Source organism: Sphingomonas sp. LY54, from assembly GCF_035594035.1.
In the GTDB taxonomy this organism is placed as follows: Bacteria; Pseudomonadota; Alphaproteobacteria; order Sphingomonadales; family Sphingomonadaceae; genus Allosphingosinicella.
On sequence record NZ_CP141588.1, the window covers coordinates 57,672 to 113,342 of the forward strand.

Sequence of the window (55,671 nt, forward strand, 5' to 3'; positions counted from 1 at the left end):
ATCTGGGGGGGCCTCGTCCTCCTTTTCCTGTCGACGCCGCTCGACGGCATTTCGGAGCGGCTCGCGGCGCTCCGTTTGCAGGGGCAGGGCGACCGCAGCTGGTGGCGGCACCTGATGCCTTTGCTCGCCGGCCTGGCGCTGATGGCGCTGGCCTGGAGCCTGGCGGAGACGCGCGGCTGGGGCTGCCTGGTGCTGGCCGCGACGGTGATCGCCTTCCAGATCGCGCTGCGCGGCGAGACCGATCGCCGCGAGCTGCCGCACAAGCATCTCCTGGCCGAGCGCAAGGGCCTGATCTGGCTGCTGCTGCCGTTCGCGGTGTCGGGGACTTGGGTGACGGGCCTCTCCGCGCTCGCCCTCTATGCCGCCGGCTCGTTTTTCTGGGCCCAACACCGCGTCCATCGGCCGCGCTGACGGGCCGGAAGGATTGGCCGCCGGCCTGTCCCATTCTGTAACATAGCGGGTCGCGCCCGCAGAGGATTAGCGACAGTTTAACCGTGGAGCGTTTATCGTCGCGTCATGGCCAGCCGCAGCGTGCATCACGGTGAGACCAGAGACGCCGCACGGCTGCTTTTGGCGGCCGCGCGCGAACGCTTCTCCGTGGCCGCGATCGATCTGCTCCTGCCCGAGCAGTCCCGCCTCACCGAATGGCAGCGGCTCACCGCCTCGACCCTGCTCGGCCAGCTGGTGCGCACGATCGAGGATGGGCTGCGCGCCGATCTGGCTGGCCGTTTCGTCGCGCGCGACGCGCTCCACGCGGCTCTGTCGTCGGCGCATGTGCCGATCGCGCTGCCGCTGCTCGAGCGCGCCAATGTCCTGCGCGATATCGATCTCGGCAACGTGCTTGTCCGCCGGGTCGAGGAGCATCGCTTCTACAAGGCGAACAGTGGCCTGGTCGAACGCGACCTGATCGTCGAATTGCTGCGCGAGCCCGACGAGGGCATTGCCGGCGAAGCGATGGCGCTGCTGATCGCGCGCAGCCGCCGCTTCGATCGTTTCCAGGAACCGGTCATGGCCCAGACCGAGCTTCCTGCCGAGATCCAGCACCGCCTGGTATGGATGATCGCCGCTGCGCTCCGCCAATATGTGGTGCAGCAGCACAAGCTCCCCGCCGGGGTCGCTGACGCCGCCATCGCCGCCGCGGCGGGCACTTTGATCGCCGCTTATGACGAAGGCGACAGCCTGGAGGCGCGGTGCACCCGCCTCGTCCGCCGGCTCGACCAGGCCGGTCGGCTCGATTCGGCGCTCCTGATCCGGATGCTCGAGGAAGGCGTGTTGCCGCTGTTCGTCGCCGGCATCGCGCTCCGCTGCAGCCTCGACTACCACGCGGCCTGGGAAGTGCTGTCCGATCCGCGCGGACGCGGCCCGGCTCTGCTGCTGCGCGGCGCCCAGCTGGAACGCGAGGATGCGGCGGCTATCCTCTTCATCCTCAACGCGCGCGGCCGCCTCTTCTCGGGCGCCGAGGGCGACGCCACCGAAGCCCAGCTCGACCTTTACGACGGCACCGAGGAACAGACGGCGCGCGAGATCCTGCATCTCTGGCAGGTCGATCCCGGCTACCGCGCGGCGATCGCCCGGCTTTCGACCCGCGGCCGCGAGGCGGCATGATCGCCCAGCCCAAAACCCCCTCGATGGTGGTTCGCGGACGCCTCGACGCGCAGGGCCGGCTTGTCGAGGGCGACCCGGCGCTCGTCAATCTCCAGCTCCGCGCCGGCGGCGAGCCGACCGGCCCGCTCGCCGTGCCCCAGGTGGCGGCGCTGGCGCGGCTGTCGCGCCGGCTCGGTATCGTCATCTCGCGCGGCGTGATCGCTGCCGACGGCGACATGGATCTCGATCTCTGGGTGCGCGCCCAGCCCGACGCCGCCGGCGTCTCGCTTGAAATCAGCGGCTGGCACGAGCGCATGGCTTATGCCCCGCCGCGCAGTGACGATGCCGAGCGCGAGGCCGATTTCCTGCGCGCCTCGGCCGACTGGATGTGGGAGACCGACGAGGCCCTGCGCTTCACGGCGCTGTCGCCGGCTGCTGCGGCTGCGATCGGCAAGACGCCGGTCGAGCTGATCGGCAAGCAGCTCACCCGCCTGTTCCGCTTCCACGAGACCAAGGACGGCGCCCTGCCGATCCTGACCGCGCTCGCCGAGCAACGCCGCTTCGACGACCAGGAAGCCGAGCTCCGCACCGGCAGCAAGGCGCGCTATCGTCTCGGCGGCGTGCCTTTGATCGACGGCAGCGGCCGCTTCGCGGGCTTCCGCGGTTCGGCCACGAGCGTCGCCTTCGAGCATGTCCCGGCCAACGATCGCGGCGCCGTGCCGCTGACGCCCGTGATGGCCGGCCCGGCGTTCGGCGAACGGCTCGACAAGGCGCTGCGCGCGCCGCTCGACCATATCATCCAGAATGCCGAGACGATCAGCACCCAGCCTGACGGCCCGCTGCGCCGCGATTATGCCGGCTATGCCGAGGACATCGCCGCCGCCGGCCGCCACCTGCTCGCGCTCGTCGACGACCTCGTCGACCTGCAGGCGATCGAGCGTCCGGATTTCGAGCCGGAGGAGGAGGTGCTGGACCTCGCCGACGTCGCCCGCCGCGCGGCGGGCCTGATGGCCGTGCGCGCCGCTTCGAAGAACGTCACCATCTCGCGCCCGCCCGACGCGGAGACGCTGCCCGCCACCGGCGAGTTCAAGCGCACCCTGCAAATCCTGATGAACCTGCTGACCAACGCCATCCGCTACACGCCGGAAGGCGGTCAGGTGTGGATCCGCGTCGAGCGCGAGGGCGACCATGCCGCCGTGATCGTCGCCGACCAGGGCAAGGGCATCGCGCCGGAGGACCAGCAGCGCATCTTCGATAAGTTCGAGCGGGTCGATCCGACCGAGGCCGGCGGGACCGGGCTCGGCCTCTACATCGCCCGCCGTCTCGCCCGCGCGATGGGCGGCGACCTCGCGGTCGAGAGCGCGCCGGGGCAGGGGGCCCGCTTCACCCTCACATTGCCTCTCAGCAGCGCCGCCTAACTATCGGTCCAAAAGAAGAAGGCGCCCGGTCTTTCGACCGGACGCCTTCTGCGTCGCAAACTTTACCAGGCTTAGCGCTGGCCCACGGGCACGTAGTCGCGCTTGGTCGGCCCGGTGTAGAGCTGGCGCGGGCGGCCGATCTTCTGCTCGGGATCCGAGATCATCTCGTTCCACTGCGCGACCCAGCCGACCGTGCGCGCGAGCGCGAACAAGGCGGTGAACATCGAGGTCGGGAAGCCGATCGCCGAGAGGATCACGCCCGAATAGAAATCGACGTTCGGGTAGAGCTTCTTCTCGATGAAATAGGGGTCGTTGAGCGCGATCTGCTCGAGCTCGCGGGCGACGTCGAGCACTGGATCGGACACGCCGAGCTCCTTCAGCACTTCGTCCGCCGTCTGCTGCATCACCTTCGCGCGCGGGTCGTAATTCTTGTAGACGCGGTGGCCGAAGCCCATCAGCCGGAACGGATCGTCCTTGTCCTTGGCGCGGGCGATATATTCCGGGATGCGCTTGGGGGTGCCGATCTCGCGCAGCATGTTCAGTGCCGCCTCGTTGGCGCCGCCATGGGCCGGGCCCCACAGGCAGGCGATGCCGGCGGCGATGCAGGCGAACGGATTGGCGCCCGACGAGCCGGCGAGGCGCACGGTCGAGGTCGAGGCGTTCTGCTCGTGGTCGGCGTGGAGGATGAAGATGCGGCGCATCGCCCGCTCGATCACCGGATTGACCTCATAGGGCTCGGCCGGAACGCCGAAGGTCATGCGCAGGAAATTGCCGGTGTAAGACAGCGAATTGTCAGGGTACACGAACGGCTGGCCGATCGAATATTTGTAAGCCATCGCCGCGATCGTCGGCATCTTCGCGATCAGCCGGTGCGACGCGATCATCCGCTGCTCGGGATCGGTAATGTCGGTCGAATCGTGGTAGAAAGCGGAAAGCGCGCCGACCACGCCGCACATCACCGCCATCGGATGCGCGTCGCGGCGGAAGCCGCGGTAGAATTGGGCGAGCTGCTCGTGCAGCATCGTGTGGCGCGTGATCGTGTAGCTGAACTGCTCGAGCTCGCTCTTCTTCGGCAGGTCGCCGTGGAGGAGGAGATAGGCCACTTCCATGAAGGTCGAATGTTCGGCCAGCTGGTCGATCGGATAGCCGCGGTGGAGGAGGACGCCCTCGTCGCCGTCGATATAGGTGATCTCGGATTCGCAGCTCGCGGTCGAGGTGAAGCCAGGATCGTAGGTGAACGCGCCGGTATTGGCGTAGAGCTTGCGGATGTCGATCACGTCGGGCCCGATTGAGCCGGACTTCACCGGATAGTCCGAACCCTGGTCGCCCATCGTGAAGGTGGCCTTGTTATCCGCCATATTTCTAGCTCCTTAATTCGTCTTGGCCGATGCGCCGTGAGCGCCCACGCGCGCCAGGCTTTCCTGGCGGCCGAGCAGCACCAGCACATCGAATATCCCGGGCGAAGTCGCCCGTCCGGTGAGCGCCGCACGCAACGGCTGCGCCACCTGGCCGAGCTTGACGCCCTTTGCCTCCGCCACCTCTCGTACGGTCTGCTCTGTCGCCTCGGCGGTCCACTCCGTCAACGTAGAGAGAGCCGCATAGAGGTGCGCGAGCAGATCCTTGGCTTCGCCCTCTAGCAAGGCGGCGGCGCGTTCGTCCATGTCCAGCGGAACGGTCTTGAAAAGAAACGTGGCGCCCTCGGCGATCTCGTTGACGTTCTTGGCGCGCGGCTTCAGCCCGTCCATCGCCCGCGTCAGCAATTCCAGCTCCTCATTGCCGAGCGGACGGCCGATCAGCTCCGCGATCCGGGGCGCGGCGAGACCCGCCAGCCGCCCGTTCGAGGCTTCGCGGATATAATGGCCGTTCAAATTCTCGAGCTTCTTCAGGTCGAAGCGCGAGGGCGAGCGGCCGACATTGGCGAGGTCGAACCAGCGCACCGCATCCTCGCGGCTGATGATCTCCTCGTCGCCATAGCCCCAGCCGAGCCGCAGCAGGTAATTGCCGAGCGCCTCGGGCAGCACGCCGAGCTCGTCCCGATAGGAATCGACGCCGGTGGCGCCGTGGCGCTTGGACATCTTGGCGCCGTCCTGGCCGTGGATCAGTGGCACGTGGGCATAGACCGGCTCGGGCCAGCCCATCGCCCGGATGATGCCCAATTGGCGGAAAGCGTTGTTCAAATGGTCGTCGCCGCGGATGACGTGGGTGACGCCCATGTCGTGGTCGTCGACGACCACCGCCAGCATGTAGGTGGGAGTGCCGTCCGAACGGAGCAGGATCATGTCGTCCAGCTCGCCGTTCTGGACGACGACGCGGCCCTGGACCGCATCCTCGATCACGGTCTCGCCGTCGCGCGGCGCCTTGAGGCGGACGACGGACGGCGCGTCCGGGGTCGGTGCGTCGGGCGAGCAGTCGCGCCACACGCTGTTGACCTTGAACGGCCGGCGTTCGGCCTGGGCCAGCGCGCGCTGCTCGGCCAGCTCCTCCTGGGTCATGTAGCAGCGATAGGCGTGGCCGCTGGCGAGCATGGCGTGCGCCACTTCGGCGTGGCGGGCCGCGCGTTCGGACTGGAACACGGTCTCGTCGTCCCAGTCGAGCCCGAGCCACTGCATGCCGTCGAGGATCGCTTCGATCGCGGGCTGGGTCGAGCGCGCCTTGTCGGTGTCCTCGATGCGCAACAGGAACTTGCCGCCGTGGTGGCGGGCGAACAGCCAGTTGAACAAAGCGGTGCGGGCGCCGCCGATATGGAGGAATCCGGTCGGGGAGGGGGCAAATCGGGTTACGACCGTGCCGGTTGCGTTCGTTGCGCTCAAGCGCTCAATCTCCAAGGATGCCGGCCATGCCGGGCAGTGACGCCAGCGCCCCTAGCATAGCGCTCCCGCCGCGACAAACGGCGGAAATACCGCGTCCGTCCCGGATCGGCGAGCGGCTCGAAACCGTGCTGGACGCGGAACGCAACCAGCTCCCGCTCTGGCTCCCCGTCGGCCTCGGCAGCGGCATCGCCACCTGGTTCTGGCTTCCCGACACAGCAGCGTGGACCGCCTTCCTGCTCGCTCTCGGCGCGCTGCTGCTGGGCGGTCTCGCGATCGGCGGAAGCACGCGCACGGGTAAGGCGCTGGCGCTCTTCGCGCTGGCTGCCGCGCTGGGCTGCGGCCTGATCTGGTGGAAGGCCGAGCGCGTCGCCGCGCCGCGGCTCGATCACCCGCGCATGGCAGAGGTGACCGCGCGCATCGAGAGCGCCCAGCGCCTGCCGGCAAAGAGCGCCCTGCGCCTGGTCGTCACCCCTGCCGATCCAGCGCTCGCCGCCCGCCTCCGCATCACCGTCGACGAGGAGGACGTGGTCCCGGGGCTAGACCCAGGGGAGACGATCCGGTTTCGCGCCTGGCTGATGCCGCCCGCGCCGATGGCGGTGCCCGGCGCCTACGATTTCGCCCGCGTCGCCTGGTTCCAGCGCATCGGCGGAACCGGGCGGGCGCTCGACCTCGCTGTCGTGGCCCCGGCGGAAGAGCGGGGCTGGCGCGCGCGTCTTGCCGATTGGCGGCAGCGGCTTGCCGATCATATCGCCGCGCGCGTGGCCGGAGGCGAAGGCGGGATCGCGGTCGCGCTCGCCACCGGAGACCAGGGCGCCATGCCCGAAGCCGACGCCGAGGCGATGCGCCGCTCGGGCCTCGCCCATCTCCTTTCGGTGAGCGGGCTCCACCTTACCGCGGTGGTGGGCGCGGTCATGCTGCTGACGCTGAAGCTGCTCGCGCTCAGCCCCACGCTCGCGCTCCGCTTCCGCCTCGTCCTCGTCTCGGCCGCCGCCGGCGCGCTCGCCGGCATCGCCTACACTTTGCTCACCGGCGCCGAAGTGCCCACGATCCGCGCCTGCATCGCTGCCTTGCTGGTGCTGATCGGAATCGCCCTCGGGCGCGAGGCGCTCACCCTCCGCCTCGTCGCGGTGGGCGCGCTCGTCGTCCTGCTGTTCTGGCCCGAATCGCTGGCCGGTCCCAGCTTCCAGCTGAGCTTCGCGGCCATCACCGCCATCGTCGCGCTCCACGAACATCCCCGGGTCAAGGCTCTGCTCGCGCGCCGCGACGAGGGCGGACCGCAGAAAGTCGGCCGCTTCCTGCTCGCGCTCGTCCTGACCGGGCTCGCGGTCGAGGTCGCGCTGGCGCCGATCGCCCTCTACCATTTTCACCGGACCGGCCTTTACGGCGCGCTCGCCAACGTCGTCGCGATCCCGCTCACCACCTTCGTGATCATGCCGCTGGAGGCGTTGGCGATGCTGCTCGATCTTGCCGGGCTCGGCGCGCGGGTCTGGTGGCTGACGGAACGCGCGCTCGGATGGCTGCTCGGCCTCGCCCACGCCACCGCCGCCGCGCCGGGTGCCGTGGCGAGCCTCGCTCCGATGCCGGCCGGCGCCTTTGCTCTGATGATCGGCGGGGGCTTGTGGCTGGCTCTGTGGCGAAGCCGGTGGCGGCGCCTCGGCCTGTTCCCGTGCGTCGCGGGAGCGGCGTGGGCAATGGCCACACCGCCGGCCGACCTGCTCGTCACCGGCGACGGCCGCCACGTCGCGGTGCGCGCGAGCGAGGGCACGCTCGCCATCCTGCGGCCGCGCGCCGGCGATTATGTCCGCGATCTGCTCGCCGAAACCTCGGCCTCGCAAGCCGAGCCGCTGGAGCTCGATCGCCTTCCGGTCGCCGCCTGCAGCCGGGATCTGTGCATTGCCGACCTCGGCCGGGAAGGGCGCCGCTGGCGCCTGCTCGCAACACGCAGCCGGGACATGGTGCCGATCGAGGCGCTGGTCCACGCCTGCGCCGAGGCCGATATCGTCGTGAGCGACCGGCGCCTGCCGCGCACCTGCCGCCCGCGCTGGCTCAAGGCGGATCGCACTTTGCTGCGGCGCACCGGCGGCCTGGCCTTCACGCTCGGCGAGGTCGGCCGCGTGGCGACGGTGGCCGATCGGGTCGGCCGTCACCCCTGGGCCGCGGCGCCCTGAACGCCTTCGTCGCCGGTCCCGCGTCGTTCGTCGCGGGCTTTCCCAGCCGGTCGAGCCATGGGCCGCCGTCGTCGAACAGATGGCTTGAGCTACTTTCTGCCGATTAGGAGGGGCGGACACAGATTCACGTGGGGAGAATCGCCATGGAAACCGACCTGCAATATTATACCCGGCTCGTGATCGAAGAGCTGCGCGCCGCCCGCCGCGCCGATGCGCCCGATAAGCGCCGTGCGCACGAGCTGCGGGCCAACGCCTTCACGCTGCAGATGCACCGGCTCGAGAATATGCCGGTCGCCAGCAACCCGCAGATCCGCCTGCGCCCGCTCCCGCTGGCCGCCTGAACGCAGAACGCCCCGGCACCATGAGATGCCGGGGCGTCACTGTCGCTTCAGGGAAGAAGGATCAGGGGCTGACCGGGAAGTCCTCGTCGTCGTCGTCATGCTCAAGCGCGGCCAGGATGAAACCGGCGAGAATGACCCCGCCCAGCAGGAATGCCATGATGTGGCCGCTGCCCCCATTGAGGCTGCTTTCGCCCGCGGCGCCGAGCGATTCAGACTGCGGCTGAATGGAAGCTGCGGGGGCGGCGTTGCTCGCCACCGCCGGTGAGACCATCAGGCCCATTGCGGCGACCGCCGCCAAAGTCCGTTTCAACATTTGTGATTCCCTCCGTACGAACACGTACTGCTCGGCATGTCCTGCACATGCCTCGCGATAACGAGGTCGCTATCGAGGGGTTCCGGTCGCAGTCGCCCGATCCGGGCCGAAAAGGTGTGTTTTGTCGCGCATTTGCGGCGCTTGGCCGAACCGGCGGGTCATGCCGCGGTGCACGACCCCAGCGGATGGCAAAAGCGTCTCGGCGGGGGAGTGCTAGTCGCCTTTGACGGCCGCCAGTTCGTTGCCGGACGGGTCGAGGAAATGGAAGCGCCGGCCGCCAGGAAAGGCGAAGATCGGCTGCACGATCCGGCCGCCGGCCTGCTCGACCGCGGCGAGGGTGGCTTCGAGGTCGTCGACGTCGATCACCGGCAGCGGCGCCTTGGTCGCCTCGGCCGCGTCCGCCTGCAGGCCGATATCGGTGTCGCCGGTCATCGTCGCGGCATAGGTCGGCCCGAACTCGGTCAGCCCCCAGCCGAACGCGCGCTCGTAAAAATCCTTGGCCGGGCCGATCGCGGCGACGGGAAGTTCGACATAATTCAGGCGTGCCATCGCAGCCTCCATGGATAGGGTTGGAAAACCGCAATCGGCCGATCAATAGCGGCGCAGCAGTCCGGACAATTTGCCCTGAACCACGACCTGTTCGGGGCGATAGCGCTGCGGGTCGTAATTGCGGTTGGCGGGATCGAGGCGGACCATCGAGCCTTCGCGGCGGAAGGTCTTGAGCGTCGCTTCCTCATTGTTGATCAGCGCCACCACGATCTCGCCGTCGCGGGCGACGTCGGTCTTGCGGATAAGGGCGTAATCGCCGTCGAGAATGCCCTCGTCGACCATCGAATCGCCAGCCACTTCGAGCGCATAATGCTCGCCCGGGCCGAGCAGGGCGGCGGGAACGGCGAGGCTCTCGGTGCCCTGCAGAGCCTCAATGGGCGTGCCGGCGGCGATCCGCCCGTGCAGGGGCAGCTCGATGATGTCGTTGCTGTTGGCCGGCTGCGGGAGCTGGACGGACGGCTTGGCCGCGGCCTTGCCGGCGCCCTCGGGCATCTTGACCACCTCCAGGGCGCGCGCCCGGTTGGGCAGGCGGCGGATGAAGCCGCGCTCCTCGAGCGCCGAGATAAGGCGGTGAACGCCGGACTTGGATTTGAGCTCCAGCGCCTCCTTCATCTCCTCGAACGAGGGCGAGACCCCCGTATCGGCGAGATGATCGTGGATGTAGCAAAGCAGCTCATGTTGCTTCTTCGTCAGCATGGTCCGGCTCCCTGGAACGTATAGAGAACGTGTAGGCAACGTTCCGAAATCTGTCAAGCGAGGTGAGGAACGCGTCCCGTGCCGCTTTGCAACCCCTTGATATGACTGGACGGGCGGCGCTTTCTAACGGGCGCGGTTTCCGGTAGATTGGCGACAGTCACGGTTCAGCCACCCGCGGGGGAGAGACAGGCGATGGACGACGAGGACGAAAATATCCGCCCGGCGGGCACCGGATCCTTCTTCGAAATGAAGCGCACGTGGCTGATCATGATCGTGATCGCGATCATCGCCGTCTTCTGGGGTATGGGCGGCCAGCGCACGGCGCGGGACAAGGCTCCCGAAGTCTATTCGGCGCAGGAACGGCACGCCAAGGAAGCGGACGAAATAGCCGGCTTTGGCCGGCGCGAGGCGCAGAACGAGGCCGCCGCGAACGGCTTTTAGGAGCCGGCCGCCACGGGGATTCCCGCCACTCGCAGGAAATTGGCCAGCAGACGGTGGCCATACTCGCTCGCGATGCTTTCCGGGTGGAATTGCACGCCGTGGATGGGAAGGTCGCGGTGGCGCAGGCCCTGCACGGTCGCGTCGTCGGCGGTTGCGTTGACCGCCAGCATATCGGACAGGCCGTCCGCCGCGACGACGAGCGAATGGTAGCGCGTGGCGGTGAAGGGCGAGGGCAGGCCGGCGAAGACCCCGCTGCCGTCATGGGTCACCGGGCAGGTCTTGCCGTGCATCACCCGGCCCGCGCGCACGACGCGGGCGCCGAAATGCTGGCCGATCGCCTGGTGGCCAAGGCAGACGCCGAGCAAAGGCCGCCGCGCCTCGGCGCAAAGCGCGACCAGGTCCAGCGACAGGCCGGCTTCGTCGGGCGTTCCGGGGCCAGGCGAGATCAGGAACGCCTCGGCCCCGCTCGCCAGCGCTTCCTCGGCGGAAAGCGCGTCGTTGCGAACCACCTCGACCGCCGCGCCCAGCTCCTGCAGATAATGGACCAGGTTCCAGGTGAAGCTGTCATAATTGTCGACGACCAGGATCACGGCTGTGCTCCGTTCCCGGTCGCGACGGGCGGCTTACGGAGCGGTCGCACCGCCCCGCTGCAGCGCCTGCTTGGCGGCGCGGATCGCGTCGCCATTGCGCTTCACCTTGAGCTCGGCAGCGACCGCGCGGCTGAACTGGGTGGCATATTCCTCGCCCATGATCTGCTCGAACTGGCCGCGCGTCGCCTGGATCAGGCCGGGCGCGCCGCCGGCATTGCCGGGCACCGCTTCGGCGAGATGCACCACGAACCAGCCCTCGCCATTGGGCGCGCGCAGCACGCGCGCCTTGCCCTTGGGCATCGAGAACAGCATCGCCAGCGGCGGCGGGACCGGCTGGCCCGGGCGGGCGATGTCCATGCGCCGCGCCGACACCGGCTGGACCGGCGGCAGCGGCAGCTTCGCTTCGGCAAAGGCCTGGGCGACGGGCATGCCGCCGTTGATCTTGGCCACGATCGCGGTGGCGACGGCCTTGGCGCGGTCGGCGGCGCGCTGAGCGATCAGGTCGGCCTTCACCTTGTCCTGGATCTGAGCGAGCGGCGGCGGCGCGGCCGGCAGGACCTGGCCGACGGCGACGATCGCGAAGCGCTGCCCGGGGATGACGGTCTCGACGACCGGATCCTCGTCCGCAGCCATTTCGAAGCCGGCCTTGATCAGCGGACCGATTTCGGGGCCGAGCGGGGCTTCCGGCGTCATCGAGCGGCCGCCCGCGGTGACCGGCGGCGTCTGCTGGATGGTGAGCTTCTCTTCCCTGGCGATTTCCTCGAAGCTCGAACCCTCGGCGAGCTTATCCTCGATGCGGGCGGCCAGGTCGGCCAGCGCCTGCTCGCTCTTCTGCCTGGCGACCTGCTGCTGGAGCTCGGCGCGGACAGCGGCGAGCGGCGTCGCCGGGACATTGTCGATCGCGTCGACGCGGACGATGTGCCAGCCGAGCGGCGACTGGACGGGCTGGGTGGTCGCGCCCTGGGCGGCCGAGAAAGCGGCCTGCGCAACCGGGGCCGAGGTGAGGCCGGCGAATTGCTGGCGGGTCTGCGCGCCGATCGCGGTGTCGGCGGGGCTGAAGCCGGCCTGCTGGGCGGCCTGGGCGAAGCTGGCGCCGCCCGCGACCTTGGCGGCAAAGGCGCGCGCGGCGGCCTGGTCGGGCAGCACGACCTGCGAGAGGGTGCGGCTCTCCTTGGCGCCATATTTGTCGCTCTGCGCGGCGTAGGCAGCCTGAATCTCGGCCTCGGTCGGCTGGGCTGCTGCAGCAACCTGCTCGCTGCCGAACATCGCGTAGCGCAGCACGCGCCGCTCGGGGATCGTGTAGCGCGCCTCGTTGGTCTTGTAGAAAGCGGCGACTTCGCCGGCATTGGGCTCGGCGCCCGTGCCCATCGCCGCCGCCGGAACGACGCCGACGCTGCCGGTGCGCTGCTCGAGCAGCAGCGAGGCATATTGCAGCGCCATCGCCTGCGGGACCTTGGGCGATCCGCCGGCGGGCAGCAGCAATTGCTGGCGAATCAGCGTCGATTCGATGTCGTCGCGGACCTGCTTCTCGGTCAGTCGCTGCTGCTGCAGCGCCATGCGGAAGGTGGCGTCGTCGAACTGGCCGGCGAGATTGTGGAACGCGGTGATGCTGGCGATCTCGCCGTCCACCATCCGCTTGGAGGCGGTGAGGCCCTGGTCGCGGCCGAATTGCTCGAGCGCCTTGGACTGGATCATCTGGTCGAGGATGCCCTCGAAGGCGCCGCTGGCGAAGAAGGTGCCGATATCGAGATCGGGCTGCTGCTGGCGCGCATTCTGGAGCTGGCGGTTGACCTGGTCGGTGACGTCGGCCGCAGTCACCGCTTCGCCGTCGACCGTCGCCAGCGCATCGCCGCCGCCGCCGAGGCCGCCGACGCCCGAGCCGCCGGTGCCGAAGCCGGTGATGACGATCGCGAACAGGCCGAGGGCGAGCACGCCGAGCATGATCTTCGAGGTCGGGCCACGGCGGAAAAGGTTCAGCATCTTGGATCCACGGCAGGAGGAGACGGGCCGGATTGCAGCCCCATGTGCCGCCCTCATAGGAAAGGCCCGCGCGCCCGGCAAGCTTGGCGGCGCGCCTTGGCCTTGCTAGGCGGCAGGCTACGGCCTCGCGGATCGGCGGGGCAGAGGGACACAAGAGGAGAAAGACGTGCGTCGCAAGCTGATCGTCGGCAATTGGAAGATGAACGGCGCGCTGGCCCAGCTCGGCGAGGTCGAGGCGATCGCCGCCGCCGCCGCGCAGCATCCGCAGGCGGACGTCGCTCTGTGCCCGCCCTTCACCTTGATCGCTCCCGCCGCCGCCCGCGCCGGGGCGATGCCGGTCGGCGGCCAGGACGTCCACGCCCAGGACCAGGGCGCCCATACCGGCAACGTCTCGGCGCCGATGCTGAAGGAGGCCGGCGCCGCCCTCGTCATCGTCGGCCACAGCGAGCGCCGCGCCGACCAGCACGAGACCAGCAACGAGATCCGCGCCAAGGCCGAGACAGCGCTGCGGCATGGCCTCCAGGCGATCGTCTGCGTCGGCGAGAGCGATGCCGAGCGCAAGGCGGGTAGGGCGGTCGCGGTCGTCACCGGCCAGCTCCAGGCCTCGCTCCCGGACCAGGCCCAGGGCGCCGAGCTGGTCGTCGCTTATGAGCCGATCTGGGCGATCGGCACCGGCAACGTCGCCACGCCGGCCGACGTGCGCGAGATGCACGGCGCGATCCGCCTCCATCTGGTCGAGCGCTTCGGCGCCCGCGGCGAGGCGATGCGCATCCTCTATGGCGGCTCGGTCAAGGCCGACAATGCCGCCGAATTGTTCGCCGTGCCCGATGTCGACGGCGCCCTCGTCGGCGGCGCCAGCCTCACCGCCGCGCAATTCGTGCCGATCGTCGAAGCCGCGGCCGGTTGAACCGGCGCGCCCTTTCGATTAGATCGCCCACACACACGTCGCCCCAGCGAAGGCTGGGGCCTCGGGACAAGATCGCACCAAGATTGTCCCGGGATACCGGCCTGCGCCGGCATGACGATCAATCATTGAGAGTCGCCACGCCATGTTCACCTTCCTGCTCATCGTCCAGACGATCGTCGCCGCGGCGCTCGTCGCCGTCATCCTGATGCAGCGCAGCGAGGGCGGCGGCCTTGGCGTCGGCGGCAGCTCCTCAGGCCTGATGACGGCGCGCGGCGCGGCCGACTTCCTGACCCGCGCCACCGCCATCCTCGCCGTCCTGTTCGTGGTCCTTTCGATCGCGCTCGCCGGCCTCGCCACCGTCGCGACGTCGAACAGCACGATCGACACCAGCCTCGCCAAGAGCCCGGCACAGCAGGCGCCGCTCGCCCCCGCCGGCACGCCGCCGACGGTCGATCCGCTCGCCGGCGCGGCCGCGCAGGTTCCGGCCGCCAACGGCACGGCGCCCGCGGCGGGTGTCCCGCTCGCCCCGGTCGGCGGCGCTCCGGCCAAGGTCGCTCCGGCCCTGGCCCAGCCCAAGGCCGAAGGCACCACCCCGCTGCGCACTCCGGCAGACGACCGCGAGTCCAACTAGGCGCGGGGCGGCAACGCCCATTCACCTAAAAAATAACGCCGCCGGTGATTCGGCGGCTTGCCCAAACGCGTATCGAAGCCCTACGAGGATAGCCCCATGGCGCGGTTCATTTTTATCACCGGCGGCGTGGTCTCCTCGCTCGGCAAAGGTCTCATGGCAGCCTCTCTGGCCGCCCTCCTGCAGGCGCGGGGCTACAAGGTCCGCATCCGCAAGTTCGATCCCTATCTCAACGTCGATCCCGGCACGATGTCGCCCTATCAGCATGGCGAGGTCTACGTCACCGACGACGGCGCCGAGACCGACCTCGATCTCGGCCATTACGAGCGCTACACCGGCGTCGCCGCGCGCCAGGCCGACAACATCACCACCGGCCGCATCTATCGCGACATCATCGCCAAGGAACGCCGCGGCGACTATCTCGGCGCGACCGTCCAGGTCATCCCGCACGTCACCAACGAGATCAAGGATTTCGCGCTGGCCGACACCGGCGACCTCGATTTCCTTATCTGCGAGATCGGCGGCACCGTCGGCGACATCGAGAGCCTGCCGTTCATCGAGGCGATCCGCCAGCTGCGCAACGATCTCGGCACGAACGAGCAGGGCCAAAAGCGCACTGTCTCAATCCACACCACCCTGGTCCCCTATATCGCCGCGGCCGGCGAGCTGAAGACCAAGCCGACCCAGCATTCGGTCCGCGACCTCACCAGCCTCGGCATCCAGCCCGATGTCCTGCTCTGCCGCGTCGACCGGCCCTTGCCGGACGGCGAGCGCGCCAAGATCGCGCAATTCTGCAACGTGCGGAAGGAAGCGGTTATCCCGGCGCTGGACGCCAAGAGCATCTACGCCGTGCCGCTCCAATATCATCGCGAGGGCCTCGACGCCGAAGTGCTGCGCGCCTTCGGCATCATGGACGCGCCGGCGCCCGATCTCGCCCGTTGGGACGACATCATGGACCGCCAGGACAATCCCGAGGGCGAGGTCACGATCGGCGTGGTCGGCAAATATGTCGGCCTACCCGACGCCTACAAGTCGCTGACCGAGGCGCTCGTCCATGGCGGCCTCGCCAACCGGGTGAAGGTCAACATCAAGTGGCTCGACGCCGAGCTGTTCGAGCATCCCGAATCCGATCTCGCGAGCCAATTGGAGCCGATGCACGCCATCTTGGTTCCCGGCGGCTTCGGCGAGCGCGGCAGCGAGGGCAAGATCGCCTCGGTCCGGTTCGCGCGCGAGCGCAAGGTGCCCTTCTTCGGCATCTGCCTCGGCATGCAGATGGCCTGCATCGAGGGCGCCCGCAACACGGCCGGCCTCGCCAGGGCGAGCACCACCGAATTCGGCGAGACCGAGGAGCCCGTCGTCGGCCTCATCACCGAATGGATGGGCAAGGAAGGCCTCGAGAAGCGCGCTCAGGGCGGCGATCTTGGCGGCACGATGCGGCTCGGCGCCTATGAGGCGAAACTCTCGCCCAACAGCCACGTCGCCTCGATCTACGGCACCGGCGCGATCAGCGAGCGCCACCGCCACCGTTACGAGGTCAACGCCCATTATATGCCGGCGCTCGAGGAAGGCGGCCTGATCTTCTCGGGCATGAGCCCCGACGGCGCGCTCCCCGAGATCGTCGAGCGCCCCGACCACCCCTGGTTCGTCGGCGTCCAGTTCCACCCGGAACTGAAGAGCAAGCCGTTCGAGCCGCATCCTCTGTTCGCCAGTTTCATCGAAGCGGCGGTCAAGCAGAGTCGGCTCGTCTAGTCCGCCCGGCGGCAGCGACGCGAGCGCGACGCGATCGCGAGCAGCCGCCGGAGAGGGACGCCGACCGGACGGCGGGGCGGCTGGAAGACCAGCCGAACCCGTCCGACGTCACGGCCGCCCGTGACGTCCAGTCCGCCCCGCACCCCAGTCCGTCATTGCGAGGCGCGTCAGCGCCGCGGCAATCCAGCCTGACCGCGTCGTCCGCTGGATTGCTTCGCTACGCTCGCAATGACGGTGGAGGCGGATGCAACTTTCCGTGGCGGCAATCCAGTCCGTAGAGGCCCGCAAACGTCACTCGATCATCACGCCGACCACCCGCCAGGCGCCGTCCTCGCGATCGAGGGTGACCGTCTCGATCGCCTCGGGCTTGTTGGCGTAGCGCGTACGGAATTTCACCACATCGTAGCCGTGGGGCGGGGCGGGAAGATTCTCGTGGCTGACGAAGGTCCGGGAGATCATCGCGCCCAGCGGCGCGCGCGCCTGCAGCGACACGTCGGTCCAGACCTGGACGGTGTTGGCCTTCTGGAACGACGCGCCGGTCGCGCGATAGCTTTCGTCCCAGCGACCCTGATCGAGGAGGGTCAGCCATTGCCGCGCCGAATCCACCACCTCCGAACGGGCGGGAGCGGGGGCAACCGTCGGGGTCGGCGCCGGGCCGGGAGCGGCCTGGGGCAAGGCGGCGAGCGCGAGAAGGCCAAGGGCAAGGGTCATGAGCAGCACTCCGATGACGATCCAGGAGCGGCGGTTGCGCGGCCCCACGCCGCTGACCGGCGCGCCTTCCTGATCCCTCCGCGGCGCTGCTGCGTCATCCCCGATTTGTGCGTCCCCAAGCGAATAGGGGGTCGGCGAGCCGGGATCGCCGCCTTCGGCCTGCAGCAGCAGGCGTGCCGCCTCGCGACTGCTCGAAACCGCCATCTTGCGCCGGGCGTCGCGCAGCCGTTCGTTGATCGTGTGCACCGAGAGCCCGAAGCTGCGCGCGATCGACTTCGCGTCGTGGCCGCGCACGATCAGGCGAAGCGTCTCCTTCTCCTTCTCGGTCAGCGCCCAGAGAGCGTCGTTCGCCCGCATGCTCATCCCTCCGCCGCTTAAGCCGCGCGCGCAGGCGCAGCTACCCCGAAAAATTCGTAGCTCAGGGCATGGCGGGATGCCGCGCCGGTCTGTTGTTGATCACCAGTTCCGTCCGGATGTTTTGCGTCGACCTAACTGTGCCGACCATCCAGAAGAAACGTCCGTTGGCGCCTCACCGCCGCGAAGACCGCGGCCAGGAGAAGTAGCAGCACACCGCCGCCGAACCAGTAGCGAGCGAATTTGCTGCGATCAGAGTCTTCAGCTTGGAAGTTCGACCACGTCACCTGGAAGGGGACCAGGTCCGGCACCGTGGCGGCATCGCCGATCCGCAGGTCGAGTCGACGCTCGGCATTGGTGGCACTCACCTGGAGGGGCACTCGCTCGGCGATCAGCTCACCATTAGAGCGGATATCGCCGAGCGCGAATGCTACGACGTCCGACTTCATCGGAGGCGTCCCTTGCAGTCCGATACCGCTGCGCCCTTCGTGCCACTCGCCATACCCAACCCCGTACCAGGTGGTGAAGCGCCCTGCTGGATCGGCGATCATCAGCTGAGTTGCGCTGATCTCATAAGTACGACCATTTGAAGTGACAGTGGCCGTCAGATCGATGCTGTCGTGCGGCGGCAGCGGCGTTCGATGGGTGTTGCGATTGGCAACCGTCATTTGCAGGTTGGCAAGCTGAGAGTTGGAGCCGTTCAAGCCAGCAGGAGCGATCGTCGCCGGACCGGTGGACGTGACCGTCACCTGGTTTGCCTCGGGACCCAGATCTTCCGCTTTGGCGGCTCCCAGGATGATTAGCCCCGCGGCTGCCGCCATACCGCCCATGATCGTGGTCCGGGTGAAGGGGGATTCGCGATCGTCGTGCAGCCATCCGGACGCAAACCAGTAACCGATGCCCGCAATGATGGCTGTGAGGGGAAGCATCGCCATGAACTCCTCACGATAGGAGAGCCAATGGACTTCTGCCGGCGGCGAGTCTCCCGCCAGCAGCCGGGCAGGCTCGCTCGGCAGGCCAACGGGTCCAAGGTAATGACTGTATGTGGTCAGCAGGAAGGCAAGGAGGATGCCGCCCGCTATCGCGGACCGCTTGTCGTTCCCGGCGAGCATCCACCAGGCAAGGGCGAACGGCGTTGCGACGGCGATGCGCATCACGAACCAGGTGAGACCCGGAAATTCCTGGAACATGAGAGCCTGGATGAGTCCCGTGACTAGGACGATCGCCGTCGAGACAGCGAGAGCGGCAAGGCCGATCGCGCCCAATGATCGGCCGGAACTCGCCTCCATGGTGTGGCGACGGGCCCACAGCCACATCGCGCCGAGGTAACCCATATAATAAACAGCGAGGTGGACAGGCAGGCCGGTTATCCAGGTGCGTTCGAGATCAAGCCATTCGGGGTGCGACGGCAGGCCGATTGGGGATAAGGACCAGTAATAAGTCGTCAGCAACAGCACGTGCACCGCGGTGATGAGCGCCCCCCTGCCGATGCCGATCCCGAACAGCATGGTTCCTATGCCGAACACCGTCGCCATGAGCAGCGGGTCGGTCACCCAGTAGGTCCAATAGGGGTCGTTTCCCCAGAACATGGCATGGGCAATGGCGGCATCGAGGAATATCGCCAGAGCCGACGCGAGCGCTGTGAACTTCACCACATCTGAAAGGCTATTGGCCTGATAAGGCGAGGCGGTCCGGAATTCACCGACGTCCCGTGTGCGCACTAGCATGGCATGCTCCTCAAGGGTCGCAGCACTTCGAGGCGCCATGGCATCGGCCGAGACGCCGGTGCATGCGCCCGTCTCTCCTAAATGCATCGTATTACGATATGTTCCGCAGTGAAACCAGTGGCGCGCGCTCTGCGCCTGATGTCCATCAGCGGCCGATAGCAGGAAGTGTAGCGCCACTCAGCCTAAGGCTGCGACTGGTAGGTTGAGGGCCGCTTCTGCGCCACCATCGGGAAGGTTTCGCCTCCGTGGTAGGTTACGGTTCCGCACATGAAGTCGCCCTTGGCCGACAGTCTTCCATCGAACAGGACGTCGCCTTCGCGGGACGCGACGACCATATGGACGCTCTTGCCGTTCAGGGTGATCCTGCGCAGGACAACGGGCGCGGTCCTCGCCGGCGCCAGCGATCCGCCATAATCAGCGCCGACGAAGCCAATCGACATGAGGCCGAAGCTGGGCGTTCCGCGCGGCACCATCAGGAAATCCCAAAGGCCGTGAAGGTTCGGGGCCTCGGCGCCCGCCGTCGCGGCTCCCGCGTCGCAGCTCACCGCGATCGGCGTGGCAGGCCGTGCATCCGGTGCTGCAGGGGCAGTGATGGCGGCGGCCAGGGCAAAAGTCCTTAAGCATGTCATCTTCATTTCTCCATCTTGGCCGAGCGTTGGGGCGCGGTCGCGCCGGCGGCGACGACATCCTCCTGTCACCGCCGCATCGACAAGCCGGGATTTCGCCAATAGCTTCCGCTTTTTCGCCAATGTGGAAAGCATGCAGTTCACGCAGCGCCAACGGCCTTTGTGGGGGAGATGGAGGCCGTTGCTGGCCGCGATACCGGTCGGCCTGCTCCTCGGCTTCCTCGGTCCTTTCGGCTCCTACCCGGCCTATCCGACCGGGACCCGCTACGCCTTCTGGCTGGGGCTCACAGCGGCCGGCGCAGTAGCCGTGGTCGCAGCGGATGCCATGCTGCCCGCCACGCGGCTTCGCACGGGCGCGAGCCGGATCGGAGCCCTCGCTTTGGTCTCCGCCTTGCCAATGACCTTCGTCGTGGCCTGGACCATGTCGCTCCTCCAGCCGGGCCGGGTCTTCGCGCCCCAGCAATTGCCGGCCCTGTTCGCGGCGGTCGCGGCCGTTCAGCTGCTAGTCGTCTATGCGACGACCACCGCCTCGCCCAAGGTCGGGGACGGGGAGGCGCCGGGCTTGGCTTCGACTTTCCCGGAATCGGGAAATGAGGCGGTCCCGGCCTTTCCGTCCGCTTTGCTCAACCGGCTGCCGCCGGAAGTCGGCAGCGATATCCTCGCTCTCGAGACGGAGGATCACTATCTTCGCGTACATGCGCTCGGAGGCAGCGCCCTGATCCTGATGCGGATGGCCGATGCGGTCGCCTTGCTCGACCCGCGGCTGGGAGCGCAGGTCCATCGCCGCTGGTGGGTCGCCGAGGCGGCGGTTGAAGGCATGCGGACGGAGGGGCAGAAGCTCTCCCTCTGCCTGATCGACAAAAGCCTGGTGCCGGTCGGCAGGACCTTCTCCGCAGCCGTCAAAGCAAGGCTTGCCCATGCTCGCACCATCGGCGCGTCCGCTTCCGACCGCGGTGATGCACCCTCCGTCGGCAGCGCCTAGAGCACTGAAGGAACGGCTTGAATCGCCACCACCCGTTCGCCCTGAGCCTGTCGAAGGGCTTTCTTCTTGCTCTCTAAGGACAAGGGCTTCGACAAGCTCAGCCCGAACGGTTGCGGGTGCAGCGGATCGACCCATGCTCTAGCTGCGGCTCGCCTCGTCCAAAAAACAACTTTCCTACACGGCCCCATCTGTGATCCATGCTGCCGGATGGACGCGCAACACCGCGAGTCGCTTCCGGGGATCGCTCGCTGGCCCGTGCGCCGCGCTCCGACCCCCGTCGCGCCAACCGCGCGCACGCGCATTGGTGTGAACTTTGTGAACTTAGCCGATCGCCGAGCGCGGATTTCCGCCATTTCCGGGAAACGCCCGTGGCGCGCCTGATCCTGTTCAACAAGCCGTTCGACGTGCTCTCGCAATTCACCGACCGGGGCACGGAGACGCCGCGCGCCACCTTGTCGGACTATATCGACCTGCCCGGCGTCTATCCCGCCGGCCGGCTCGACCGCGACAGCGAGGGGCTGCTCCTGCTCACCGACGACGGAAGGCTACAGGCGCGGATCGCCGATCCGAAGTTCAAGCTCGCCAAGACCTATCTCGTCCAGGTCGAGGGCGATCCCGACGAGTCCGGCCTCGAGCCGCTGCGGCGCGGGGTGCGGCTGAAGGACGGCGTCACCCGCCCGGCCGAGGCCGAGCGCATCGCCGATCCGGCGCTCTGGCCGCGCGATCCGCCGGTGCGCTTCCGCAAGAGCGTGCCCGATGGCTGGCTCAGGCTGACGATCCGCGAAGGCCGCAACCGGCAGGTGCGGCGGATGACGGCGGCGGCCGGCTATCCGACCTTGCGGCTGGTGCGGTGGCGCATCGGCGACTGGACGGTCCAAGGCCTGGAGCCGGGCGCGTGGAGGGAAGTGACGGCCTGACCTCAGTCCTCGGCGTCGAAGCCGAGGCTGCCCTGGTCGACCAGGGCCGCGATCAGGGCCATCGCTTCGTCCGTTCCGATGAGATCGGGGCCGACCGGAATGCTGTCCTCGGCGCTGATCTGCGCGGCCAGCGCGGCGGTGTCGCCGGCGCATTCGAAGCAGCTTCCGTCGACGAACAGGAGGAGCGCATCGTCGGACTGGCGGATGAACGAGAAGCGGCTGGCAGGGTTGCGGGCGAGCGGCTCGCCCCCGGCGAGGCGCTCGCGCAAATCCTCGATGTCAGCCGGCGCTTCCGGCTGCCAGTCCCGGTCGGGATATTTGGGCTCGCTGCTGTAGCGGCCGAACCAGCGGGCGAAGGCGTCGCGGTCGCCCAGCGTTTCGGTGACCATGGCGTGTAGCCTGGCGATCGCATCGGCGGAAATCTCGCCCGGATTGTCCTGGGCCTGCAGGCCGGGGTCGGCGTAGCGGTCGTCTTCCGGCATCTCGGCGACAAGCTGCTCGCTCCAATGGTCGATCAGCTCGCCGCGCGAGGGGGCGCGGAAGCCGATCGAATAGGTCATGCAGTCGCCGACCGCGACGCCGTCATGGGCGATGCCGGGTGGGACGTAGAGGATGTCGCCGGGCTCGAGCACCCATTCGTCGGTGGCCTCGAACTCGGCGAGCAGGCGCAGATCGCCGTGCGGCAGCAGGGGCGTCGCTTCGTCGCAATGCGCGCCAATCCGCCAGCGCCTTTTGCCCAGGCCCTGGATGAGGAAGACGTCATATTGGTCGAAATGCGCGCCGACCCCGCCCTGGTCGGCGGCGTAGCTCACCATCACGTCGTCGATCCGCCAGTTGGGGACGAAGCGGAACGGCGCGAGCAAGGCGGCGACCTCGGGCACATAATGGTCGACCGCCTGGACGAGGAGGGTCCAGTTCTTGCGGCCGAGCTCGCCGAAGCGGTCTTCGGGGAAGGGGCCGTGCTCGAGCGTCAGCCCGCCGCGGCCCTGCGTGATCAGGCGCGATTCGACCTCCTCCTCGCAGGCGAGTCCGGCGAGTTCGTCGGGCTCGATCGGGTTGCGCCAATCCCCCCACGGATTGCGGATCAGCAGCGGCTTCTTCTGCCAATATTCGCGCAGGAAAGTGGCGGCGTCGAAATCAATGTGCATGGGAACTCGCGACCGAGGGAGGGGGGGCGGATACGCCCTCCCTACCGGGTTCGGCGATAACATTCGACAGCGGCGGCAGGATTGTGCACGGCGCCGCGACGGCGCGCCCAGCAGCGGCCGGACTTCAGGAGTGACGCAATATGACCCCCCGCGAGCTGATCGATGTGGCGCAGGTGCCCGGCGGCGAGGAGTTGCGGCTGTTCCGGCGCGGCCGCGATTTCATGATCGTGCTCGGCCGCAACGAATTGATGAGCAGCCGCATGTCGGGCTCCGAAGAGGCGCTGGCAGTGATGACCTGCGAGCGGCTCGGCGGGCGCAAGGCGCCGCATCTGCTGATCGGCGGCTACGGCATGGGCTTCACGTTGCGCGCGGCGCTGGCGGCCTTGGGGCGCGATGCCAAGGTGACGGTCGCCGAGCTGGTGCCCGAGATCGTGCGTTGGGCGCGCGGTCCTATGGCGGAGCTGGCGGCGGGATGCTTGGACGACAAGCGCGTCACCTTGGTCGAGGACGACGTCGCCGCTCTGATCGAGCAAGGGGAGGGCGCCTATGACGCGATCCTGCTCGACGTCGACAACGGTCCCGACGGCCTGTCGCGCGAGGGCAATGATCGGCTCTACTCGGCGGGGGGACTGTCGGCGGCGAAGGCGGCGCTGCGGCCGGGCGGGATTCTCGCCATCTGGTCGGCGGCGCCCGACGCGGCCTTTGCGCGGCGGCTGGCCAAGGCCGGCTTCTTGGTCGAGGAGGTCGGGGTGCGCGCGCGCAGCAACGGCAAGGGGCCGCGGCACGTCATCTGGTTCGCGACCCGGCGCTGACCGGCCCCGGTCTGAGCGAGGCCGGCCGGGCGGGGTTTATTTGGCTGCGAACTGGCCGGCTTCGGCGCCGAAATGCTCCTTGGCGTGGGCGCGCGCGGCGGCCGCACTCTTGAAGCGCTCGTCCTGCATGGTCGCGGTGACGATCGGGTAATTTTGCGAATTGTAGCGCGTCTCGCGGACGGTCAGGCGATATTCGCCGCTCTCGTCCTTGGCGATGAGGAACGGGCGAAGCGGAACTCTGGACATGGAAATCTCCTTGGGTTGCGATGAAAAAGGCGGCCCGTGCGGGCCGCCTTTACGGTTATCCGATGGTTTCGGAGATGATCCGGCGCAGTTCGTCGCCGGACAGGATCGGGGAGCGGCCCTGGTGCGGCCGCGCCTGGGCGCCGCCGAATGCGAGGCCGAGCTTGGGCCGTGCGGCCCTCTCAATGTAAGTCGTCATAGTTTCCTTGGGGCGGCCGACGCCGCCCTTATCCTTAGTTTCAGTCGTGCTAGCGCCGGAAGGCGCGCCGTTGGCCCGGAGCCGGGCCGGCGCCGCGTTCGCGATAGACGATGCGGCCCTTCGACAAATCGTAGGGCGTCATCTCGACATGGACGCGGTCGCCGACCACGGAGCGGATGCGGAAACGCCGCATCTTGCCGGCCGTGTAGGCGATGATGCGATGCTCGTTGTCGAGCATCACGCCGAAGCGTCCGTCGGGGTAAATCTCGTCGATCTCGCCCTCGATGGTGAGCAATTCTTCCTTCGCCAAGGCTCAGGCCGCCTGGAGGCTGACGGCGGTCTTGCGACCATTCGCATCGGCGTCCAGCTCGTAACTGACCCTTTGGTCCTTGTTCAGGCCGGGAAGCCCTGCGGCTTCGACGGCGGTGACATGGACGAAGGCGTCGGGGCCGCCGGCATCATCGGAGATGAAGCCGTAGCCCCGGTCGTAATTGAAGAATTTGACGGTGCCGATGGCCATAGCCCAGCCCCTTTCGCGAATGAATGTCCACGCGCAACTCGCGCAGCGGAGCCAGCAGCGTGAAAGGGAAGGTGTGCTCCTTCGGGAGCCGACAAATTCCGTCGCAGGCGACGTTAGCACGGCTGATATAGGGCCGCATCGTTAATAAAACAATCGCCACGGCGGAAATAGGCGGGCCGCCGCAGGTCGCAGTCCCGATCGGTCCCCAAAAAAAGAGGCCAGCCCCGAGGGGCCGGCCTTAGAAGTTTTGGAGAGGATGCCTGAAAGGCCCGATCTTTGTGCGCTGCAGCAAGTGCCTTCGCAAATGCAAACAAAGATATTGCGGATGCGTAATATGCAATGGGAGGGCGGATGCGAAAGCGGCGGACTCGCGGTTGCATTTTTGTGCAGAAACCGCGCCGCGCAGGCGCCTCAAAAGACAAGTGCCCGGACCTTTCGATCCGGGCACCCGTATGGCGGTTTCCCGCCTACCCCCTTGAGATTGCTTGGGCCCGCACGCTTCACTCACCTCGCAGAGCAAGCGGGGCCTAAGCTTCCCCGAACCCAGGCCTAGGCCGATCGTTCGTGGGCTGGACGCTAGGGAAGAGCCGGTCGCTTGTCATCGGGTATTTACGGTAGGCGGGGCTATTTGGCGGCGCCTGTGTCGGCCGTGCAACAGCGGGCGATCTGCACACAGAAGGCAAGGCCGGCGCGCGCCCATAGGCCGGTTGCCTTGGCCCCGGCGCGCCCCTAGAGGCGGAGGGCACATTCATTCCATTGCCGGATCAGCCTCGCCCTATGCGCCTTTCCCGCTATTTCCTGCCCGTCACGAAGGAAACGCCGTCCGACGCCCAGATCGTCAGCCACAAGCTGATGCTGCGCGCCGGCCTGATCCGCCAGACCGCGGCCGGAATCTACGCCTGGCTGCCGCTCGGGCTGCGCGTGCTCGACAAGATCGCCGACATCGTCCGCGAGGAGCAGGACCGGGCCGGTGCTATCGAATTGCTGATGCCGACCATCCAGTCGGCCGATCTGTGGCGCCAGTCCGGCCGCTACGACGCCTACGGCCCGGAGATGCTGCGCATCAAGGATCGCCACGACCGCGAGATGCTGTTCGGTCCGACCAATGAAGAGATGATCACTCTGCTCTTCAAGGACAGCGCCAAGAGCTATCGCGACCTGCCGCGCACGCTCTACCACATCCAGTGGAAGTTCCGCGACGAGACCCGCCCCCGCTTCGGCGTGATGCGCGGCCGCGAGTTCCTGATGAAGGACGCCTATAGCTTCGATCTCGACGAAGCCGGCGCGCGGGCGAGCTATGACGCGATGTTCGTCGCCTATCTGCGTACCTTCGCCCGGCTCGGCCTGCAGGCCGTGCCCGTCCGCGCGCCCACCGGTCCGATCGGCGGCGAACTCAGCCACGAATTCCACATCCTCGCGGATACCGGCGAGAGCGCGCTCTTCTACGACGCCGCGATCGAGCACGTTTCGCGCGAGGAGCTGCTTGCGGCCGACACCTCGACGATCGCTAAGCTCACCAGCCTCTACGCGATGGAAGAGGAAGAGCATGCCAAGGTCGCCGACTGCCCGGTCCCGGCCGATCGCCTGCGCACCCGCCGCGGCATCGAGGTCGGCCACATCTTCTCGTTCGGCACCAAGTACAGCGCGTCGATGGGCCTCTCGGTCCAAACCAAGGACGGCGGCCAGGTCCATCCGCAAATGGGCAGCTACGGCATCGGCGTCTCCCGCCTGATTGGCGCGATCATCGAGGCGAGCCACGACGACAACGGCATCATCTGGCCGGAAAGCGTCGCTCCGTTCCGCGTGGGGCTGGTCAACATGCGCGCCGACGACGACGCCTGCACCGAGGCCGCGGACCGGATCTACGGGCAGCTGCGCGAAGCCGGCGTCGAGACGCTCTATGACGACCGCGACGAACGCGGCGGCGCCAAATTTGCGACGATGGACGTGATCGGCCTGCCCTGGCAGCTGATCGTCGGCCCGAAGGGGCTCGAGAAGGGCGTCGTCGAACTGAAGAGCCGCGCCACCGGCGAGCGCGAGGAACTCTCGCTCGAGAGCGCGCTGGCGAGGCTCTCCGCCGCATGATCCTCAACCGCTACGAGCGCATGATCGCCCGGCGCTATCTGCTGCCGGGCAAGGGCGAGGGCTTCATCTTCCTGGTCGCCTCGATCAGCCTCGTCGCGGTCATGCTCGGCGTCGCTGCGCTGATCATCGTGATGAGCGTGATGAACGGCTTCCGCGCCGAATTGTTCGACAAGGTCGTCGGCCTCAACGGCCACGCCGTCGTCCAGGGCTATGGCGGCCGGCTCCCCGACTGGCGCGAGATCGTCGAGGAGGCCAAGCGCACGCCGGGCGTAACCCAGGCCGTGCCGCTGATCGAGCAGCCCTTGATGGCGAGCTATGAGGGCCGCGTCGAAGGCGTCCTCGTCCGCGGCATGCAGCACAAGGACATCGTCGAAAATCCCGTGCTCCAGGGCAAGGTCCTGTCGGGCTCGCTGGCGGCCCTTCGCCCGGGCTCCGACAATGTCGCGATCGGCGCCCGCTTGGCGGAGTCGCTCGGCGCCACCGTCGGCGGCCAGATCAGCCTGATCAGCCCGCAGGGCCGGACGACGCCGTTCGGCACGGTGCCGCGCATCGTCTCCTACAATGTCGCAGCGATCTTCGAGGTCGGGGTCTACGATTACGACAAGGTCTTCGTGATGATGCCGATCGAGGACGCACAGACATTGCTGATGCTGGGCGACGCGGTCGGCATGGTCGAGGTCGAGACGGTCGATGCCGACAAGGTCGGCGAGATTCTCGCGCCGCTTGCGGCCAAGGTCGCCGGCCGCGCGGTGGTCGCCGACTGGCGCAGCATGAACTCGGCGATCTTCGAGGCGCTCTCGGTGGAGCGCGTCGCGATGTTCGTGATCCTGTCGCTGATCATCCTCGTCGCGGTGTTCAACATCCTGTCGTCGCTGATCATGCTTGTCCGCGCCAAGACGCGCGACATCGCCATCCTGCGCACGATGGGCGCCTCGCGCGGCAGCCTGCTGCGCATCTTCATGACGGTCGGCACGACGATCGGCGGGCTCGGCACGATCGCTGGCCTCCTGCTCGGCGCGGTCGCGCTCTATTTCCGCCAGCCGGTGGTCAATTTCGTCCAGATCATCACCGGCCAGAATTTGTGGGATCCGTCGATCCGCTTCCTCACCGAACTGCCGTCCAAGACCGATCCGTTCGAAGTGCTGGCGGTGACGATCATGGCGCTGGGGTTCAGCTTCCTCGCCACGCTCTACCCGGCCTACAAGGCGGCGAGCACCGATCCCGTGCAGGTGCTCCGCTATGAGTGACATTCTCCAGGTCCGCGACCTTCGCCGCGCCTTCCAGCAGGGCGGCGAGACCATCCACGTTTTGCGCGGCGTCGATCTCGACGTCGCCAATGGCGAGATCGTCGCCTTGCTCGGCCCGTCAGGCTCGGGCAAATCGACCATGCTGCAGGCGGTCGGGCTGCTCGAGGGCGGATTCGAAGGCTCGATCCGCATCAACGGCGAGGAGGCCGCCCGGCTCGACAATGACGGCCGCACGCGCCTGCGCCGCGACGCATTGGGCTTCGTCTACCAGTTCCATCACCTGCTGCCCGATTTCAACGCGGCGGAGAACGTCATCCTGCCGCAGCTGATCCACGGCGCTGAGACCGACGCGGCCCGCGCCCGCGCCGATTCGCTGCTCGCCTCGCTCGGCCTCGGCCATCGCCTCAGCCACCGCCCCAGCCAGCTTTCAGGAGGCGAGCAGCAACGCGTCGCCGTCGCCCGCGCGCTCGCCAACCGTCCGGCTTTGGTGCTGGCCGACGAGCCCACCGGCAATCTCGACGAAGCGACCGCCGACGTGGTGCTCGCCGAATTCCTGCGGCTGGTGCGCGGCGAGGGCAGTGCGGCTCTGGTGGCAACGCATAACGAACGACTCGCCGCAAAAATGGACCGTGTCGTGCGTTTGCATGAAGGCGTGCTGGAGTAGCCGCGTTCAGGCTGCGCACAGGCGCCGGGCGAGAAGAGCTATGACCATGGCAACAAAGACTTTCCGGACCACGGCCGCGCTCGCGGCGTTTCTCTCGCTCGCGGCCTGCGGCTGGCTGGGCGCGGGCTCCGACGAGAACAAGACGGAGGCCGACCTGACGCCGGCCGAGCGCAAGGAGCGCATTCGCGACGCCTGTGCCACCGGCACGACCTATGCGCGCTTGAAGGACCAGTTGTTCGCCGAGGCCGCGAAGGTCCGCAAGGACAGCACCCGCAACCTCGAGACGCTGGCGGCGAACTCGGTCATCCGGATGGAAGAGCCTTTGCTCAAGAGCCGCGACGAGACGCTCAACGTCACCGTCTGCACCGGCCGCCTCATCCTCGAACTCCCGCCCGGCGCCGAAAATGCCTTCGACGGCGAGCGCAGGCTCGTCGCCGAGATCGAATATGCCGCCCAGGCCGCCGCCGACGGCAGCGGGCTCGTCTACCAGATGACCGGCGCCGAGCCGATCATCTACCGGCTCGCCACGTTCGACATGGGGCGCACGCGCCTCGCGCCCGCCGCGCCGCCGGCCGGGGATGGGATCGTGAACCAGTCCGGGGACCCGTTCCCCCCGGCCCCGGTCGGCCCGCCGCCGCCGCCGCAGCCGCGCCCGGCCCCCGAGCCGGTCACCCGCCCGCAGCCTGCGCCAGTCGAGGATCCGCTGCCCCCGCGCAGCGCCGCCCGCCCTAGCTTCAACTGCGCCTCGGCCCGCACCCGCAGCGAGCGCATGGTCTGCTCGAGCGAAGCACTCGCGGCGCGCGACCGGTCGATGGCCTCGGTCTACAATCGGGCGATGGAGGATGCCGATCCGGAGACAAGGACGATCCTGCGGCGCACGCGCGACCGTTTCCTGGCCTATCGCGAGCGTTGCGGCAGCGAGGCCTGCATCGCCGACGCCTATCAGGGGCGGACTGAGGAAATCAGGGACATCATGGCCGACAGCCGGTGAGCCCGCGCGCAGCCTGAATAACTGTGGACAACTGGCCGGCTTTCCTTTGCTTGGGCGCAATTAGTCCCCATAACGGCGGGATGGCGTCCCCCTATGTCCCGCTCCGCATCTTCTCCTGCTACACGATGCTGGACGGCGCGATCGAGCCCAAGGCGATCGCCAAGCAGGCCAGAAAGCTGGAGTTTCCGGCGGCGGCGCTGACCGACCGCAACGGCCTCTACGCCGCCATGGCCTTCACCGACGCCTGCAAGGGCGAAGGCGTGCAGCCGGTGATCGGGACGATGCTGGGCGTCGCCCGGCCGGGCACTCCGGACAACAAGCCGCCGATCCTCGACTGGCTCGCCCTCTACGCCCAGGACGAGACCGGCTACGACAATCTTTGTGCGCTTGTGTCCGCGGCGCATCTCGATCGACCCGTGGAGCAGGACGCGCACGTTGCTTTCTCGGCGCTGGAAGGCCGCACCCAGGGTCTGATCGCGCTCACCGCGGGCGGGGAGGGGGCGCTCGCCCGCTTGCTCGCCGAGGAACAGGCCGACGCCGCCTCGGTCTACCTCGACAAGCTGGAACGCCTGTTTCCGGGCCGGCTCTATATCGAATTGTGCCGTCGCGGCATGGAGACCGAGCAGAAGGCCGAGGAAGCGCTGATCGACCTCGCTTATGCGCGCGACCTGCCGCTGGTGGCGACCAACCCGGCCTGCTTCACCGACGCCGACTTCCACAAGGCGCACGACGCGATGCTGTGCATCGCCCAGTCGAGCCAGGTCGATCGCGACGACCGCGTCAAGTCGTCGCCCGAGGCGTGGATCAAGCCCGCGGCCGAGATGCGCCGCCTGTTCGAGGATGTGCCCGAGGCGATCGACAATACGTCGGTGGTCGCCCGGCGCTGCGGCATCGGCGCGCCCAAGCGCAAGCCGATCCTGCCCAGCCTCGCCGGCGACCTCGAGGGTGAGGCCGACCAGCTCCGCCGCGACGCCCATGCCGGCATGGAGGCGCGCCTCGCCGGCTACAACGATCTCTCCGACGAGATGCGCAAGGTCTATTTCGACCGCCTCGACTTCGAGATCGACGTCATCGTCCGCATGGGCTTCCCGGGCTACTTCCTGATCGTCGCCGACTTCATCAAATGGGCCAAGGACCACGACATCCCTGTCGGTCCCGGCCGCGGATCGGGTGCCGGTTCGGCCGTCGCCTGGGCTTTGACGATCACCGATCTCGATCCGATCAGGCTCAACCTGCTGTTCGAGCGCTTCCTCAACCCGGAACGCGTGTCGATGCCCGACTTCGACATCGACTTCTGCGAAACGCGGCGCGGCGAGGTCATTCGCTACGTCCAGCAGAAATATGGCGCGACCCAGGTCGCGCAGATCATCACCTTCGGTAAATTGAAGGCTCGCGCCGTGCTGAAGGATACGGGCCGCGTGCTGCAGATGAGCTACGGCCATGTCGACCGGCTGGCGAAGCTCATCCCCAACCACCCGACCGATCCCTGGACGCTCGACCGCGCCTTGAACGGCGTCTCCGAGCTTGCCGCCGAATATAAGGACGACATCCAGGTCCGGCGCCTGTTCGATCTGGCGATGAAGCTGGAAGGCCTCCCGCGCCACAGCTCGACCCACGCCGCCGGCGTCGTCATCGGCGACCGCCGCCTCGACAAGCTCGTCCCGCTCTACCGCGATCCGCGCTCCGACATGCCGGTCACCCAGTTCGACATGAAATATGTCGAAGGCGCGGGCCTGGTGAAATTCGACTTCCTGGGTTTGAAGACGCTGTCGGTGCTGCAGAAGGGCGTGCAGATGCTCGCCAAGCGCGGCATCGAGGTCGATCTGACGGCGCTCGCCTGGGACGACCCCAAGGTCTACGAACTGCTCCAGCGCGGCGAGACGGTCGGCGTGTTCCAGCTCGAATCCGAAGGCATGCGGCGGACGCTGGCGGCAGTGAAGCCGACCGGCTTCGAGGACATCATCGCGCTCGTCTCGCTCTACCGTCCGGGGCCGATGGACAACATTCCGATGTTCGGGGCGCGCAAGAACGGCCGCGAGCCGATCGAATATCCGCATCCGATGCTCGAGGCGGTGCTGAAGGAAACCTACGGCATCTTCGTCTACCAGGAGCAAGTGATGCAGGCTGCGCAGGTGCTCGCCGGCTACAGCCTTGGTGAGGCCGATCTTCTCCGCCGCGCGATGGGCAAGAAGATCCAGGCCGAGATGGACGCGCAGCGCGAACGCTTCGTCTCCGGCTGCGCGGCGCACGCCATCTCGAAGGAGAAGGCGAACGAGCTGTTCGACTTGATCGACAAGTTCGCGGGCTACGGCTTCAACAAGAGCCACGCCGCCGCTTACGCCCTGGTCGCCTACCAGACGGCCTGGATGAAGGCGCATTATCCGGTCGAATTCTACGCCGCCTCGATGTGCTACGACATGCACCAGACCGACAAGCTCGCCATCTTCATCGAGGATATGCGGCGCATGGACGTCGGCTGCCTGCCGCCCTGCATCAATGCCAGCGAGGCCGAATTCTCGGTCGAGGACGTCGAGGGCGGCCGCGCCGTCCGCTACGCGCTCGGCGCGCTGAAGGGCGTCGGCGAGAAGGCGATGGAGCAACTGGTCGAGGAGCGCCGCACCAACGGCCCGTTCAAGTCGCTCGACGATTTCGCCGACCGCGTCGATCCGCGCCTGCTCAACCGCCGCCAGATCGAGAGCATGGCCGCCGGCGGCGCGTTCGATGCCGTCTGGCCGAGCCGCGCCTCGGTGGTTGCCGCTGCCGAGACCATTCTCGCCCATGCCGCCAGCGCCGCCGAGGCACGCACCAGCGGGCAGGGCGGCCTGTTCGGGGGCGAGGTCGAGGTCGCGCCGATCCGCATCCCCGACATGCCGGCCTGGACGATGATCGAGGCGATGGCCCAGGAGAAAGAGAGCTTCGGCTTCTATTTCTCGGCCCACCCGATCGATCGCTTCAAGCATCTCGCCAGCGCCAACGGCGCCCGCACCTTCGGCGAGCTCGCCGCGATGCCCGCGCCTTCGGACGGCGGCCGCTCCAACGCCGTCATGGCCGGCCTGGTCGAGGAAGCGCGCTACCGCACCTCCGCCCGCGGCCGCCGCTATCTGATGGCGACCTTGTCGGACGCGTCCGGCCAGTTCATCGCCACCTGCTTCGAGGATTCGGTCGCGGCCCAACTCGAGGATGCGGCCAAAGCCGGTGACTGCCTGTTGCTCAACGTCGAGCTCGACCGCCGGCCGGGCGAGGAGGCGCCGCGCGTCACCGTCAAGAGCGTGCGCTCGTTCGATACGCTGTCGAAGACCGTTCGCCTGCAGATGGAAGTGCAGGCCGCAGGGCCCGAGGCGCTGCAGCGGCTCGCCAACGCATTGGCCGCAGAGAAAGGCGGCAACGGCATCTTGTGCCTGCGCGCGCCCCACGGGCAGGGCGAGGCCGACCTCGTGCTCGGCCGCGACTACCGGCTCGACGCGGAGCTGGCCGCCCGGGTCGAACGGATCGAGGGCATCGTCTCGGTGCGCCTGTCCGCCGCCGAATCCGCGAGGCTTGCCCTCGTCTCCTAGTGGGATAAGCTGCCTCTCTACAGAGGAGAGGGTGCATGCTCGGTGGAATGCAGGATTGGCCGCTCCGGATCATGCGGCTCTTGGATCATGCCGAGCGCGAGCATGGCACGCGCGAGATCGTTTCGCGCTACGCCTCGGGCGAGACCGTCCGCTCCGACTGGGCGGGCATAGCCCGCGACGCCCGCCGCCTCGCCAACGCGCTCGAGCGGCTCGGGCTGAAGCGCGGCGACCGCATCGCCACGCTCGCCATGAACCATGGCCGCCACCTTGCCGCCTGGTACGGGGCGATCGGCATGGGCGGCGTCCTTCACACCATCAACCCGCGCCTGTTCGACGACCAGCTCGTCTACATCGCCAACCATGCCGAGGACCGGATCCTCTTCTACGACGCCGCCTTCGCCGCGACCGTCGAGCGGCTGAAGCCCCAGTTCCGCGCGATCGAACATTATGTCTGCTTCGACCCGGCCGAGGGCGACGGCTTCGAAAATCTGATCGCCGCCGAGAGCGACCGCTACCAATGGGTCGAGGGCGACGAGCGCGAACCGGCGATGCTCTGCTACACCAGCGGCACCACCGGCAACCCGAAGGGCGTGCTCTACGAGCATCGCTCGACCGTGCTCCACGCGCTCGTCGAAGTAATGCCGGACGTGTTCAACCTGTCGAACCGCGCGGTCGCGCTGCCGATCGTCCCGATGTTCCACGCCGCCGCCTGGGGGCTCCCGTTCGCCGCGCCGATCGCGGGCGCAAAGCTCGTATTCTCAGCCGATTACACGCCGCAGGTGATGTGCGATCTCATGAATGCGGAGGGCGTGACCCACACCGCCGGCGTGCCGACCGTCTGGCTTGCGCTTATCAACCACGTCGAATTGACCGGCGCGGATCTTGGGCCCTTGCGGCTGGTGACGATCGGCGGGTCGGCGGCGCCGCGGGCGATGATCGAGTGGTTTCTGCGCCGCGGGATCGAGGTCGGCCACGCCTGGGGAATGACCGAAATGTCGCCGATCGGCACGTTCGGCGGGCGACCGGCGCATTGGGGCGACATGAGCGAAGGCGAGCAGCTCGACCTGCTCTGCCGGCAGGGCCGACCGCCTTTCGGCGTCGAGCTTCGGATCGTCGACGACGAAGGCGTGGTCCTGCCGCGCGACGGCAAGGCGTCGGGTCGGCTGCAGGCGCGCGGTCCCTGGATCGTCTCCTCCTATTTCAAGGGCGAAGAGCCGGCGATCGACGCCGACAACTGGTTCGACACCGGCGACGTCGCGATCCTCCACCCCGACGGCGTCATGCAGATCACCGACCGGTCCAAGGACGTGATCAAGTCGGGCGGGGAATGGATCAGCTCGATCGAGCTCGAAAATGCCGCGGTCGGCTGCCCGGGCGTCGCCGAGGCGGCTGCGGTCGGCGTCTACCACCCCAAATGGGACGAGCGCCCGCTGCTGCTGGTCGTACGCCGGGAAGGGGCGGACGTCACGCCCCAGGCGATCCTCGCCCACCTTGCCGATCATGTCGCCAAATGGTGGCTGCCCGACGAAATCCTCTTCGTCGATTCGCTGCCGCACACCGCGACCGGCAAGCTCCTCAAGACCGCCCTGCGCGAGCAATATAAGGACTACAAGCTGGCGACGGCGGCTTAACAGTTGCGAGACTTGCTCCGTCTTAAGGTTGAAAGAGACGGGAGGAGGCGGGTGAGGAGACTCTGGATCGTTCCTGCTGGGGTTAGCCTCGCGGCCTTGGGCCATGTTGCGTGGTTCGCCGCAACGTCGCTCTACGAGCGCAAGGAAGACGCGCAAACGCTTGCTAGAGAGCGCGCTGCACTCACAGCACATCACCGGAAATGCGTGTCCGCAATGTCGGTGCGGAACGCCGAGCTGGAGGCCGACCGCGCCGTTGCTGCAGCGGACTACCGCCCGCTGATTGTATATATCGGCGATGATGTTGGACGGTATGAAGCTGTCGGCATGCCTGGATATCGCGCATCAAATGCGCATGCTTCGGGTCTGAAGCTGGTTCGTGAGCCGGAGCCTTGTTCGCAGGCGAGTGCTTACAGCCTGGCGGGGCCGCACCCAGCAATTCTCGCATTCGCTGAGCGGTATAATCGTCGCTTGCTTGCGATCGCGCCCGAAGAGTCAGCCCGCTTCTGCTAAGGTGAGCAGCGCGCCCTTCACTCAGAACAGCCGCAATTGCGGACCCTGCGGCGGCTCGAACAGATCGGTGCGCAGCGTCAGTTTCTCTCGATTGAGCCCATATTTGCGCGCGGCGATCGTGAAGCGGGTCTTGAGCAGCTCCGCCCACGGCCCCGAGCCGCGCATGCGCGTGAACCAATCGGGGTCGTTGTCGCGCTCGCCGCGCAGCGACTGGATGATCGCCATCACCTTGCCGGCCCGGTCCGGGAAATGCTCGTCGAGCCACGCGCGGAACAATGGCGCCACCTCGTGGGGCAGGCGCACGGGAATGTAGAAGGCGCCGCGCGCGCCGGCCTCCGCCGCCGCTTCCAGAATATGCTCGATCTCGTGATCGGTGACCGCCGGCACGACCGGCGCGATGGCGACATAGGTGGGAATGCCGGCCTCGCTTAGCGTCTTCACCGCGGCGAGCCGCTTGCGCGGGGCCGGCGCCCGCGGCTCGAGCGTGCGTGCGATCTCACGCGTCAGCGAGGTGATCGACAGCGCCACCCCCACCAGATTGTCGGCCGCCATGGGCGCCAAGAGGTCGATGTCGCGCACCACCCGGTCGGATTTGGTCGTGATCATGAGCGGATGCTTCGTCTCGGCCAGCACCTCGACGATCTGGCGCATGATCCGCCACTTGCCCTCGATCGGCTGATAGGGATCGGTGTTGGTCCCGATCGCCATCGACCGCACTTGATAACCCGGTTTGGCGAGCTCGGCGCGGAGCAGGGCGGCGGCGTCCGGCTTGGCGAACAATTTCGATTCGAAGTCGAGCCCCGGCGACAGATCGTGAAAGGCGTGGGTCGGCCGCGCGAAGCAATAGATGCAGCTGTCGTTTATGCGCAGTCACATTGTTCATAGAGAAGCTCAAGCGACTGAGTTTGAACCCTATCTGCCCAGTTAAAGCAGAAGCTGTTGTTCATGAACGTCCGGGCTGGCGTAGGTGGGAGACGGCTGCGCGCGGCTACCCAAATGCCCCATACGTTTAGATGGGCGGTGCCGGCGACGCGCGCACGACCGCTAGTTGCACCATGCCCCGGCGAGTTCGCCGCAACCTTAGACTCGCTCTGCAGGGGGGTAGTTCGTTACCTGAGGACGTCGATGAGCATCCTCAAGGCCATTGAACAGCTCGCCGGAGAGCAACACGATGAGGGCTTCAAGGACGCCGACGTTGCAGTCGGCCACGCTCGCGGGCTTTGGGTTGGGGATGGTTTGCAAGGCCCCCTTCTTTCCTCCCATTCCCACGCGCGATTTCGTTCCGTTACGTTGACGCGCTCAGGTTCGCGCCGCACTAAGCGCTCCACGGACTCGTACTTTTGCAGTAGGATCGGCATTGGGTGAGAGATCAGCTTACTTCACGGTGTTTCTAATAAAGGATGGCGAGGCCGCTATTTATCGGTTCGAGGCTATCGATCTTTTCGAAGCGCGTCGTTTTGTCGACACCTCGCCCATCTTCAAAGGGTACGAGATCGTACGGGTTCACTGCCTTGGAGCTGTAAAGCCAAATCTGTTGGATGAATTTGACTTGCTTTTTAGGCCAAGTAAACGACGGTCCCGTTACCCACCGGATGGTGCCGTCTAGCTGCGAGGTCAGACGGTGTCTGCGGTAGCGACCTCGAGCAAGGGCGCTAGAAGCCGACGTTGGCCGGCTTCTGCATCAGCCGCCGACAAGGGTGGAGCCGGCTAAGGGCCAGAGCCTGTGGTAGCGGGGCTGCTATGCGCCATTTGCGGTCGTTCAGACGTTGGCCGGCGGTGCCGAAAAGCGGACGTTCGTTCAGCTAGGCGGTCATGTCCGCAAACGACCCAAGCCGGTCGTAGAAGGTCGTTCGCCCGATGCCCGAAAGCAGCCGTTCGTTCATGCCGAGCGCGAATGGCTGCAAACGACCCATTGTAGACATTCCACACGTTTGATGAATGTCCCTAACGAGGGCGTTGCGTGATTATAGCCACCCATGGACCAGAGCCTTTTTCAAAGCCGCCGCCCACATATTCTGTGACATTTGCGATCTGCCACGGAGCGGATTGTCGATAGAAGTTCAACAACTCCTCATGCGACGGGTAATTGTAATATCGGCCGACGCTATCGCGGCCTTCGCTCCTCCCGGTTTTGTAACTCGCAAAGTGCAGTCCCAAGGGCTTCAACGCTGCAAAAATACGACAGAGAATTCCGGAAAGGCCTTGGCGCGGCACGTGGATGAGGCTGGCACTTGCCCACACCGCGTCATACTCTTCCACGGCGTCAAGCTCGTCAAAGCGCATCACTTTGACCGGGCGGTTCATGCGCCTTTCTGCCATGGCTGCGATGGCAGGAGACGCTTCAATGGCATCTACTACGAATCCTTGAGCGAGCATTGCGGAGGCGTCTATTCCCCCGCCACATCCAAGATCGAGGATGCGAGAGGAAGGCGCGAGTAGGGCAAGAAAAGACTCAAGGTGACGGCTCTGACCGCCAGCTCCGCTTGCGGAGTAGGTCGGTGCAAACTTCTCATAATAGGCCAATGTATCAGGATCGAATGTATCGCCATCGTCTCGTTGCGGAGAATTGTGCATACTGGCCGACGGTAGCAAGCGCCACGTCCGCTTTCCACCCATCGCAGACATTGGCGACTTCCCGTTGCACAATTACACCGAGTCAGGGGAGCCTTCATCGGCAAACGCCTATGGATGTCCGATCGTCTGCTGAAGGAAGTTGTGGAGGCGCTCATAATAGGCCTGATCGCGCAGGTCACCCATCGCCGCATGGCCACGGCCAGGCACGAGCCAAAGCATTTTGCGGCCCGGCGCAGCCGCAAAGAGTGCCCGTGTTTCCTCTGGAGGCGTGTATCGGTCGTCTTCGCCGCCCATCACGAAAACAGGCCCATGGAAACGCTGCAACGCTTCGAGCGGTGAGAGCTTGTCCGGCATCACTCCGAACCGAGGCTTGGATTGAAAGCTTAACAGAGGCTCCAGCAGATACGCTGGAACCGTGGTGAGACGCTCGGCGATCCGGTTGCGGATAGCTCGTCTGATATCGGGATAGACCGCTTGCAGCACCAAGGCGTCGGCGGGGATCGGTCCTCGAGGCCCGAGAAGTGCAGCAGCGCCGCCGAGAGAGTGTCCGATGATGCCTACCCGCGCGCCTGCCTGTCGCTTCTTCAGCCAATCGAAAGCAGCCTGTGCGTCCAATGCTTCATGAAGCCCGAAGCTGCGTGTCGCCATCTCCGACTGTCCGTGCCCCCTGAAGTCGATGGTGAGCACCGCGTAGCCTAGTGAGGCGAGGCGAGCCGCTCCCGCTGCAGTGGAGATGCGAGACGACTTCACCCCGTGCAGCAGCAGGACGGATGGAGAATGTGGCTGCCGCCCTGGCCAATATGTTCCTGCCAACTTTAGCCCATCGAGGCTGCGGATCTCGATATCCTGGGCAGGAGATGCTGCCGCAGGGACCACGCTAGGTTCACCTTGGACCATTGCAGATCCGGCGATCCAGCTAAGTGCCAATCCGCCAGGAACGAGCGCTGCCGCGCAGAGAATGAGAGCCTTGCGCAGCGAGAGCATGACCAAAGACTATCAAGCAAGCTGCGCCCGCTCAACGTCCGCTATGGGTGGTTAGCGGACCGGCGGCTTTCGGGCGCCGGCGCCGCAAAAGCGGCCATTTAGCCAGACATGGGTCTAACGACTGCAAACGACCCATTGCGGACATTTGCTCACGGTGTGATTTGGGCAAGGATGCAGCTTTGGGATGAGAGACTTGGACCGGCGTAAATTGATGGGTTCCGTCGCGTTCGGCCTGCTCCTGTTGCTCGGGTGGGCTAGCCGCTATGCGCCGGGGCTTTCCCAAGACGATTGGGGGACATGGTGGAAATTGGCTTATGTCGTCGCCGTGTGCGCTGCGCTCTTTGCGGCCTTCTACGACCGGCAAAATCTTCCGGCGAAGACATGGAACTTCAATCCAAAGCGCGGCCTTCTCTATTTCTTTCTCGGATGGATCATCTTCCCTGTGATGATCGGCATCGAGGCCATATCCGGAACCGACTTCACCTTGAGCCGAATGGTGCTGGGAACCCTAGCTCTATCAGTTCTCGTGGGTATTGTTGGAACATTCACCGAGAACGTCGGGGTTTGAGCTACCGAATGGCTGCGTTCGATCAGATAGAGGAGGTTCGCCCTTCCCCGCAGTTCGGTAATACCGGCCCCGAGGGCTGGGGCTTCACTCTTTGGGGTGGTGCGTGTGCCGAAGACGTTCACCGCAACCTGCTTGAAGGCTTAGCTAAGACTTACCCGACGTCCAGCCTCACTCTCCCACCTTGGTATGATGGTGAAGACTTGGTGGAAGGCTCCCTGACGTGGCAAGGCGTGCCGATCTGGGTGTGGTTCGAGACGGTCTTAAATCACACTTACCTATGGTCTGCGGATCAGGCAGCCGTGGTAAGCCTCAGGGAAGCCCTGCTTCCGATCGCCCGGTCCATGGGATCGCGCTGAACTTCCGCAATGGGTGGAAAGCGGACATTGCGGAAATTAAGCCTGTTACGGTAGGTCGATCCATTCGCGCTTACCCAGGTTCCAGGATCTTCCGATGCACCCTGCCCCAAAAACGCCAATGGAGGCGCTGGCGATATTCAGAAGCGCAGAGTCGGAAGAATGGGAGCGCGACTATGCCGCCGGCATGATCACCTCACTCGACGAAGCGCTACCTGACCTCGTGGCCGTCGCGTGCGATCCCACGGCCAGCGCAGGCTTGCAGCAAAGGGTGGCAGAGGCTCTCTCCTTTGCGTGGCGAGACAGAGGGATACTTTGGACGGCCGACATTTCAGGCTTCACTCCCATGGCTCGCCAGGAAATACTGTTCCGTCGAGGTGAGGGGCCGCCCTTCCAAGGCCCATGGCCGGACGAATGATGGCTGTGTCTGCAATGGGTCGTTTGCGGCCATTCGCCGGGGACATGAACGAACGGCAGCTTTGGGAACGGTCGGACAGCCTCTTACGACCGACTTTGGCGCGAACCGGCCACCCTCTCGGTGTAAACGAGACGCCCGAGGTTGTCCGCAATGGGTGGAAAGCAGGCGGGCCGCTTTCAGGCGCCGGGTAACAAAAAGCAGCCGTTCGTTCAGGAATGGTCTAACGACTGCAAACGACCCAATTGCGGACGTTCCCTGTCTCCGCCTCAGGGGCGGAGGTCACGCTCGAAATACCAGTCCGAAAAAATCTTGGAATGTTCCTTCGGCCCCATTTCGATGAACATGCGCCAGCGATCCCGGCGACGGTCATATTCGAGCCGGTTGCGGAACTCACCCGCACGATAAGGAAAGCTCAACTCCACCTGGTCACCGACGATTCGGCCGCTGCCCAGGGTGCGCGAACTCTCGCCCCCCGTGCCGTCCAGCCAATGCGCGACGATGCTGCCGTCGTCGGCCTGCCCGAGATATACCCGCGCCTCATAAGGCAACTTCCCGGCAGGATCCTTGATATGCATTTCGAGGAAGGCGCCGCCGAACTGCGGACGTACTTCCGCGCCGATGACGGTCGTCTCGCCGCGCGTCGTGCCGGTAACCGCCCACGTGCCGACGAAGCGGCCGAGAACGCCCTCGCTCAGCGGTGCGGCGACCCCAGCTTGAGACACGCCCAGGAGCACACAGAGTGGCAGCAGCTTCCAATTCGACATGTTTCCCCCCGCGCGATTGCGTCGGCGGAACGAATATCGCTGTGCACCTATGACCGCAATCCACCCAGTGCGGACGTTGATGGCCAGCTTAGCGATCTAGGCCCAGGGACGTCCAAAAAGGGTGGAAAGCGGACATTCCAATCCGTTATGGGTAGAGCTCTCTGGGCCGGATTGAAGTGAGGTTTCATGACTTGGTCTCCGCTCGTCCTGATCGTCATGATCACCCTGCTCGCTACGGGTGTGCTGATCGCGTTCATCGAAAACTGGAGCCGCCTTGGACCCATTTGCTCCCGCTGGAGCTGGCTGCTCGAGACCGCTTTTGCACTGTGGTTTGGCTATTCTGCTTTCCAAGCTTTGCAGTCAGGCGAAATTCTCTGGGGCTGGATTGCACTGCTCGTGGGAGGCATCTTTGCCGGGTCGGCCGCGACGCGGATCAGGCGGATGCGGCGACTAGAGTGAAGCGCTGTCCGCAGTGGGTGGGATGCGGGCGTCAGCGCTACGCAATGCCGGCTAGCTGAAACCGCTCAATCAAATAGTTGGTCGGGTTCGAGGAGTCGCGTTGGGGGAGTGGCGCTGTGCGTGAACTGACTATCCGCCTTGAAGAGGGCGAAGCCGACCGAGCCTTCATCCGCGCCCTGAACGGACGTTTGAGCGACGTTATCGACGCCCCAACCCATTCCCGCGACGAAGTCGTTGCCTTCCAGGATCGTTTCACCGCTTCGGCCTGGGGAGCCGACGCAGGGCATAATGCGACATTGGTTGCCGCGAGCAATGACGGGCGGCGGCTAGGCTATGTACATGTCCGGGAAGGCACGGACGACATCGCCAATGAAAAGTGCGGCTACATCGCGCTTCTAGCCGTCGCGGCTGAGGCCGAGGGCGAGGGCGTTGGGCTGGCTCTTCTCCACGCCGCTGAGAACTGGGCGAAAGACATGGGGTATCGCCGGCTCTCGCTGGATGTCTTCGCAAGCAACCAGCGCGCCCGCCATTTCTACGAGAAGGCGGGGTTTCGGCCCGAAACCATCCGTTTGATCAGGCAACTTTGATTCAGATGGCGACCAATCCCACCAGCGGTTGAATGTCCGCAATGGGTCGAAAGCAGACCTATAGCATGCGGACGCCGCGACAGTCGGCTCGTACCCAGAAGCGGACAATCGCTCTCCGGGCCAAACCCTGAGCAAATCCACGATTACCGGGAGTACGGCGGATCCGTTCAATTCGGATCATTCGGTAGGAGACTCGGCGTGCGCGACGGCCTTAGTTTCGCGTCCAAAGGGGGGAGTGATATGCCATACTATCACGTGAACAAGAACGCCCAGCAGAATGGCGACCATGAGGTCCACGAGAATGGGTGTGCCCATCAGCCGTACCAGGAAAACCGGCTGTCGCTTGGTTTTCATGCAACTTGCCGAGGCGCGGTGCAGGAGGCAAAGAAATCCTACCGGCAGTCGAACGGATGCTACTACTGCTGCAATGAGTGCCATACCAGTTAGCCGTCTGATCATGGTTTCAGGCCAAGGTACCCGCTACCCACCGAGCGCGGCGCGAACGTCGGTACGCACCGTTTGCGGCCACTCGCCGACGACATGAACGAACGGCAGCTTTTGGGGGCGGCCGAACAGCCTGTGACGACCGACTTTGGCGCCACTCGGGGGAGGCGGTGAGCCGGCCGGGACCGGCTCACCTAAGTACCTTAGACCTCAGTCGCCTCTGCCAAGGTAAGGGCATCCTCGACCTCGACGCCCAAATACCTGACGGTCGTCTCGATCTTCGTGTGACCCAAGAGGATTTGCACCGCTCTGAGATTCCCCGTCTGCTTGTAGATGAGGGCTGCCTTGGTGCGACGGAGAGAATGTGTGCCGTAGTCCTCTCGCCGAAGGCCGATGGCGGTCACCCACTCGTCAACGAGCCGGGCATACTGCCGGGTGCTGATGTGATCGGAGTGATCCGTTCGGCTGGGGAATACGAAGTCGTCTAGCGAGCCGCCGCGACCCTCCAGCCATTCCAGCAAACTCGTCCTAGCGGGTTCAAGTACCTCAAACTGAACGGGCCGACCCGTCTTCTGCTGTATGACGATGGCTCGCTGCCGGATGCGACCTCCGCTCACCAGTTCGCCGATCCGTATCTTCACCAGGTCACAGCCACGCAGCTTGCTGTCGATCGCTAGATCGAACAGCGCACGATCTCGAAGTCGCCGCTCCTGCTCTAACCAGAAGCGTACAGCCCAGACCTGCTTAGGATGGAGGGGCCTTTTGGCGCCCAGCTTACGACCGGCGTTCCATACGGAACGGCAGTCCTGCCCGGGGTCATAGATCGAGTGTCCCATGTTCATCTCCGTTGGCCAGGAATGGCCGGCACAGAGATGAGGGCACCCAAGCCTTGCTGAACCCGCAGGAGCGGCAGCGCTTGGCCGTTAGGGACTGTCTGCTTCCGGGTGCCAGGGCGGAAAAGCGGACCTTAGCGGCCCATGCAGGCTCGACGTCCGCTAACGACCCTAAGCTGCCGTCATCTATCAGTTAACGCGATAGACAACGCGAAGCGCTTTGCTGCATTTCGGCGCTTGAGGCGCGCCCATTCCGATCAGCGTCAATGCAAGCAAAGGCGCTCAATGCGCCCTGCTGCAACTCACTCCCGTCCACAAAACCATCACGATTGATGTCTTGATCCCGATAGAAGCCGCGCATTGCTTCATTGAATGAGGTTTCGTCATCAGCGGAAAGTGGCTGCGGGCTTCGCAAGCCCGTTTCAACCATGTGATCAATCTCCGCGAAACTTAGCCGTTCATCCCGATCCTGGTCCCAACGCTTCATAACAGAACGATATTGAGCAACGAGACTTTCGCGTGTCGGTTCTTGAGCGGGTGAGATTTGGGCTGTGGTCGCCGCGATCAGGATCATCGAAAGCATGGTCGCATACTATCCGATGAATGTCGGTTTACCACCCGTTGCGGACACTGAGGCAACGTAGGTTATGGACGGCGTGGATGTCGGCAGTGTGGTGAGCCGTATGCTTCCTCGTAGCTGCGGCCAAAGCAACGGATGAGGCCGTCCACTACATCCAAATTGAAAGGCCAGCCCGGAGGCCGCCCCGTTCGAACTTCGCCTTGCGCATCTTTGTAGAGATACCCCTCCGGCACCGGAAACTGAGCCAGCCGCTCGCGTGCCGCGAGAAGCTGCTCGCGGTCCCCCTTCAGAAAGGCGACGGTGGCGTCGACATACGCATTCCAATCCTCTTGATTTCGACCATGGCCAGGGGTCTTTTTGGCGGCGGCGGTCATCAAGGTAATAGCCTGATCGATCTCGCCCGCTTCGGCGCGGAGTTGGCCCTCGTGCCATAAGAGGGTGGTCGTCCGCGCTTCGTTTTGCTCCCGGTAAAGTCGAATGACGTCGGCGGCATTTGTTCTGCACTCCGGACGTTTCGACAGGGCCCGCCACCCGCCATTCATGTCTTGATCGAACGCCCTGAACTCAAGTTTAAGCATTGCCTGCTCATCGACCATGCAAATGTCAGGGGCCGAAGCGGCAGAGATCGCAACGATTATTTGGAAAAGCGCCATCAGGCGTTGGTATTATTCCAAGCATCCGCTGTCCAGCCTCAGCCGCTCGTCAGGTTCGATCGCTTAGGCGTCTGCTTTTCCACCTGCTCATCCCGTAAGCAGACGGTCTGCTAGCGGCCAAGTTCGGACGTTTGCCCGCTCTGGTTGCCCAATAGATTGCTATCCGTCTCAGCAGAGCCGAGCGTAAGTGTGGGGCTAAAGGTGGACGGAGCTTTGCGCCGCAAGGCAAAGAGGAGCTCAGCCCGCCACTTAGGACTTGACTATGGTGTCCCCTACGAGAGTGGGACAACGCCGCCACCGTCAGGTATGTCGCGCCGGGGCCCTCGGCATGCCCGTCTTTTGAAGCGTGGTGTCGCCGCAGCCGACTGCGCCAGTTCGCTTGCTGTCAAAGGTATTCTTGGGCGCTACCTCGCCGAGCATGACGCAATTGCGCCGTCGCGGCTGCGTTGGCGCTCGATTTTGAACTGCTAGACCTAGCACCCCTTCCACCTAGAGCTCTCCTTCGTTGCGGTTGGCCCTCGATTTCTGAAATGCTAGACAATCCCTCATCCATTATACGGTCCTTTCGTGTTGCGGTTGGCTCTCGATTTCTGAACTGCTAGACCGGATGACAGCCCCAGTGTCTTCGACTGTATGTTGCGGTTGGCCCTCGATTTCTGAACTGCTAAACCCGCGATCATCATTGTCCTGCTCCTGTTGAGGTTGCGGTTGGCGCCCGATTTCTGAACTGCTAGACCGTCCGCCACCCGCTCGACATCCTCTCCAGCGTTGCGGTTGGCCCTCGATTTCTGAACTGCTAGACCGGCCTAAGACTGCATCCATCGACACACGAGTTGCGGTTGGCCTTCGATTTCTGAACTGCTAGACCTGCTGCGTTGGGATCGACGGCCCGCCGATGTTGCGGTTGGCCCTCGATTTCTGAACTGCTAGACCTCAGGCTCTCCATCGGGTGTGTCGGGGTTGAGTTGCGGTTGGACCTCGATTTCTGAACTGCTAGACCGCAACCGCTCGAGGATGACGGTCTGTTCTAGTTGCGTTGGCCCTCGATTTCCGAACTGCTAGACCCCAATCGCAGCGCCTCCACCAGTTCATCATGTTGCGGTTGGCCCTCGATTTCTGAACTGCTAGACCGAACACCGCCCGCGCAGCTCTCACCAAGATGTTGCGGTTGGCCCTCGATTTCTGAACTGCTAGACACCGGAATGACGACCATCAAGGCTGGAGAGTGTTGCGGTTGGCCCCTCGATTTCTGAACTGCTAGACCACGTCACATCCCCGCTCGCATGGCCGTCGGTCGCGATATCGACGATACGGTCCATACTCCCTCTGCGCCTCCTCAGGCGGTCGCCGGCTCTCGCGGGCCCGGATCGAACACGCGACCGAGGGCATCGACACGGACCTGGCGAGCCTTGAGGTTCTTCAACCCTCCTGCCGAGGAGAAGACATATTTGAACGGATCGACCTCGTTCGACGCCGCGTCCCGCGCCTTCAGCGCCCCGCCTTCATTATCCGGAGCGAGAGCGATCGTGCCGTTGGTCGAAAACTTCACCACACGCACGATTTGCGGCGCGCCGCCGTTGCGCTCCACCGCCAGCATGTCGTTCTGGCGAAGGCTCAGCACCTTCTTCGCAGCCGGATGCGGTCGGCGGTCGCACTGGTCCGGCTGGTGCGCGTCGAACATTGAAACGATGTCAGCCGTCCATTTGCCATTCGGTAGCCGCCACACATCAAAGCGCGCGTTGGCATCGCCCTTGTATGCTTTGTAGGCGCGCCCGTTCTTGTCGCGGATGGGGATTACGTTGAGCGGCTCGCGCACGCGCACGCGGCGGATGCCCCTGAAGTTCGGATGCGTGTGAGCGAAGCGCCGCAGCGCCAACTCAAAATCTTTGCCGATCTTGCCCCGCGTCGAGTCTTGGAGGGCCTCCCGCAAAACCTGGTCTGGGATGCGGGGTGGATCGGTCAGATCGGCGGGCTTCAGGCTCATCAGCGGCACGCGGTGAACGACGATCGGGGTCTTGCCGTCCGTTGCGGTCTCCCCGGTGAGGCCGTAGGCGGTATCGTTGTGCAGCCGTCCCGATGTCACGTCACGCCCCCGCGCGGGCCTGCCCCTGCGACCGTGGTCTGGCTTGTGGCTGACGATGACTCGGGCGAGCTTTTCGGCCAGCTCTTCACGGAAACCTGACCAAGGCTCGGGCAAACCTTCGAACATTTTGTCGAGATTCTTTTCCTCCGCGCGCCCAGCGGCCTTGGCAATTTCGTTCAGAAGGCCGCGTGTGGTCACCGCCACCACTGTCGCGTCAATTGCGTGGTGCCGGTGGTCGAGCCGATTCTTGGGCGCGTTCGAATGCTCGTTCGCAACGAAATTGTGGTCGGGGAGAAGGCTGTTGAGCGCCCACAATCTACGCAGCATTGCCGTCAGCCGGCCAGGTATGACGTAAACGCCGCCCTCGCTCTTATCGGCGTAGAGGGTGGACAAATAGGTTCGTGCGATTCGCGAGAGATATTGGGTGTCGGTGAGCTGACGCGCGAGAAAGCCGCCCTCCTTCTCGAACCGCTCCATTGCGTCCGGCCCGAAGCGCCACTGCTTCGACTTGTGCAGACGCGCGACCTGCCCCGCGATCTTACCCCAGCGCTCCGTGTCCGTGTGCCAGCGCTCAAAGGGCGTCTTGTTGCCCTTGGCGCGGTTGCAGGCTCGGTGCGCGACCACTTTGTTGGACGCGCTATCGTCGAGCGTTCGGGAATAAGGGAGGATATGATCGACGTCGGTAGCCCCGCTGAACAGCAGTTCCGCGCCGATCATCCCGCCGCAATATGGGCATCGGCGATCGAGCGGATTGGCCGGGTTCAGCTCCTCCCACATTCGCAGTAGCAGGCGATTAGCGCCCGTGTCGGGCTGGCCTATGCTCTGGAGCTTTTCGGACCGCCGGACTGCGGCGGCGGTGTCCTCGCGGATGCGTTTGTCGTGCTTGGCCTTTTCCTTCTCGCTCAGCTTCAGCTCGCGGGCGAGCTCCACGACGATTTCATCGGGCCGACCGTGGACGGCGAGGATCGCGTTGACCAGCTTTTCGAGCTGACGAAGGCCGATATGAACGGTCGGGTTGGTGATCTTACCCCAGCGCTTTTCGGGCGGATCGGACGGAAGCTGGCTGCCGGGGAGGATCTCGCGCGTCAGCAGCTCGCCATAATAAGGGAGCTTTGGCAGCACTTCGCCGGTGCGAAAGTCACTGTGGTGGAGGTGGGGGAAGGCGCGCCGCACCGCCTCGTCATAGGTGACTACGTCCTTTTTCAGCTCGGCGAGGATGAGGCGCGTTGCGGTGGCGCCGAGCCGGCCATAGCCTTCGGGAAGCGGCGCCTTGGCAGTGGCCACCGCGCAGTCATCATCCAGGCCACATTCCTCGGTTAGGAAGGCGTGCAGGGCCTCGGAATCCCCCTCGTTGATTAGCCGCTCGACGATCAGCCACTGGCGGGCCGCATCAAGCTGCGCCCAATTCGCGCCGAACCGCTTCTTATCGCTCATGGCGGCATAGACTTCGTTGCCGCGCAGCGCGATGCGCGTCTCGCTAGCTTTGTTGAAGCTCTGACCGGGGTCGAGCTTCAGGCGGCGTGCTAAGGCATCGAAACTGCGCTCCTTTCGGCTCCGCAATTCGAGGATCAACGCGTCGCGCTGGTCCGGCGTCAGCTTCCTCGATCCCTCGCCAAGCGTAGTGATCTCGAGTTGGTTGACCTCCTCATAAAGGCGGCGCTCCTGAAACATGGGATGCGCCTTCGGCAAGCGGCGTTCCTCGGTTACGAACGTGCACACGCCAACCTCCTGCTCCTTTAGCGGGCGCTGGAAGAAGAGGATGCGATGGAGCGCCGCGCGTTCGGTTTCGCTCAGCAACTCCGGGTGATGCGCGGCTTGAGCTTCCCAGATGCGGGCGAACTCATATTCGACGTGCCGGCGCTGCGGGTAAAAATCATATTCCTGGCTCTCGCCGTTCATCCGCACGCGTTTTTCGCTTCGCCCGGCCAAGAACTGGCCCAGCGTGTCTGCGCCCACCTCGGCCATCGCCTGATCGAGCGCCTTGGCGCCTCCGGCGATTTTCCCGTCCTCGTTGTCCTTCTGCCGCCGCTCCGCTTTTCGGTTCGACTTGAAGCCGCGACGCTGATTGAGGTGGAAGAAGGCGCGGCCGATCTCGTGCGGGTCCAGCCGCTCGTGCAGTGCCCGCGCGCGCAGTTTGTAGGGATCACGCTCAGCGGTTAGCTTCGCTTCGACCGTATCGACCGGCATCAGCCCATGCTCGACGAGTGCGCGCAAAAAAGCCGACCGGCGCCCGAGATAACGATCGCGGCGCCGCCGCATCGCCCGCGCCGCACGCCGGTCAATGGCCAGCGAAGCTCCGGATTTCGGGTCGCGCCCATCGGCGAAGATGCGGACCCCGATATCCACGATCTTGCTGTCGCCTTCGATCAGGCACCAGCCGATGCTGTTGGTGCCGATGTCGAGTCCGAGCCTTCGCATTGCTGCTCTCCCTTCCCCTCATCCTGACAAGGGGAAGGAGGTTAGACAATTGACTTTGCGTCCGAACTGAAGAACAAGGAACGTTCAGAAATCGCAGGGCCAGCTGTTAACAAGCAGCTTGACTGCACCAAATAAGGGCGGGGCTACGGCCCCGCCTTTTTTGGATGGCCGCAAGCATATCGTCTACCTGCTTCTCTTAGCGATGTTCGGCATGGCGGCCGGTATCGTCCCACTTTCGGCATAGGATCTGCACATTCGCAGACGCGAGTTATCGCTCAAGCCCGCGACCCCTTCGCCATCCGATCCAGTCCGGCAGCGATTGCGAAAGCGGCTTCTCGACAAATGGTGGTATGCCCAGCCCGCTGCTCCGACGGCGCAGGAGCGACTCCACCTGCGGGTCCCGTTCCAAGCTCTTCGCGATCCCAGTCATTTGCGCCCGAACGCCCTCGGCGGCGCGCTCGGCGGCGCGCCTGGCGCACGCCTTTCGGGCTGGAGGCCTCTCCCGCGACGTGAGCTTTCAGACCTGCTCCCCGCGCGGCTGCCTGGAATTCCGAAATCGCATTCAAGCGCTGGGCGGTCCCACCGAGCCAGTTCGGCCTTACCCGCGAAGTCGCCGTCGGGATCGCCGCCTCGATGGTAGGGCGCGGCGGTGGCCTCCCGCTTGTGCTATACGTCTGACCAGGATCTACATGGAGACTCCGATGAGCGGCCAGATTTCCGACGTATTCGGCATGTTGAAGCGTGACGGGCAACGGGCCGTAACGATCGAAGAGATGAACAAAGTTATTGGCGGGGGAGACGACGATCACGCGGCCGATCGGCTACGGATCCAGACGCTCGCGGAATATGCCTCGGCCGACAGGGATGAGAGGGACAATGGACTGCGTAAACCAAGACGGGAGCCCGAAGAGTAGAGGAGATAGTCGGCAAGATCAGCCGAAGTACCGATCCGGGTTGGTCGACTTCGTAACAGCGCCTGCCAAAGCGGATTGCGGATTTCCGCCGGATATTCTACATTTTCTCGAAATAAGATCTTGAAGGATAACTGACCGCTTCCTGCGCTTTTTGCTGAGCCGGACCTTCTGCTCACGGCCAAAAGCGGCCGTGACTTTCGAGCTTACGAGTGGATACCGGCGTCGATGGCCGCCATGAATTCCCGAACTTCTCCAGCTCGTCCCGCCGTGACCAACTGCTTCGCCGTCCGCCCGCCGAAACCTGGCAGCGGTTCGGTCTCGAACCAATGTCGGGCACGCTCAGTCGACCCGAACCGTGGTTCGACCAGAGCCAGAATGTCAGCTGCGTCGCGGGCCGTGTTTTCCACGCCCCACTTATGGCCGAACCGAGCCCTGGACGAAAGCCGAACTAATACCAGACCGGTCGTACCCGTGATCGGGGCGCGAAACCCAGACCCGTTCAACCCATTCCGGACCTTTGTACGAGGCGGTCGTAGGCTAAGATGAGTTCCCGCTAGGGGAGAGAGACGATGGGAGACCTGCGCACACCGGTGGCTCCAGCGGCACCGCAATTGAACGTTGCCCTGCTAGTATTCCTCGAAACGATGGCGGTTGTCGCCCGAGCCCGTGCCCGCGCGACGAACATGGACTGGCTGAATGAGGCGGTCGAAGGCGTGTGGCGGGGCACCCAGGAGATGCAAAACGATATCCCTCAGAGCTTTGACGACGACTGGGGTGATGTGGCGAGCCGCGCTGCAGCGAGGGTGCTCGGCCTTGAGCTGATGTATATCGGGTATCGGCACCGCGATTTGCTGAGCGAGGAGAACCGTGCCGTCGTCGAGGAATTCGCTGACTACTTTCCCACAGTCGAGATCGCCGACCCGCTTTCCGACGATGCGGTGGATGTGCTCGAAGTGGGCAAAGGCAGCATCGAGAAACTGATCAATAACATGCCAAGATGGCTGCAGCGCGTGATGGAAGTCTTGATGGAAGCACTCAAGATCCTGAGGCCATGATCTAAGGGTGGCGCTTTAAAAGAGGGCTTCGAGGTTTCGATGATGCCGGGGTAAATACCGCTCTAGGTCGCAGTAGCGTACGCCAGTGCGGCGGCTAGAAACCGGACGCGATCGCCATGCCCGACTAACGCCTGGTTGGCAGGACAGGGTTCACGGCCGCTCAACAAGGGCCGAGGCGAACAACGTCTAAGACGTCAAAACCGGATCGGATGCCCTCGATTTCCACCCGTTGCCCTACGTATTGCTCGGTCTCCGCATCGGCTTCGAGACGCCAGCGTCCGCCATTATCGCGTTGGAGGATGAGTCTTCCGCGCTGGCGCAGGAGCAAGCCGGTTTCGCTATGGAATGAGCCTATTGGCATAGATCAGGCTCCGGCGATGCGGCGGGGTCGAATTCGGCTACGATAATGTCGGTCATGACGCCTGCACCCGGCGCAGCCATGGGTCTGCGGTCCGTTCCATGCGTATGAGCTCATCCGGAAAGCAGCGCCCCTGGAATGACAGGACGTCGTCGAGCGAGCCTCGGAGCCAGAGGTCGTGATCTTCCTCGTGCAGCAGAACCGGCATGCGATCGTGGACCGGGCGGACAGTCTCGTTGCAGTCGGTCATGAGCCCAGAATAGACCGGGCCCCATTCCGGACTGTCCTTCCACATCCCGGCCCAGGCGAAGATCGGCTGCTGCTTCACGCCAAACCAAGTGCGGGTCTTCGCGCCTTTCTCGCCTTCGGCCTCGCAAAAGCCGGTCAGCGGAATGATGCAGCGATGCTCAGGCTTGGGCGCGACGAAGCGCCACATGAAGCTGGTGAGGTCCGCGATATTGTTCACTGGCTTAGGCTTGATCGGCTGCCCGGTTTTCTTGCTCTTCTGGGCGAGCGGGAAACCCCAGGTCATGCTCTGTACGATGCGCTCGCCGTCCTGCTCGCGAACGACCATGCCGGGACCGCCCGGATAAACCTCGCCGGCCGCTACGTTCATGTTCTGCGGCATCCTGGCGCGAAAATAAGCGGCTACCTCGCTGGCGCTCGCCTTGGTCGTGTAGAGATTACACATGGCCCACCCTTACCAGAGCATCAGCTAAAATCGAACAGATCGCCGACAGCGGCGACCTTGCCCGTGCCTGAGACTGAAAAACTGCCGGGAGGAAACGGCCGCAAGATCTCGCTGACCGGCTTGCTCAGTTGGAGCCAGTTCAGCCAGTCTTCCTCGCGCACCACGGCAACGTGGCGATCCTTGTACGGCGCGATGTCAGGATAGGCTTCGGTGGTGAGCGCGGCATATGCGGCAGGCCAGTCGCTCGTCGCCGGGCGCCACGTGCCGGCGAGACAGAAGAAGGGCGCATCGGTGATGAGGCTGGCCCGGTATTTGAACCGCCCGTCGACCCTCAGGCCGAAGTCGTTGGCGATGATCAGGCAAGGATTGCTGATTTCTCGGCCCTCCCAGCGGAGGAGGCTGACGGGTTTGCCGCTAGCCTCGACCGGCTTCAGGCCCCAGGTGCATCCGATCTGCTTGGGGGCACCGTCTGCCCAGATCATGATCTGGCCGGTTTTGCCCGGACCCTCGTAGGCCGCTGATGACATGGCCCGCCTCGTCGCTGTGGTGCTGCTCATGTTGTGCTCCTTCATCGATGCCGGCTCAAGGCGCGCTTCCATTCCTGCTCGCTTGGAAGGGGCAGCGGTTCGCCGGTGATCTCCTCGTGGACCAGCTCGAGCCTGGGGTTGCGGACGATCTCATTGCGAAGCTTGCGGCAAGGGACGCAAACTGCCCGCCGCTGGACGTCCTTGAAGCTATCGGGCCAGCCCTTTTTGTCGAACATCCACCAGAGCGCATGAGGGTGCAGGATGCGGACATGCTGGCAGGCCCGGCAGGTGAGCTTGATCGAATATTGGCGGACGGCAGCGTCGAAGAGAGTCCGCAGCGGATAGGCTGAGCCGTCTGGGTACATGGGTTCTGGCTATCGGCCTCAAAGGGCCGCCTCCGGCACCCGCCCACCGCGCCCCTCGAACAGGCCCGGCAACATCGGAAGTGGCTCTTGGTCAGCGACCGGGTAGGCGCTCCCTTCGAGAGAGGCGATTGTCACCCACTCGATCGCCCAGCGGAGGTCGAGTACGTCGTTGTCGCCATCGCGGCGGATGGCTGTGAGGCCGGCGCCCTCGGTATGCAGCCGGAACCGGTTGATCCGATCCTCGTGCCTTCCCTCAATCAGCGTGCCATCGGAAAAAGCGAGATAGAAGAGACAGGGCCCAGCAGACGGCAACTCCAGCGTGGCTTCCACATTCCCGGTCACTTCTACGCGCCCGACCGCAGGCAATCCGCGAACCGTCACGGCCATGGTCATCTCCTATGTTCGATTCGGGGGAAAATATAGAACAAAGACAGAACATAGGCTAGCGCGAGAAGTCCTTACTTCAACTGCATGGCTGTTTCGGCGATGGCCGGGCTTCATCCGCACTCGTGCGCGCGCGACTGTCGAGCGGGGCTTCGGCACGCTCGGTCATGCCGTAATCGCGCACGACCTCAGCGATGCGGATCCGATAATCGCTGAACACCGCGCGCCGCCCTTCCGCCTGCACGGCCCGGTGGGCGGCGGTGTTGCGCCAAGCCGCGACCGCCGCCCCGTCGCGCCAGAAGGAGAGCGAAAGGAGCTTGCCGGGCTCGGCGAGGCTCTCGAACCGTTCGATCGAGAGAAAGCCGTCGATCCGGTCCAGCTCGGGGCCGCAGCGCGTGGGCAAGGTCCAGATAGCGCGACTCCCGTCCCGACGCCGGCCAGACCTCGAACAGCACCGCGATCACGGCCGCACCAAATGCGCATGGGGCGCGGAGGCGAGCCGCAGGAACAGCCGATCCTCGCGGCGGATGAACCGCTCGCGCTGGGCGAAAGCATAGTTTTCGCGCCCGATCGGATCTTCGCGCAGCCGAGCGCGATAGGCCTCGTAAGCGGCGAGGCTCTCGACCGAATAGACCCCGTAGGCGGTGGACGCCGAGCCTTCGTGCGGCGCGAAATAGCCGATGAGATCGGCGCCGCAGCGCGGAATGGCCTGGCCCCAGTTGCGGGCATAGTCGCCGAAGGCGGGCAGTTTGTAGGGGTCGAGCTCGTATCGGATGAAGCAGGTGATCATGGTGGTCTCCGGGTTGCCCTGGTCTTTTAGCGGTAGCGGCCCGAGCGATGCTTCGGCCACGGCCGAAACATTCCCCTCTCCGCTTCGCTAAGGCCGCATTGGCGGGCTACACGAGGAGCTGCCATGACCAACGTCGCCTCTCTCGCCAGCATCGCCGCCCTGATCGGGGAGCCCGCGCGCGCGGCGATCCTCGTGACCCTGATGGACGGGCGCGCGCTCACAGCGGGCGAACTGGGGGAAGCTGCCGGCATCGCGCCTTCGACGGCGAGCGGGCACCTCGTCCGCATGCTAGATGCTGGGCTGCTCGCGCTCGAGCGACAGGGTCGCCACCGTTATTATCGCCTCGCAAGCCCGTCCGTTGCCGGCCTCCTCGAGAGCATGATGTCGCTCACTGGCGAGCTTGTCACTGCCGCCGGGCGATGCCGGCCGGTACGAACAGGCCCCCGGGACCAAGCGCTGCGCCGGGCGCGTCTCTGCTACGATCATCTTGCCGGCGAAGTCGCCGTCGGGATCGCCGCCTCCATGACAGGACGCGGCGAGCTCGAGTTCGACGCAGACGGGGGCGCGCTGACGGGCCGGGGCATGGACTTCCTCGCGTCTCTCGGCGTCGATCTCGATGCGAGCGCACCGGCCGCCTCGCGGCGCGCCTTCTGCCGTCCCTGCCTCGACTGGAGCGAGCGTCGCCCGCATGTCGCCGGTACGGTCGGCCGGGCCCTCTACGCCTGCTTCCTGGGTAAGGGCTGGCTTCGCCGGTCCGGCACCGGCCGCGCTCTCCTCATCACCCCGCCGGGACAAGCGGCGTTCGAACGCCATTTTGGACTAGCACCAGCCTGATACGCCGGTCGCCCGCCGGGTTTACCTCCCTCAAGCGCTCGGACCTGAAGGGCGGCCTCGGCATCACACTTACAGCAAGGGCGCGACTTCCTGTGCCGCAACATGCACAGTTCCGGGCCGGCCGAGTAGATCGAGGAACGTCCGGTACGCCGGCCGCTTTGCGCCATCATGGTCGTTCAGAGCTTCCCGAGCGCAGCCACAAACCGGTCGTTCGTTCAGGTAGACCAGCCACGTCCTTTCGTAGCTAGAGCCCAAATAGCTTTGTGTTAGCGCCAGCATAAGTATCTTCGTCACGAATCAAGTAGGACCTAAGAGACAGAAAGATCTTGAGGCATTGCGTTTGAGAGGCTGCATGTTCCGTCCCCTGCATCTCGTCATTAGAAACGAGGCAACTCGAGCGCGGCGCTTCCGATCTCGATGGTGCGCGGTTGCGATTGCGCTACTGACTGCATGTGTGCTGGCGCCCAGCTCGGCTTCACCACCGCCAAGTCACGATCACGTGGGCGCTCAACACGTCAAGAATCCCCGCTACGGATCGAATCTCCGTGTGATCGGCGGTGACGACCTCAAAAAGCTCATCCGAGGCAAGAGTGTCCAATTCGGCAGGCGGCCGTCACTCGAGGGTCGCGTCGACATGTATGGCCCTGACGGCTCGTTCATGCGGTCTGTCCAGGGAGGGGGTGCGCCAGTCGTCGGAACCTACTCCATCGATGGAGATCGCGTATGCGTAGAGGCGGGGATATTTTCCGAGTGTAAGCGCTACGTCGTCGCCGAGGACGGAACGATTCTCCAAGAGAAGGAGCTCAACGGCCAGAAATACTACGCCGCCGTGCGTGTCAGGTAGTTCGTCCATGAGGGGAAGGACGACTATCGCTTGGCGGCGTCTATGATAGCATCATCTTCTACGATCTAATTGGGACGCTCATCTCAAACCCTGTGA

Annotated in this window: 56 protein-coding genes and 2 pseudogenes (1 of these 58 cut by a window edge); 27 read left to right on the top strand and 31 right to left on the bottom strand. The window is 65.4% G+C overall.

Translation table 11 applies throughout. The annotated features are described in order from the left end of the window. The 3 genes from SH591_RS00325 to SH591_RS00335 form a co-directional block, all read left to right on the top strand. On the top strand, positions 1 to 411 hold the end of the coding sequence (locus tag SH591_RS00325; protein WP_324750037.1) for a hypothetical protein. It extends 780 nt beyond the left edge of the window; only the last 411 of its 1,191 coding nucleotides appear in the window; the start codon falls outside the window, past its left edge; the stop codon is at positions 409 to 411. Positions 412 to 516: 105 nt separating this feature from the next. Further along, positions 517 to 1,605 carry a DUF2336 domain-containing protein gene (locus SH591_RS00330; RefSeq protein ID WP_324750038.1) on the top strand — a complete coding sequence of 363 codons (1,089 nt, stop codon included), beginning with the start codon at positions 517 to 519 and terminating at the stop codon, positions 1,603 to 1,605. After that, positions 1,602 to 3,002 carry a PAS domain-containing sensor histidine kinase gene (locus SH591_RS00335; RefSeq protein ID WP_324750039.1) on the top strand — a complete coding sequence of 467 codons (1,401 nt, stop codon included), beginning with the start codon at positions 1,602 to 1,604 and terminating at the stop codon, positions 3,000 to 3,002. Before SH591_RS00330 ends, SH591_RS00335 begins: the two co-directional genes overlap by 4 nt. 71 nt (positions 3,003 to 3,073) lie before the next feature. Here the strand turns inward: SH591_RS00335 and SH591_RS00340 are convergent, their stop codons facing one another. Beyond that, positions 3,074 to 4,360 (bottom strand): citrate synthase, encoded by a 1,287-nt coding sequence (locus tag SH591_RS00340; protein ID WP_322830295.1) that lies wholly within the window; start codon positions 4,358 to 4,360, stop codon positions 3,074 to 3,076. A 12-nt stretch (positions 4,361 to 4,372) separates the two neighbouring features. Then, a complete protein-coding gene (gene gltX, locus SH591_RS00345) occupies positions 4,373 to 5,812 on the bottom strand; it encodes a glutamate--tRNA ligase (protein WP_324750040.1) in 1,440 nt (479 codons plus the stop codon). 26 nt (positions 5,813 to 5,838) lie between these two features. Here gltX and SH591_RS00350 point away from each other — a divergent pair, with 26 nt between their 5' ends. Beyond that, positions 5,839 to 7,980, top strand: a complete 2,142-nt coding sequence (locus tag SH591_RS00350) for a ComEC/Rec2 family competence protein (protein ID WP_324750041.1) — start codon at positions 5,839 to 5,841, stop codon at positions 7,978 to 7,980. A gap of 143 nt (positions 7,981 to 8,123) precedes the next feature. Further along, positions 8,124 to 8,321, top strand: a complete 198-nt coding sequence (locus SH591_RS00355; RefSeq protein ID WP_324750042.1) for a hypothetical protein — start codon at positions 8,124 to 8,126, stop codon at positions 8,319 to 8,321. Positions 8,322 to 8,382: 61 nt separating this feature from the next. Here SH591_RS00355 and SH591_RS00360 read toward each other — a convergent pair whose 3' ends face one another. The 3 genes from SH591_RS00360 to lexA form a co-directional block, all read right to left on the bottom strand. After that, complete coding sequence (locus SH591_RS00360; protein ID WP_324750043.1) at positions 8,383 to 8,634, bottom strand: hypothetical protein; 252 nt, start codon at positions 8,632 to 8,634, stop codon at positions 8,383 to 8,385. A 213-nt stretch (positions 8,635 to 8,847) separates the two neighbouring features. Then, a complete protein-coding gene (locus SH591_RS00365) occupies positions 8,848 to 9,183 on the bottom strand; it encodes a VOC family protein (protein ID WP_322830300.1) in 336 nt (111 codons plus the stop codon). A 42-nt stretch (positions 9,184 to 9,225) separates the two neighbouring features. After that, complete coding sequence (lexA, locus tag SH591_RS00370; protein ID WP_322830301.1) at positions 9,226 to 9,879, bottom strand: transcriptional repressor LexA; 654 nt, start codon at positions 9,877 to 9,879, stop codon at positions 9,226 to 9,228. Between the two features lie 192 nt (positions 9,880 to 10,071). Here lexA and SH591_RS00375 point away from each other — a divergent pair, with 192 nt between their 5' ends. Next, the gene (locus tag SH591_RS00375; RefSeq protein ID WP_324750044.1) at positions 10,072 to 10,320 is read left to right on the top strand and encodes a hypothetical protein; all 249 of its coding nucleotides are present in this window, start codon (positions 10,072 to 10,074) and stop codon (positions 10,318 to 10,320) included. On the opposite strand, the gene SH591_RS00380 is transcribed toward SH591_RS00375, so the two are convergent. Both SH591_RS00380 and SH591_RS00385 read right to left on the bottom strand, forming a co-directional pair. Further along, complete coding sequence (locus SH591_RS00380; RefSeq protein WP_324750045.1) at positions 10,317 to 10,910, bottom strand: anthranilate synthase component II; 594 nt, start codon at positions 10,908 to 10,910, stop codon at positions 10,317 to 10,319. The genes SH591_RS00375 and SH591_RS00380 overlap by 4 nt on opposite strands. Positions 10,911 to 10,943: 33 nt before the next feature. After that, positions 10,944 to 12,890: a peptidylprolyl isomerase gene (locus tag SH591_RS00385; RefSeq protein WP_324750046.1), complete on the bottom strand. Its 1,947-nt coding sequence runs from the start codon at positions 12,888 to 12,890 to the stop codon at positions 10,944 to 10,946. Between the two features lie 199 nt (positions 12,891 to 13,089). Here SH591_RS00385 and tpiA point away from each other — a divergent pair, with 199 nt between their 5' ends. The 3 genes and pseudogenes from tpiA to SH591_RS00400 all read left to right on the top strand — a co-directional run bounded on the left by tpiA (position 13,090) and on the right by SH591_RS00400 (position 16,174). Next, positions 13,090 to 13,797: a triose-phosphate isomerase gene (gene tpiA, locus SH591_RS00390; protein ID WP_324751411.1), complete on the top strand. Its 708-nt coding sequence runs from the start codon at positions 13,090 to 13,092 to the stop codon at positions 13,795 to 13,797. A gap of 142 nt (positions 13,798 to 13,939) precedes the next feature. Then, positions 13,940 to 14,323, top strand: a pseudogene (secG, locus tag SH591_RS00395) (preprotein translocase subunit SecG); the annotation flags it as partial. 201 nt (positions 14,324 to 14,524) lie between these two features. Next, entirely contained in the window at positions 14,525 to 16,174 is a 1,650-nt protein-coding gene (locus SH591_RS00400; RefSeq protein ID WP_324750047.1) for a CTP synthase, read from the top strand. A 291-nt stretch (positions 16,175 to 16,465) separates the two neighbouring features. Here SH591_RS00400 and SH591_RS00405 read toward each other — a convergent pair whose 3' ends face one another. The 3 genes from SH591_RS00405 to SH591_RS00415 form a co-directional block, all read right to left on the bottom strand. Continuing rightward, positions 16,466 to 17,248 carry a helix-turn-helix domain-containing protein gene (locus tag SH591_RS00405; protein WP_324750048.1) on the bottom strand — a complete coding sequence of 261 codons (783 nt, stop codon included), beginning with the start codon at positions 17,246 to 17,248 and terminating at the stop codon, positions 16,466 to 16,468. A gap of 125 nt (positions 17,249 to 17,373) precedes the next feature. After that, on the bottom strand, positions 17,374 to 18,966 hold the full coding sequence (locus SH591_RS00410) for a hypothetical protein (protein ID WP_324750049.1): 1,593 nt from the start codon (positions 18,964 to 18,966) through the stop codon (positions 17,374 to 17,376). A 182-nt stretch (positions 18,967 to 19,148) separates the two neighbouring features. Continuing rightward, positions 19,149 to 19,601 carry a hypothetical protein gene (locus SH591_RS00415; protein WP_324750050.1) on the bottom strand — a complete coding sequence of 151 codons (453 nt, stop codon included), beginning with the start codon at positions 19,599 to 19,601 and terminating at the stop codon, positions 19,149 to 19,151. Positions 19,602 to 19,773: 172 nt separating this feature from the next. On the opposite strand from SH591_RS00415, the gene SH591_RS00420 reads away from it, so the two are divergent. Continuing rightward, a complete protein-coding gene (locus SH591_RS00420) occupies positions 19,774 to 20,574 on the top strand; it encodes a LytTR family DNA-binding domain-containing protein (protein ID WP_324750051.1) in 801 nt (266 codons plus the stop codon). A 368-nt stretch (positions 20,575 to 20,942) separates the two neighbouring features. Further along, entirely contained in the window at positions 20,943 to 21,491 is a 549-nt protein-coding gene (locus SH591_RS00425; protein ID WP_324750052.1) for a pseudouridine synthase, read from the top strand. Between the two features lie 2 nt (positions 21,492 to 21,493). On the opposite strand, the gene SH591_RS00430 is transcribed toward SH591_RS00425, so the two are convergent. Then, complete coding sequence (locus SH591_RS00430; RefSeq protein ID WP_324750053.1) at positions 21,494 to 22,639, bottom strand: cupin domain-containing protein; 1,146 nt, start codon at positions 22,637 to 22,639, stop codon at positions 21,494 to 21,496. Between the two features lie 140 nt (positions 22,640 to 22,779). On the opposite strand from SH591_RS00430, the gene SH591_RS00435 reads away from it, so the two are divergent. Further along, positions 22,780 to 23,451 (top strand): spermidine synthase, encoded by a 672-nt coding sequence (locus SH591_RS00435; RefSeq protein ID WP_324750054.1) that lies wholly within the window; start codon positions 22,780 to 22,782, stop codon positions 23,449 to 23,451. 36 nt (positions 23,452 to 23,487) lie between these two features. Here SH591_RS00435 and SH591_RS00440 read toward each other — a convergent pair whose 3' ends face one another. Genes SH591_RS00440 through SH591_RS00455 form a run of 4 tightly spaced genes read right to left on the bottom strand, consistent with a single transcriptional unit; the run spans position 23,488 to position 24,413 of the window. Further along, positions 23,488 to 23,697, bottom strand: coding sequence for a hypothetical protein (locus tag SH591_RS00440; RefSeq protein WP_322830321.1), 210 nt, complete (start codon positions 23,695 to 23,697; stop codon positions 23,488 to 23,490). A 55-nt stretch (positions 23,698 to 23,752) separates the two neighbouring features. Further along, positions 23,753 to 23,893 (bottom strand): hypothetical protein, encoded by a 141-nt coding sequence (locus tag SH591_RS00445; RefSeq protein ID WP_322830322.1) that lies wholly within the window; start codon positions 23,891 to 23,893, stop codon positions 23,753 to 23,755. A gap of 49 nt (positions 23,894 to 23,942) precedes the next feature. After that, positions 23,943 to 24,203: a translation initiation factor IF-1 gene (infA, locus tag SH591_RS00450; protein WP_322830323.1), complete on the bottom strand. Its 261-nt coding sequence runs from the start codon at positions 24,201 to 24,203 to the stop codon at positions 23,943 to 23,945. Between the two features lie 3 nt (positions 24,204 to 24,206). Continuing rightward, entirely contained in the window at positions 24,207 to 24,413 is a 207-nt protein-coding gene (locus SH591_RS00455; RefSeq protein WP_322830324.1) for a cold-shock protein, read from the bottom strand. 777 nt (positions 24,414 to 25,190) lie between these two features. Here SH591_RS00455 and proS point away from each other — a divergent pair. From proS to SH591_RS00490, 7 genes are all read left to right on the top strand, one after another. After that, on the top strand, positions 25,191 to 26,498 hold the full coding sequence (gene proS / locus SH591_RS00460) for a proline--tRNA ligase (RefSeq protein WP_324750055.1): 1,308 nt from the start codon (positions 25,191 to 25,193) through the stop codon (positions 26,496 to 26,498). After that, positions 26,495 to 27,745, top strand: coding sequence for a lipoprotein-releasing ABC transporter permease subunit (locus SH591_RS00465; RefSeq protein WP_322830326.1), 1,251 nt, complete (start codon positions 26,495 to 26,497; stop codon positions 27,743 to 27,745). The genes proS and SH591_RS00465 overlap by 4 nt, the downstream gene beginning before the upstream one ends. Continuing rightward, the gene (locus SH591_RS00470) at positions 27,738 to 28,409 is read left to right on the top strand and encodes an ABC transporter ATP-binding protein (protein WP_322830327.1); all 672 of its coding nucleotides are present in this window, start codon (positions 27,738 to 27,740) and stop codon (positions 28,407 to 28,409) included. The genes SH591_RS00465 and SH591_RS00470 overlap by 8 nt, the downstream gene beginning before the upstream one ends. Positions 28,410 to 28,455: 46 nt before the next feature. Then, complete coding sequence (locus tag SH591_RS00475) at positions 28,456 to 29,400, top strand: lysozyme inhibitor LprI family protein (protein WP_324750056.1); 945 nt, start codon at positions 28,456 to 28,458, stop codon at positions 29,398 to 29,400. Between the two features lie 80 nt (positions 29,401 to 29,480). Then, a complete protein-coding gene (dnaE, locus tag SH591_RS00480; protein ID WP_324750057.1) occupies positions 29,481 to 32,954 on the top strand; it encodes a DNA polymerase III subunit alpha in 3,474 nt (1,157 codons plus the stop codon). Positions 32,955 to 32,989: 35 nt separating this feature from the next. Beyond that, a complete protein-coding gene (locus tag SH591_RS00485) occupies positions 32,990 to 34,585 on the top strand; it encodes a long-chain fatty acid--CoA ligase (RefSeq protein WP_324750058.1) in 1,596 nt (531 codons plus the stop codon). 51 nt (positions 34,586 to 34,636) lie between these two features. Continuing rightward, positions 34,637 to 35,095, top strand: a complete 459-nt coding sequence (locus tag SH591_RS00490) for a hypothetical protein (protein ID WP_324750059.1) — start codon at positions 34,637 to 34,639, stop codon at positions 35,093 to 35,095. A 21-nt stretch (positions 35,096 to 35,116) separates the two neighbouring features. On the opposite strand, the pseudogene SH591_RS00495 reads toward SH591_RS00490, so the two are convergent. The 3 genes and pseudogenes from SH591_RS00495 to SH591_RS00505 form a co-directional block, all read right to left on the bottom strand. Then, positions 35,117 to 35,947: pseudogene (locus SH591_RS00495) on the bottom strand (PA0069 family radical SAM protein); the annotation flags it as partial. A gap of 1,092 nt (positions 35,948 to 37,039) precedes the next feature. After that, positions 37,040 to 37,669, bottom strand: coding sequence for a class I SAM-dependent methyltransferase (locus SH591_RS00500; protein ID WP_324750060.1), 630 nt, complete (start codon positions 37,667 to 37,669; stop codon positions 37,040 to 37,042). A 108-nt stretch (positions 37,670 to 37,777) separates the two neighbouring features. After that, a complete protein-coding gene (locus SH591_RS00505; protein ID WP_324750061.1) occupies positions 37,778 to 38,653 on the bottom strand; it encodes an alpha/beta hydrolase in 876 nt (291 codons plus the stop codon). Between the two features lie 193 nt (positions 38,654 to 38,846). Between SH591_RS00505 and SH591_RS00510 the strand changes: the two genes are divergently transcribed. Further along, positions 38,847 to 39,221: a hypothetical protein gene (locus tag SH591_RS00510; protein ID WP_324750062.1), complete on the top strand. Its 375-nt coding sequence runs from the start codon at positions 38,847 to 38,849 to the stop codon at positions 39,219 to 39,221. An 8-nt stretch (positions 39,222 to 39,229) separates the two neighbouring features. After that, positions 39,230 to 39,577: a hypothetical protein gene (locus SH591_RS00515; protein ID WP_324750063.1), complete on the top strand. Its 348-nt coding sequence runs from the start codon at positions 39,230 to 39,232 to the stop codon at positions 39,575 to 39,577. 681 nt (positions 39,578 to 40,258) lie between these two features. Here the strand turns inward: SH591_RS00515 and SH591_RS00520 are convergent. Further along, positions 40,259 to 40,756: a hypothetical protein gene (locus SH591_RS00520; RefSeq protein WP_324750064.1), complete on the bottom strand. Its 498-nt coding sequence runs from the start codon at positions 40,754 to 40,756 to the stop codon at positions 40,259 to 40,261. Positions 40,757 to 40,942: 186 nt separating this feature from the next. On the opposite strand from SH591_RS00520, the gene SH591_RS00525 reads away from it, so the two are divergent. Together SH591_RS00525 and SH591_RS00530 are read left to right on the top strand one after the other, a co-directional pair. Then, the gene (locus SH591_RS00525) at positions 40,943 to 41,215 is read left to right on the top strand and encodes a hypothetical protein (RefSeq protein ID WP_324750065.1); all 273 of its coding nucleotides are present in this window, start codon (positions 40,943 to 40,945) and stop codon (positions 41,213 to 41,215) included. Between the two features lie 116 nt (positions 41,216 to 41,331). Continuing rightward, positions 41,332 to 41,802 carry a GNAT family N-acetyltransferase gene (locus tag SH591_RS00530; RefSeq protein WP_324750066.1) on the top strand — a complete coding sequence of 157 codons (471 nt, stop codon included), beginning with the start codon at positions 41,332 to 41,334 and terminating at the stop codon, positions 41,800 to 41,802. 647 nt (positions 41,803 to 42,449) lie between these two features. Here the strand turns inward: SH591_RS00530 and SH591_RS00535 are convergent. The 4 genes from SH591_RS00535 to cas9 form a co-directional block, all read right to left on the bottom strand. Further along, complete coding sequence (locus SH591_RS00535) at positions 42,450 to 43,082, bottom strand: tyrosine-type recombinase/integrase (protein ID WP_324750067.1); 633 nt, start codon at positions 43,080 to 43,082, stop codon at positions 42,450 to 42,452. A gap of 190 nt (positions 43,083 to 43,272) precedes the next feature. Then, positions 43,273 to 43,662 carry an EF-hand domain-containing protein gene (locus SH591_RS00540; protein WP_324750068.1) on the bottom strand — a complete coding sequence of 130 codons (390 nt, stop codon included), beginning with the start codon at positions 43,660 to 43,662 and terminating at the stop codon, positions 43,273 to 43,275. A gap of 62 nt (positions 43,663 to 43,724) precedes the next feature. Further along, positions 43,725 to 44,312, bottom strand: a complete 588-nt coding sequence (locus SH591_RS00545) for a hypothetical protein (RefSeq protein WP_324750069.1) — start codon at positions 44,310 to 44,312, stop codon at positions 43,725 to 43,727. Between the two features lie 1,336 nt (positions 44,313 to 45,648). Next, the gene (gene cas9 / locus SH591_RS00550) at positions 45,649 to 48,813 is read right to left on the bottom strand and encodes a type II CRISPR RNA-guided endonuclease Cas9 (RefSeq protein WP_324750070.1); all 3,165 of its coding nucleotides are present in this window, start codon (positions 48,811 to 48,813) and stop codon (positions 45,649 to 45,651) included. 701 nt (positions 48,814 to 49,514) lie between these two features. Here cas9 and SH591_RS00555 point away from each other — a divergent pair. Beyond that, the gene (locus SH591_RS00555) at positions 49,515 to 49,727 is read left to right on the top strand and encodes a hypothetical protein (protein WP_324750071.1); all 213 of its coding nucleotides are present in this window, start codon (positions 49,515 to 49,517) and stop codon (positions 49,725 to 49,727) included. Between the two features lie 203 nt (positions 49,728 to 49,930). On the opposite strand, the gene SH591_RS16245 is transcribed toward SH591_RS00555, so the two are convergent. Further along, the gene (locus tag SH591_RS16245; protein WP_416385195.1) at positions 49,931 to 50,134 is read right to left on the bottom strand and encodes an MbcA/ParS/Xre antitoxin family protein; all 204 of its coding nucleotides are present in this window, start codon (positions 50,132 to 50,134) and stop codon (positions 49,931 to 49,933) included. Positions 50,135 to 50,296: 162 nt separating this feature from the next. Here SH591_RS16245 and SH591_RS00560 point away from each other — a divergent pair, with 162 nt between their 5' ends. After that, a complete protein-coding gene (locus SH591_RS00560) occupies positions 50,297 to 50,782 on the top strand; it encodes a hypothetical protein (RefSeq protein WP_324750072.1) in 486 nt (161 codons plus the stop codon). Between the two features lie 160 nt (positions 50,783 to 50,942). On the opposite strand, the gene SH591_RS16250 is transcribed toward SH591_RS00560, so the two are convergent. The 7 genes from SH591_RS16250 to SH591_RS00590 form a co-directional block, all read right to left on the bottom strand. Further along, entirely contained in the window at positions 50,943 to 51,143 is a 201-nt protein-coding gene (locus SH591_RS16250) for a DUF5818 domain-containing protein (protein ID WP_416385196.1), read from the bottom strand. Between the two features lie 52 nt (positions 51,144 to 51,195). After that, complete coding sequence (locus SH591_RS00565; protein WP_324750073.1) at positions 51,196 to 51,831, bottom strand: SOS response-associated peptidase; 636 nt, start codon at positions 51,829 to 51,831, stop codon at positions 51,196 to 51,198. Between the two features lie 20 nt (positions 51,832 to 51,851). After that, positions 51,852 to 52,388, bottom strand: a complete 537-nt coding sequence (locus SH591_RS00570) for an SOS response-associated peptidase family protein (RefSeq protein ID WP_324750074.1) — start codon at positions 52,386 to 52,388, stop codon at positions 51,852 to 51,854. Positions 52,389 to 52,399: 11 nt separating this feature from the next. Further along, positions 52,400 to 52,723, bottom strand: a complete 324-nt coding sequence (locus SH591_RS00575; protein ID WP_324750075.1) for a hypothetical protein — start codon at positions 52,721 to 52,723, stop codon at positions 52,400 to 52,402. Between the two features lie 18 nt (positions 52,724 to 52,741). Then, positions 52,742 to 53,110 carry a hypothetical protein gene (locus tag SH591_RS00580; RefSeq protein WP_324750076.1) on the bottom strand — a complete coding sequence of 123 codons (369 nt, stop codon included), beginning with the start codon at positions 53,108 to 53,110 and terminating at the stop codon, positions 52,742 to 52,744. A 76-nt stretch (positions 53,111 to 53,186) separates the two neighbouring features. After that, complete coding sequence (locus tag SH591_RS00585; RefSeq protein WP_324750077.1) at positions 53,187 to 53,510, bottom strand: antibiotic biosynthesis monooxygenase family protein; 324 nt, start codon at positions 53,508 to 53,510, stop codon at positions 53,187 to 53,189. Between the two features lie 57 nt (positions 53,511 to 53,567). Next, positions 53,568 to 53,957, bottom strand: a complete 390-nt coding sequence (locus tag SH591_RS00590) for an NIPSNAP family protein (protein ID WP_324750078.1) — start codon at positions 53,955 to 53,957, stop codon at positions 53,568 to 53,570. Positions 53,958 to 54,020: 63 nt separating this feature from the next. Here SH591_RS00590 and SH591_RS00595 point away from each other — a divergent pair, with 63 nt between their 5' ends. Together SH591_RS00595 and SH591_RS00600 are read left to right on the top strand one after the other, a co-directional pair. Further along, on the top strand, positions 54,021 to 54,731 hold the full coding sequence (locus SH591_RS00595; protein WP_324750079.1) for an ArsR/SmtB family transcription factor: 711 nt from the start codon (positions 54,021 to 54,023) through the stop codon (positions 54,729 to 54,731). Positions 54,732 to 55,278: 547 nt separating this feature from the next. Further along, positions 55,279 to 55,575 carry a hypothetical protein gene (locus tag SH591_RS00600; protein WP_324750080.1) on the top strand — a complete coding sequence of 99 codons (297 nt, stop codon included), beginning with the start codon at positions 55,279 to 55,281 and terminating at the stop codon, positions 55,573 to 55,575. Positions 55,576 to 55,671 lie beyond the last annotated feature (96 nt).

Bases quoted from the DNA above. Each gene is read 5' to 3' on its own strand.
- SH591_RS00330 (WP_324750038.1), top strand. From the start codon at position 517: ATGGCCAGCCGCAGCGTGCATCACGGTGAGACCAGAGACGCCGCACGG.
- SH591_RS00335 (WP_324750039.1), top strand. From the start codon at position 1,602: ATGATCGCCCAGCCCAAAACCCCCTCGATGGTGGTTCGCGGACGCCTC.
- SH591_RS00340 (WP_322830295.1), bottom strand. From the start codon at position 4,360: ATGGCGGATAACAAGGCCACCTTCACGATGGGCGACCAGGGTTCGGAC.
- SH591_RS00350 (WP_324750041.1), top strand. From the start codon at position 5,839: ATGCCGGGCAGTGACGCCAGCGCCCCTAGCATAGCGCTCCCGCCGCGA.
- SH591_RS00355 (WP_324750042.1), top strand. From the start codon at position 8,124: ATGGAAACCGACCTGCAATATTATACCCGGCTCGTGATCGAAGAGCTG.
- SH591_RS00360 (WP_324750043.1), bottom strand. From the start codon at position 8,634: ATGTTGAAACGGACTTTGGCGGCGGTCGCCGCAATGGGCCTGATGGTC.
- SH591_RS00365 (WP_322830300.1), bottom strand. From the start codon at position 9,183: ATGGCACGCCTGAATTATGTCGAACTTCCCGTCGCCGCGATCGGCCCG.
- lexA (WP_322830301.1), bottom strand. From the start codon at position 9,879: ATGCTGACGAAGAAGCAACATGAGCTGCTTTGCTACATCCACGATCAT.
- SH591_RS00375 (WP_324750044.1), top strand. From the start codon at position 10,072: ATGGACGACGAGGACGAAAATATCCGCCCGGCGGGCACCGGATCCTTC.
- SH591_RS00385 (WP_324750046.1), bottom strand. From the start codon at position 12,890: ATGCTGAACCTTTTCCGCCGTGGCCCGACCTCGAAGATCATGCTCGGC.
- tpiA (WP_324751411.1), top strand. From the start codon at position 13,090: ATGAACGGCGCGCTGGCCCAGCTCGGCGAGGTCGAGGCGATCGCCGCC.
- SH591_RS00400 (WP_324750047.1), top strand. From the start codon at position 14,525: ATGGCGCGGTTCATTTTTATCACCGGCGGCGTGGTCTCCTCGCTCGGC.
- SH591_RS00405 (WP_324750048.1), bottom strand. From the start codon at position 17,248: ATGAGCATGCGGGCGAACGACGCTCTCTGGGCGCTGACCGAGAAGGAG.
- SH591_RS00410 (WP_324750049.1), bottom strand. From the start codon at position 18,966: ATGCTAGTGCGCACACGGGACGTCGGTGAATTCCGGACCGCCTCGCCT.
- SH591_RS00415 (WP_324750050.1), bottom strand. From the start codon at position 19,601: ATGAAGATGACATGCTTAAGGACTTTTGCCCTGGCCGCCGCCATCACT.
- SH591_RS00430 (WP_324750053.1), bottom strand. From the start codon at position 22,639: ATGCACATTGATTTCGACGCCGCCACTTTCCTGCGCGAATATTGGCAG.
- SH591_RS00435 (WP_324750054.1), top strand. From the start codon at position 22,780: ATGACCCCCCGCGAGCTGATCGATGTGGCGCAGGTGCCCGGCGGCGAG.
- SH591_RS00440 (WP_322830321.1), bottom strand. From the start codon at position 23,697: ATGTCCAGAGTTCCGCTTCGCCCGTTCCTCATCGCCAAGGACGAGAGC.
- SH591_RS00445 (WP_322830322.1), bottom strand. From the start codon at position 23,893: ATGACGACTTACATTGAGAGGGCCGCACGGCCCAAGCTCGGCCTCGCA.
- SH591_RS00455 (WP_322830324.1), bottom strand. From the start codon at position 24,413: ATGGCCATCGGCACCGTCAAATTCTTCAATTACGACCGGGGCTACGGC.
- proS (WP_324750055.1), top strand. From the start codon at position 25,191: ATGCGCCTTTCCCGCTATTTCCTGCCCGTCACGAAGGAAACGCCGTCC.
- SH591_RS00465 (WP_322830326.1), top strand. From the start codon at position 26,495: ATGATCCTCAACCGCTACGAGCGCATGATCGCCCGGCGCTATCTGCTG.
- SH591_RS00470 (WP_322830327.1), top strand. From the start codon at position 27,738: ATGAGTGACATTCTCCAGGTCCGCGACCTTCGCCGCGCCTTCCAGCAG.
- SH591_RS00475 (WP_324750056.1), top strand. From the start codon at position 28,456: ATGGCAACAAAGACTTTCCGGACCACGGCCGCGCTCGCGGCGTTTCTC.
- dnaE (WP_324750057.1), top strand. From the start codon at position 29,481: ATGGCGTCCCCCTATGTCCCGCTCCGCATCTTCTCCTGCTACACGATG.
- SH591_RS00485 (WP_324750058.1), top strand. From the start codon at position 32,990: ATGCTCGGTGGAATGCAGGATTGGCCGCTCCGGATCATGCGGCTCTTG.
- SH591_RS00500 (WP_324750060.1), bottom strand. From the start codon at position 37,669: ATGCACAATTCTCCGCAACGAGACGATGGCGATACATTCGATCCTGAT.
- SH591_RS00505 (WP_324750061.1), bottom strand. From the start codon at position 38,653: ATGCTCTCGCTGCGCAAGGCTCTCATTCTCTGCGCGGCAGCGCTCGTT.
- SH591_RS00515 (WP_324750063.1), top strand. From the start codon at position 39,230: ATGGCTGCGTTCGATCAGATAGAGGAGGTTCGCCCTTCCCCGCAGTTC.
- SH591_RS00520 (WP_324750064.1), bottom strand. From the start codon at position 40,756: ATGTCGAATTGGAAGCTGCTGCCACTCTGTGTGCTCCTGGGCGTGTCT.
- SH591_RS00525 (WP_324750065.1), top strand. From the start codon at position 40,943: ATGACTTGGTCTCCGCTCGTCCTGATCGTCATGATCACCCTGCTCGCT.
- SH591_RS00535 (WP_324750067.1), bottom strand. From the start codon at position 43,082: ATGGGACACTCGATCTATGACCCCGGGCAGGACTGCCGTTCCGTATGG.
- SH591_RS00540 (WP_324750068.1), bottom strand. From the start codon at position 43,662: ATGCTTTCGATGATCCTGATCGCGGCGACCACAGCCCAAATCTCACCC.
- SH591_RS00545 (WP_324750069.1), bottom strand. From the start codon at position 44,312: ATGGCGCTTTTCCAAATAATCGTTGCGATCTCTGCCGCTTCGGCCCCT.
- cas9 (WP_324750070.1), bottom strand. From the start codon at position 48,813: ATGCGAAGGCTCGGACTCGACATCGGCACCAACAGCATCGGCTGGTGC.
- SH591_RS00555 (WP_324750071.1), top strand. From the start codon at position 49,515: ATGAGCGGCCAGATTTCCGACGTATTCGGCATGTTGAAGCGTGACGGG.
- SH591_RS00560 (WP_324750072.1), top strand. From the start codon at position 50,297: ATGGGAGACCTGCGCACACCGGTGGCTCCAGCGGCACCGCAATTGAAC.
- SH591_RS16250 (WP_416385196.1), bottom strand. From the start codon at position 51,143: ATGCCAATAGGCTCATTCCATAGCGAAACCGGCTTGCTCCTGCGCCAG.
- SH591_RS00565 (WP_324750073.1), bottom strand. From the start codon at position 51,831: ATGTGTAATCTCTACACGACCAAGGCGAGCGCCAGCGAGGTAGCCGCT.
- SH591_RS00570 (WP_324750074.1), bottom strand. From the start codon at position 52,388: ATGAGCAGCACCACAGCGACGAGGCGGGCCATGTCATCAGCGGCCTAC.
- SH591_RS00575 (WP_324750075.1), bottom strand. From the start codon at position 52,723: ATGTACCCAGACGGCTCAGCCTATCCGCTGCGGACTCTCTTCGACGCT.
- SH591_RS00580 (WP_324750076.1), bottom strand. From the start codon at position 53,110: ATGGCCGTGACGGTTCGCGGATTGCCTGCGGTCGGGCGCGTAGAAGTG.
- SH591_RS00595 (WP_324750079.1), top strand. From the start codon at position 54,021: ATGACCAACGTCGCCTCTCTCGCCAGCATCGCCGCCCTGATCGGGGAG.